Consider the following 57,671-nt stretch of genomic DNA (forward strand, 5'->3'; position numbering starts at 1 on the left):
TAGGTGTACGGAGGCTCCGCCGGTGCGTTGGTGATACTTTTGTAGGTGTACGGAGGTTTTCCGTGTGGTACGGACACACGTTTTGGGCAGGCTGCAAGGGCAGCCTGCTATGTTTTGATTGTTTTTTACGTGAAAAAGGTGGGTGGAGGAAAGGTTACGTTTTTTTTGCAAAATATCCTTCTTCATGAAGAAGGACTGCGGAACATGTATGTTCCGCAGATATATGTCTTATACAAGGAATGTATTTCATCTTGTTTATGAGATGTTGCGGGGGCAAAGATAGGGATTTCTTGTGCGGTAAGGAAAAATATCTGCGTAAATCTGCGCTTGTTTGCCGTGCTACCCGGGAACTTTTAAAAAAGATTCTGCGTATAGTTTATGTTTTCCAATGCCAGTTTATATCCTTCGATAATATCATGCATTACGTCTGCAACCGGCTGCAGTTCCCAGAATTGGGAAGCAACCTGGCCTATTTCCAGTTCGCCTTCTTTCAGATCGCCTTCAAAGATACCTTTCTTGGCACGTCCTTTGCCTAATAATTCCCGTAATTCGTCGGCAGAGGCTCCGCGGGCTTCGGCTTCTTCTACTGCTGTGGCGAAGTCTCCTTTTGCCAGACGGGTAGGAGCAAGCTTTTTAAGTAATAACCTGGTATCACCTTCCTGAAGATTCAGACATAGTTTTTTAAAGTCTTCATGGGCCGAACTTTCCCAGGTGAGCGCAAAACGTGTCCCTATTTGTACGCCTTCGGCTCCCAGGGCAATGGCTGCCAGCATAGATTGACCGCTTCCGATGCCACCTGCTGCAATCAATGGCAATGAAGTGGCTTTGCGAACGGATGGGATAAGGCACATGGTGGTGGTTTCTTCGCGCCCGTTATGCCCTCCGGCTTCAAAACCTTCGGCTACAACAGCGTCTACGCCGGCTTCCTCGCATTTGGTTGCAAATTTGGAACTGCTTACTACATGAGTAACAATGATTCCGTGTTTTTTAAGAAACCCTGTCCATGTTTTAGGATTACCGGCTGAGGTGAAGACTGTTTTTACCCCTTCTTCTACAATTATATCCATGATTGTTTCTATCTCCGGGTACATCAACGGCACGTTTACGCCAAAAGGTTTGTCCGTAGCCGCCTTGCATTTGCGGATATGTTCGCGGAGCACCTCGGGGTGCATGGAGCCTGCCCCTAATAAACCCAGTCCGCCTGCGTTACTTACGGCAGAGGCCAGTTTCCATCCGCTGCACCATACCATGCCTGCCTGGATAATGGGATATTGAATCCCGAAAAGTGTTGTAATTCTATTCATATTCTGTTACATATTCTATGTCAGGTTGTTTTATATATTACCGGTTTGTTGTTTAAGCATTATGCGAAAATAAGTGATACTGATGAAACAACAAAATGAATGGCCGAAGTGTTACAATATTAACTAAACAATAAATACATAGAGATATGCCGGAAAAAATATTAAAAACTTTATGGGACGAGAGTGATGAGCTGTTTGATGAAACAGGATCAACCAGGTCGGTGTTGTCAGACGATTATACTTCGGGAGATGTTAAGGATTTGACAGACGATATAGAGAACAAGATTGATGAAGAAGACGACATCATAAAAACCGAGTTGGGAGAATAACATTCTTTATCCGTCCCCGGAATACACAGAAAGGCTATATCATAATCGGGAATTTTCCGAATTTTGGTATAGCCCTTTTTATGCCTGTTTACCTAATCTTCCTTATATTTGCAGGGAGTATCCCGGATGCATAAATGATGCAATGGACATGTATAAGAATTTCCGCGGGAAAGAATCGGGGATTGAAATAATATAACATAAATTCTATTAATGATGAAACAATTAATTATGGCTACCGGATTGGCGCTCGTATTGGGAGCATGTTCTGGCAAAAAGGCTGAAGTTGCGGAAACCGGCAATCCGTTTCTGACAGAGTTTACCACTCCATTTGGTGTTCCTCCTTTTGAGCAGATAAAACTAGAGCATTACAAACCTGCTTTTCTGCAAGGAATGGAAGAGCAGACAAAAGAGATTGAAGCAATTGCAAATAATCCGGAGAAACCTACATTCGAAAATACGGTTGTGGCATTAGACCAAAGCGGTAAGCTGCTCCGGAAGGTAAGTGCTGTTTTCTTTGGCCAGAACAGCGTTAATACAAACGATGAAATGCAGGCTTTGAATAAGGAACTGTCTCCATTACTGTCGAAACATGATGATGATATAAACCTGAATCCCGCCTTATTTGCACGGGTAAAAGCTGTTTATGATAATCAGGCAAATTTGAATCTGGATAAGGAACAGACAAAACTATTGGACGAAATCTATAAAGACTTTGTTCGTGGAGGTGCTAACCTGGATGCGGATAAGCAAGCTAAATTACGGGAGTTGAATAGTGAAATATCCATGCTTCAACTTACATTTGGCCAGAATGTGCTGAAGGAGACCAACGCGTTTCAACTGGTAATTGATAATAAAGATGATTTGTCCGGGCTACCGGAAACATTAATTGCCAATGCTGCATCTGCTGCAAAAGCTGCCGGGATGGAAGGCAAATGGTTATTTACGCTGCATAATCCAAGCGTGATGCCTTTCCTTCAATATGCTGATAACCGTGCTTTACGCGAGAAAATATTTAACGGTTATATTAGCCGCGGCAATAACAATAATGCCAATGATAACAAAGAAGTCGTACGCAAGTTGATTACTGCTCGCCTGGAAAAAGCCAGGTTGATGGGATATGAAGACTATGCTGCATTCGTACTCGAAGAACGTATGGCAAAGAATGCAGGTAACGTATATAAACTTTTGAATGAAATCTGGACTCCGGCCTTATCCAAAGCCAAAGAAGAACTGGCAGACATTAATGCCGAGATAAAGAAAGAAGGCGGCAACTTTGAAGCCCAAGGCTGGGACTGGCGTTATTACTTTGAGAAAGCCAAGAAGGCGAAGTTTGACTTAGATGAAAACCAGATCCGTCCGTATTTGAAATTGGATAATGTGCGTGATGGCGCATTCTATGTTGCCAATAAATTGTACGGCATCACTTTTACACCGATAAAGAATATCCCATTACCTCATCCCGAGGCGCAGGCATTTGAATGTAAAGATAAGGATGGAACCTATCTGGGCGTGCTCTATTTTGACTTTTTCCCGCGCGAAAGCAAACGTCCCGGAGCCTGGTGCGGAACCTATCGTTCGCAGACATATCAGGATGGAACCCGTCTTGGTCCGGTGGTTACTATAGTGTGCAACTTTAGTCAGCCTGCTGCCGGACAACCGGCTTTGTTGAGCGCTGATGAAGCAGAAACATTGTTCCACGAATTTGGTCACGGGCTGCATAATTTATTTAAGGATGTACATTATTACGGTGTGTCCGGTGTACCTCGCGATTTTGTAGAACTTCCTTCCCAGGTTATGGAACATTGGACATTTGAACCTGAAGTATTGAAGGTTTATGCCAAACATTATCAGACCGGAGAAGTAATACCGGCCGAACTGATAGATAAACTGGATAAGAGCGGTAAATATGGCCAGGGCTTTGCTACAACCGAATATCTGGCCGCTTCTTTGCTTGATATGGATTATCATGTAATGAAAGAAATCCCGGCAGGTTTGGATGTGATGAAGTTTGAGAGTGAAACGTTGGGAAAGCGTGGCATCTTAAAGCAGATTCCATCCCGTTACCGCACTACTTACTTCAACCATACTATGGGAGGCGGTTATACTGCAGGATATTACAGTTATATCTGGGCAGAGGTGCTGGATGCGGACGCTTTCGAAGCCTATAAGGAAACAGGCGATATATTTAATCCGGAGGTGGCAGATAAATTCAGGAAATATATTCTGACTCCCGGAGGAATAGACGATGCGATGGTAATGTATGTGAACTTCCGCGGAAAAGAACCCGGGACAGGACCATTGTTGAAGAACAGGGGCTTGAAATGATTCATAAAAAGAGTATACGTGCTGTTTGTTTAAAGGACGTATACTCTTTTCTAAAAATATATATGTGATGCAATGCCATAAAAGGTTGGCATCGGAATAGAAAAAGGTTAGCATCCTGATTGCAACGTTCGGCAACAAAACAAATTCTTCCCTTCCTTTAGTTTGTATATTTCCGGGGATATCCGGCGAAGATGGCAAGTAAAGCTCCGGCTCCCAGTAAATAAGGATAATACAGATATTGCATAATTTCGATAGGCGAGGTGTTGCCAAGCCCGGAAGCCATTAATAGTTGTGCTCCATAAGGTATGATACCTTGTACGAAGCATGAAAAGATATCTAACGTGCTGGCACTTCGACGCGGATCGACATTAAACTTATCCGCAATATCTTTTGCAATAGGACCAGCCATTATCAATGCTATCGTATTATTGGCCGTGCATAGGTTGGCAAAACCGACTAAGCCGGCAATACTGATTTCGGCTCCTTTGGAGGAGTGGATATGTGATGTTAATTTTTGGATGATCCAGTCTATTCCGCCATTGTAACGAATCATTTCGAGCATACCTCCTGCCAGCAGAGTGACAATAATTAATTCCCCCATATTGGTAATCCCCGATCCCATAGCTGCATTCCATCCCCACACGTCGAAACTTCCGGTAATCAACCCTACAATCCCGGATAGAATAATCCCGATAAAAAGAACAAGCATCACATGCATACCACATATAGCCGTGATTAGAACCACCAGATAAGGCACTACTTTTCCCCATTCGATGGAAGAAGGTATATAAGCCTCACGCACTTCACTACCCATAAAAATATATATGAGCCCTGTAATGATTGCGATAGGAAGGGCGATCCGTATATTTACCTTGAACTTATCCGACATTTTGCATCCTTGCGTGCGGGTGGCTACAATAGTGGTATCGGAAATGAAAGACAGGTTGTCGCCAAACATTGCCCCGCTAACAACAACACCCAACATTAAAGCGTCAGGCATTCCGGTCTTGCCGGCTATACCTACGGCTACGGGAGCTAAAGCTACAATGGTTCCTACGGATGTACCTACGGAAATGGATATGAAGCAAGCTGCAATAAAAATGCCTGCCGCCAGCAGATTGCCAGGCAAGATAGACATTGCCAGGTTGACGGTTGCATCTACTGCACCCATGGCTTTGGCAGTTTGGGCAAAAGCTCCTGCCAATATGAATATTAATACCATCAGCATGATATTACTGTTGGCTGCTCCCCGGCAAAATTGTTCTATCCTGTTATTTAATTTTCCACCTTTTGAAATAGCAATAGCAACAATAGACGATATAACAAAAGCTACGGTTATAGGCATTTTGTAAAAATCTCCGGCCAGAATCGATACTACCAGATAGGATAGTAAGAATACGGCTAGAGGTAATAAAGCCCATGCGTTTGGTGTATGGCTGAGTGTTTTCTTTTCGAACTTTGAATACTGCATCAGAATGAGAACCGGAGAGCTATACGGACACCGCCTTTTTTAATATTAGGCTGGTCCAGGTAAGTCAACCGGCGATAATAGTCTATTCGTAAAATTTTGAAAATATTTTCCAGACCGACACTGGCCTCCATATAAGGAGTGTTGCCCAGAGGGGTTGTACCATCGGGTAATGTGAATAATCCGGGAGTCAGTGCCGGATTGTTTTTATCGGTCAAACCTCCATAAACCCCGCTGAAGGAGACTACTTCACGCAGTTTCAACCACTTTACCCCAGGTATACGGTTCAGTATCCATCCTTTCAGATAGTAGGTGAAATAGAATGATACATATTGGTCTGTCACAAATTCCAGGGCGCGCATCATATTGAATGCTTCGGGTTGAATTGTGATAGACTGGTTTGTATTTGGCATAATCAATAAGGGGAAAGGCACTTTATCCCACACTTTACCTGCTTTTACCTGGGCATCGATATGACCGAAAGAAGATAACCAAATACGTTTCTCCGCACTGATTTCCGTATGATTATAATTGTAATCTCCGCCTAATACGCCTTTTATACCTAATTGATGTGACAATTTGAATACCGGGGCATCTTTTGATAGATTGAAGACAGATCCTTTACCCGAACGTCCGTTGTAAGCACGTTCTCCCGGAGCAAAACGTAATTGGGCTCCAATTTCTGAGGTCGTAATACTTTTTATACGTGTCTTTGTACCATCCGCATTTTCAAGATCATAATGCAATGTTCCTGCAGCTTCATTATTCTCGTTTCGGGCCCAGGTTTTAAATGTAAGGCCGTTTAACCATTCCTTTTCGTATTGGAACATCGACTTGCGGATGTATTGCATCTTCGTAACAGGTTCTCCCACTTTCCAGGCAACGAACATATTGTCTTTGCTGGTAAACAGGAAATCCTGACCGGGTGTATATACATCATATTCCTGTATGAATGAAAGATTATTTACAGGGCTTTCTCCTTCGTGATATGCCTTTTTATTAAAACTATGCGTCAGTTTGACATTGTATTTCAACTTTCGGTCATTAACCCCGTAGGCCAGATAGCCACTTGCAAACCAGTACGGATTTAGGTTTGCCGTAGTCATGCCCCCGACACGCATGCGGAAACCTTCCAGGTGGTTGGCACTAAAGGTGGTGTTCATCGGACCGAAATCAAACTTACTTTTACTCTTATCGCCGGTAGTTGGTATGTAACCGGATATAAGAATTTCAGCAGTCTTGATGATGACATTAAATGCCGGTACTTTACGTAGCTGGGCTAACAGATCATCTAATGCATTTTCTTTTTCTTTTAATGGAATATGCCGGTTATTTATCCAGAATGTGTCTGTCTGAGCTGTCGCTTCCGGCAAAACATGGAGAGGGCCTAAAAGCCCGAATACCGAATCTGCATTCTGTATGTTGAAATTATATTTGTCGAAATTTCGTAGCTGGTGGGCATATAATTGTTGGGTTCCTTTTACGATATAGAAGTTGACGTACGTATTTTCATTGCTTAATACCCAGGTACTGTCCGGCATACGTTTAAATTCTTGTTCGATGCGAAGTTTATCTACCCAGTTCAGGTTAATCTTTGCAGGTGTGTTTAAAACAAACTTTTTTACTGCATAATTGCCATCCAGAGTAATATATAGCCGACCTGTGAAACCGTAACTCTGACTGTTTACCGGAACAAAAGCCAGGTCTACGCATTTATCGCCTGACACATCCAGTGTGTCCATAATATAATACTTATAATAGGATGTGGCAAGGGTGGAGGACAGGGGACTTACGAACCGGTTTAAGAGGATATTAATGTTGTTGTCAAAAATATTTACTCCTTTGAATATCTCTTCAAGGTTGGAAGTTATACCTCCTCCGTCATCTAATGTCTTATCGATACCTTGCTGACGCTTTGCTTTTGTTATCGTTTTTTCTGTTTTCGGACTCTTACGGTAGTAGATATCGGATAGGGTTTCACGGACAGAAATTGTTAAGATAGGTTTGCCATTGAACTCGGATGTATCCAGGTAGTTCTTTATAAATTTGAATTTCTTGAGGAATTTGTTTTTATCCAGATTCGGATTGAAGTTGTCTAAAGACATACTGAGTTTTTCGTATGCTTCGGTTTGATATTCGTCTTTTGCCTCAATACGGTTGTCATTCTTATGTTCTATTACTTTTTTTATAAGTTCAACTGCCGGATTGTCTTTTCGGCTATATTTTTCTTTTTGGGGCTTTATTTCGATTTCTGCGATTTGGAAAGAGGTAGGGCGAAGCATGATATCCAGATTATCATTCTTTTTACCAACATTCAGACGTACAGTTTTATTATCATATCCTAATGATGAAATAATAAGGTTTTTGAGTCCTTTGTCATTCTGTAAAGTGAATTTTCCATTATCATCGGTCATCGCGCCAATTGTGGAATTTTCGAAAATGACAGACACGAAAGATAATGGTTCTCCTGTGACAGAATCTTTTACAATACCGGATGCGGTAGTGATACTTTGAGCGTATATGACAGATGTTCCGGTTACTGTAAGTAACAGAATCAGGAGTAATATATAACGAATCAGTTTTACCATAACTATTGTTATTCCTTCACGGATAATATAGTTTGCAAAGGTACATTTTTTCTTGTTAGGAGAGGGAAGCCGGCTATTAATAATCATTAATCACACTATTGTATCAAAACTATATATACTTAAGATGACAATGTATTTATCCGGAAAAGAAAGTCTTGTCTTAACAATTCAAATAAGTTGATTTTTTGAATTGTTAAGACAAGACTTTTATATTCAAAAGAGATGCCATTTAATAGGCATCTACGATACTGAAACTTTTTAACTGTTTGTCAAATGTTGTTTTGTCGAGCTTTGTTGTAACATGGATGGTTACCGGTTCGCCGGGCAGCAAATCAAAATAGTTGTCCGAGAAAAAGTTATCTATACCATCTATGCTAAGGAATACAGCGCGCGCAAATACATCACTTTGCAAAGTGACATTGAAACCGTCGGCTGCAGGGACAGAAGTCATTTGTATGTCAGCTTCAGGAAAATCTATGTCTTTATAGCGGGTAAAGAAGTAATTATTGGAAACAACTTCTTTCGTGTTGTTTTCGGTGAAGCGGGTGTTCACAACTACTTCGTTCTTTTGTTTTCCTCCCAAAACAGATTCTATCGGTACCGAAAATTGTATTTTACTGGTGTTTGCGGGTAAAGTAACATTATTCTGTTTTTCAAAAAGTACATTGCCTTTCAGATCCATTACCCGAATATCCAGTTTCCCTTTAGTAGATTTTAGGCGATCTGATACGATCCATACGTTTAGGTTACTATCTTCTGCAATTGGCGAAACTAAAATGTCATTGAATGCCTTTTTAGTAAAATAATGCTGTGCTTTCCATCGTCCGTAATAATCGCGGCTAGACCAGGAAGCTACAGGCCAGCAGTCGTTATGTTGCCAGAATAGGGATCCCATATTATAAGGCATCATACGGCGGTGTGCTTCCATTGCCGTTTTCATAGCATCTCCCTGCAACAATATACTCATATACAATGTGCTGGGGAAATCTTTTGGTTTGCGATATTCATCAGATGTAATCTTCTCGATCCGGGAATTGGCTATCTGTCCACCACGTTGGTGTGCCATCATTACATCCGAATAAATATCATGGTCGCGTTCTTCAGGTGCGTATTTCAATACGGATTGATATTCAGGAAAAGATTGGAACCCGTATTCAGAAAAAAAGCGGGCTTTTACTTTATTGAAATGGGCTACGGAATCAATACCTTGCCATACACCCCAATAGTGTGCGTCGCCGTTTGGATTCCAGTTGGGTTTACCACTTTCACATTTTGCATCCGGATCGCCTCCATAAGGGGAAGATGGCCAATAAAAGGTTGTAGGGTCATATTCTTTTACAACGTCGGCAAGCAAATGATTGAACAGTTTTTTTGTATCGTTACGCAATTGTTCGGTTACGCCGTAAGCATCGAATTTTCCCATCCAGCCCCAATTGAACCAGGCTGTATGTATTTCGTTGTTACCACACCAGATTGCTATGGACGGATGATTACGCAGACGCACTACGTTTTCGATGGCTTCTTCCCGGATGTTCTCTTCCAGTTCCGGTGTTAACGGATAGATGCTGCAGGCAAACATAAAATCTTGCCATACCATAATACCATATTTATCGCAAAGATCGTAAAACAGATCGTTTTCGTAAATACCGCCGCCCCATACGCGTAGCATATTCATATTTGCATTAACTGCATCTAATATAGTTGTCTCGTATTGTTCCGGTGTAACGCGTGGTAAAAAATTATCTTGTGGAATGTAGTTCGCTCCTTTTGCAAATACAGGAACTCCGTTCAATTCAAAATAAAAAGTATGACCATCTTTATCCGGTTGGTTGACAACACGAATACTGCGAAGTCCCAGATTGGTTGTTTTAGTGTCGGCCACTTTTCCGTCCATAGTGATAGTAGCTGTGAATGGGTATAAATGAGGTTCACCCAAACCGTTTGACCACCATAACTTCGGATTGTTGACTACCAAATCCGTTTCTATCAGGTTTACACCTTTCTTTACCCGTGTTTTTTTATTCCAACCGGCTTTAATGCCATCAGCTTTAATTGTCAACAAAACCTCACCTTCTTTATCTGCTTTGAATTGAACGTGGGCTTTAATGTCTGCACGTTTGGCATTGACGTTTGTTTGTTCGTAGAAGATATTGTCAATAATAGCATCATTCCATCCGATCAGATAAACAGGACGCCAAATACCGCTCGTCACGATACGTGGTCCCCAGTCCCAACCATAATGGTAGCCGGCTTTCCGGGCAAATACACTTACTTTTTTATCGAAAATCCCGCCGTTTTCAGATTGGTCGTTGCCAGCTTCTACAGGGAATTTCAGGGCATCAAATTTAGGAAGATCTACTTTGATGGGAGAATGGAAGTAGATGCGCAACTCATTTCCGTCTCTTTTTAATAAGCTTTTTACGCTTACTTTCCATTCGCGGAACATATTGTCGGCTTTCAGAATGCAAGAATCATTCAGATAAACATCTGCATACGTATCCAATCCTTTAAAGTCGAGTTCGATATTGTCTTTGTTGAAAATGTCGGGAGATACGTTAAGTGTTGTTTTATATTCCCAGTCTTCTTTATCTATCCATTGGATACTGCGTTCATTAAGACGATAAAAAGGGTCGTCAATAATCTTGTTGTTCATCAAATCTGTCTGAACAACTCCAGGTACGGTTGCCGGGTACCAATTGTTACCTCTGACTTGTTTAAATATCCATCCTTTGTCTATCTCCTGTTTTGCTACGCCATTGGCTTTAACCGGAGGCGCAGCCGACAATACGGAAGCCAGTGCTAAGGAGGAAACTACTGTTTTGTAAAACATAGGTGTTTAGATTTAATTATTTAATGATGTTATTATATTATCTGTAATTTTTTACAGAGCCTTATTGTTTTCATTATTCACCGGATTTTTACCTTCCGGGGTATAAAGATACTTAATACGGTTGGCATACGTTTTTTCTACTTTACCGCGAACAATCTTCATGGTACTATTAACCATGCCGTTCTGTTCGGTAAAGGGTTCGGGCAGAATTGCAAAAGTAGTGGGTAACCACCGGTCGGGAAACATATTCCCTAATTCACCTCCTTTGCGGAAACGATCAATTTGTTTTTGGATAATGCGGATTGCTTCTTCCTTTCCTTGATCGGTATCTAGTGTGAGGTGTAAGTGTGTCAGATGCTTTTTTAGCCTATCTTTGTTTGGAACAACCAATGCTACGGTATATGGATTTTGATTATTGTACAATAGTAATTGGTCTATACTTGATGAGTGTTCAATTAAGGCTTCTTCAATTCCTTCAGGGCTATATTTTTCACCATCACTTCCGATCAAGAGACTTTTAAAACGACCTAGTACATATAATAATCCGTCATTTCCCATATAACCCATGTCACCGGTATAAAGCCAACCATTTTTTATCGTATCTGCTGTAGATGCAGGGTTTTTCCAATATCCAGCCATTACATTTTCGCCTCTTATAACGATTTCTCCTTTTTCTCCTGCGGGAAGCTCATTTCCTTCATTGTCACATATTTTCAGGTCCAAAGGTTTGACTAATACGCCGCTACTGCCGAATGTATGATGCTTGGGGCTATTTGTAGAGATTACCGGTGTAGCTTCGCTTAGCCCGTAGCCTTGGTACATAGGAAGCCCGATCGCATAATAGAATTTTTGCAGGTCTTTATCCAAAAGTGCTCCTCCACCAATGAAAAATCGTAGTTGTCCTCCAAAATTCCCACGTATTTTGGTAAACAGAATACTGTCAAAAAAGCTAACCAGTGGTTTAAGTAACATCCTCCAACCACGTCCTTTATTTTCCCCTCCGTTACCATTATATATATAGGCAATCCGCAGGCCGGTATTGAAAAGGCTCATGATAATTTTGCCTTGGCTTCGTACGCCTTGTTCTATGTTTTTTTTGAAATTTTTGGCTAAGGCCGGAACACTCAGGATCAGGTAGGGCTTAAATTCTTTAATGTTGACCGGTATGTTTTTGAGTGTTTCCATACCTGTTTTTCCTACTTGCACGGTTGCAACGGAAGCCCCTTTGGACATAAAGATATAGAAACCTACAACGTGTGCAAAACAATGATCCAGAGGTAAAATAACCAAAGTTCGCCAATTGCTGTCAATATCTACGCATGTAAGCGATTGCTCGATATTGGCTGTGTAATTGCGATGAGTCAGTATGACTCCTTTTGGGTCAGCAGTTGTACCGGATGTATAGGTTATGGTTGCATAATCGTCATTTTGCAGAGATTGCCCGACAGAAAGAAACTCGGATAATGAATGCTGAGATAGCCACTCTTTTCCCATATTAATAACTTCGGATAATGAAATTTCATTTTTCCGGTATTCTGTTTGCTCGTCAAATATAATTATTTTCTGAACCAGAGGCAGTTGATCTATGATATTCCGGATTTTTTTCAATTGGTTGCCGGATACCATGATGTATTTGACATCGGCATGTGTAAGGCGGAACAGAAGATCGCTTGCTTCTTCCAGTTTTATAGAAAGCGGAACATTGGTTGCACCGGCATAAAACATAGCCAGTTCTCCTATTATCCAGGCATTGCGTCCTTCACTAAGTAACGCCATATTGTCGCCTTTTTTTACTCCTAAAGCTATAAGTCCTGCACCAAGTGCGTAAACCTGATCTTTTACCTGAATGTAGGAAGTTGGTTCGTATTGGTCTTTTGTCTTTTCCCAAAGGAAAGGATTGTCCGGATATTGTTGTACCGAGTTTTCAAAAAGGTCAATCAGCGTCTTTTTCATTTTTATTTGGTATCTGTTTTAGTTTCTCACGGAAGAATTTATTATTTCGTGAGAAAGGTAATTTTTACTCTATTTCTTGCAAATAGCTACAGGCCATTTCCACTGTTGGTACGTTTTTTATAACGATACTGCGTTTTCCATTCTGATCACGTAGTGTACATTCGCGTGGATGGCGCTGAATGAATGAGAGTAACCGGTCAAAGGCTTCGCTCTGGTAGTATGGGCTTTCCGAGTTGGATATTAAGAAAATACTCATTCGTCCGTTTTTCAACATAATTTTTTCTATACCTAGCTTTTTACCCATACGGCGAAGACGGACGATGCGTATTAATTCTTTTCCTTCCGAAGGTATTTTCCCAAAACGGTCTTTCAGACGTTCGGTAAAGGCAAGGATATCCCGCTCTTCTTCCATATTGTCTAATTCGCGATAAAGAGAAATACGCTCTGAATCATTAGGAATATAGGAAGGAGGAAACATTAGTTCCAAGTCGCTCTCGATATGTGTTTCACGTACAAATTCATTTCCTGTTTTGTATTTCCTGCTTTCCATATCCGCATAAAGCTCAGAGAACTCGTCATTTTTTAATTCATCAACGGCTTCTTCCAGTATTTTCTGGTAGGTTTCATATCCCAGATCGGCAATAAACCCACTTTGTTCTGCGCCAAGTAAATTTCCTGCACCCCGGATATCAAGATCTTGCATAGCTATATGAATGCCGCTTCCTAATTCTGAGAAGTTTTCGATGGCCTGCAAACGGCGACGGGCTTCTTGCGTAAGAGTTGATAATGGAGGAGATAAAAGATAACAGAATGCTTTTCTGTTGCTTCTTCCTACACGTCCGCGTAACTGGTGAAGATCCGATAACCCGAATTGCTGGGCATTGTTGATAATGATTGTGTTTGCATTCGGTACGTCAATACCGTTTTCAACTATGCTAGTGGCAATTAATACATCATATTCGTAATTAACAAAATCGATAAGCTTCTTTTCCAGCTTATCCGGTGCCATCTGGCCATGTGCTACAACTATGCGTGCATCTGGAACTTCACGATGTATCAATGCTTCCATCTCAAAGATGTTCTGAACGCGGTTATTGATGAAAAACACCTGTCCGTTACGGCTCATTTCAAAATTGATAGCTTCGCGGATAATGTCAGGATTGAAACGTTCTACCTCTGTTTGTACCGGATACCGGTTGGGAGGAGGGGTGGTGATGCTGGAAAGGTCGCGTGCACCCATTAAAGAAAATTGTAATGTTCTGGGGATAGGTGTAGCTGTCATGGTAAGCGTATCGACATTCACTTTCATGTGACGGAGTTTTTCCTTAACAGTGACACCGAATTTCTGTTCTTCATCAATTATAAGCAGTCCCAAATCTTTGAATTTAACGTCTTTGCTTACAATACGGTGTGTCCCGATCAGAATATTTATCTTTCCTTCTTTTATATCTGTTAGAGTTTCCTGGATTTGTTCATTACTGCGTGCACGGCTTATATAATCTATGCGGCAGGGGAAGTCTTTCAGACGTTCGGAAAATGTCTGGAAATGCTGGAAAGCAAGGACTGTCGTTGGAACCAATACTGCTACCTGCTTGTTATCCGCTACCGCTTTAAAAGCAGCACGTATGGCAACTTCCGTTTTACCAAAGCCAACATCCCCACAGATGAGACGGTCCATAGGACGTAAACTTTCCATGTCATTCTTTACGTCAGCAGTTGCTTTCATCTGGTCTGGCGTGTCTTCATAAATGAAACTGACCTCCAGCTCATGTTGCATAAAACTATCAGGACTGTAAGCAAAACCTTCTTCCTGTTTACGCTTGGAATAAAGGAGAATCAAATCGCGGGCAATATCTTTTACCTTTTTCTTGGTTTTCTCCTTCATTTTTTCCCAAGCACCGGTTCCCAGCTTATTCAGTTTTGGGGGGACTCCACTATCTTTACCTTTGTATTTGGATAGTTTATGGAGAGAATGTATGCTGACAAAAATGATGTCGTTGTTCTGGTAAATCAGTTTAATGACTTCTTGAACTTTACCGTTTACTTCTGTTCGTACCAATCCGCCAAATTGTCCTACGCCATGATCTATATGTACAATATAATCTCCAATAGTGAATTGGCTGAGTTCTTTTAAAGAAAGCGTTATTTTTCCACCGCGTGCTTTGTCGCTTTTTAAATTGAATTTGTGGAAACGATCAAAAAGCTGATGGTCTGTAAATAGACATATCTTTAATGTCTCGTCCGTAAATCCTTCGTGAATGGTTTTATTTACCGGCGTGAAATGAATATTATCTCCTCTGTCTTCGAAGATGGCACGGATGCGGGCAGATTGCTTTTCTACATCACTTAATATGTAAAGAGTATAGCCGCTTTTCAGATATTTCTGGAAAGATTCGCTAACCATATCGAAATTCTTGTGATAGATAGGTTGAGGTTGTGTGCTGAATGTAATTGTTGCATCAGCGGTGCCGGTCGAACGTGCCCCAAAATTGATACGGCGAAAATCCAGTGCTGATCGCAAGAAATCTTCTTCCGTTGTTAGTTTGTTCCGCATGTCATCAATGCTGGCGAAAGAATCTTCGTCTCCAATCACCGGAGCGTCATTCCATATACTGCCAATGCGTTCTTTGCACCAGGCTAAGTCGCGTGATGCTAAGATTGTATCAGACGGCAGTGAATTAAGCAATGAATGTTTGGAACTATTGTTTTTCAGCATCTCAGGGACAATGTAGATACTTTCCAGTTTTTCTTTGGAGAGTTGTGTTTCTACATCAAAAGTACGTATTGTTTCTACTTCATTGCCAAAAAAGTCGATACGGTAAGGAAATTCGTAAGAGAAAGAAAATACATCAAGAATACTTCCACGAAGAGCGTATTGACCGGGTTCATATACATAATCCACACGCTCAAACCCGTATTGGTCCAGAACATCGGAAACGAATATATTATCCAGCTTTTCTCCGGTATTTATTTTAAGCGTGTTTTCTTTTAAAGTTTCCCGGGAGACAACTTTTTCTGCTAATGCGTCAGGATATGTAACGATAATAAAAGATTTGCCAGTGTCTTGAAGCATACTAAGTACTTCTGTCCTTGATATTTCGTTGGCAGCATCAATATGTCCATACTTGATGGCGCGACGGTAAGCGGAAGGAAAAAAGAAAATCTTATTACTTGCCGTAAGTTGTGTAAGGTCATGATAAAAATATCCGGCCTCTTCCTGATCGTTTAGAATACACACAAAGCTTCCCCCTTTTTTTGTAAAAAGAGAAGCGATTGTCATTGCGGCACCCGAACCGTTTAATCCTTTTAAGAATATATTACGGGAAGTTTCTTTATTTAGTAGGGTGTCTAACGCTGCCACCTGAGGATGCGCAGCATATATTTTTACTAATTCTTGTACCTCCAATTGTATAAATGAATAATTGATAGACGCAAAAGTACGGAAAATGTCGTAATGTATTATTTAAATCGTCGAAAAATAAGTTGATATTGCTAGTTTGCCAATTCTAAATAATGTATTACATGCTTCACAAAACAGAATAGGTGTTTTTTTATATGGTATCTATTTTTGCTTTTGTAAGCTTACGGAATTAATTAATTCATAGGCGGGTTCCGAAAAGCCTTTGAAAGAGTAGGAATTAAAAATTAATTTATATGTGTAATAATGTAAAAGATGCAAATGCAGAAATGAATCAATCCAAGCAGGAATTGCAGGATACCAATAAACAAGAAGTTTGCCAGTGTTTTGCCGCACCAAGTTTGCCAAAGTATTTATATCACGGTACGGATGAAAAAACGGCCGATTTAATTGATAAGACAGGTTTAGGTGGTACACATCCAAAGCCATCCGTGGTGAATCCGGGAAGTGTGGTGAAAATGAACCGGGAAGTATGGTGTGCTACTTCTATAGAAGAAGCAGTTGGATCGAAAGGGGGAAAAGTGAGGTATGAAATTGATACAGAGCAAGTCATTGGTTTGCACTTGGGTGAATTTATACAAAAGAGAGGATTTTGGGTGTTTATAGGCACGATACCTGCCGATAAGATGAATACCTGTTGTATTAAACATATAATGAAATCAAAGAAATAAACAAACATATCATGGCAGGTTAATCCTGCCATGATACTAGTATAAACCGATCATTATTTCATAGAAATATTTAGTCGAATATCTTCCTTTTTTGATATACTTTTCAGATGGCAGGGCATTTTCAAATATACAAGGCCCTGTTGTACCTCCTCCCAGCTTTGGAGGAGCAGGATCGAACAGATAAAAATATTCGTTTTCTTGTTTTAGGGCAACCCAATGTTGATAGCGTGTCAAGGCTAATAAATATTTGTGTTTATAGGTTTGCTGTTTGAAATCATCAGACAAAATTTGTTGGCATCGTGAGTTTGTTAATCCGGAAAGGTCTTCTTTTAATATTTCAGACCGGAAGATGCTTTCTTCTTTTTCTTGAGAATAGTATAATATGGGAGACAGGTGGATTGATTGGCAATAGGTTACAATTACGGAAGGAAGAATATGGTGACTGTTTTTCTGCATGTTTACCGGATTATTAATGAACCGGGTACAAACACTGTTGGGGGATTTTCTGAGATATATTCTTTGTGAAGCTTGTAACTGGTTGTAAATAATATGTCCCAAAGGTATTTTGTAAGAAGTTTTGAATTGAAAGAATCGGTTTTGTCCCAAATCTTTCAGTATTGCGGCTAATGCATAACCGGAGCATCTGTTATTCCAATAACCTTGATGTTCACACCCAAATGAAAAATCGTGATATGAAGTATGTCTGTTCATAGCTGTTTTATGTTTATTATGTATCGACGAAAGTATGGGATGTGTACTGCGAATGAAAAAAGTTTTTTTCGGTTGTGAAAAATACTTTGTGGATAGAATCAAATGTTCTTTATTATTTGGAGTTACTTGGAATTCTATGATGTGGAATGGGAAAGTAAAGTGATTGATTTATACAAAAAATATGTAACTTTGAGCTGTATTTTATTGATAGTTTTTGTTGTTCGAAATAAATAATTGACAATTAATATATTAATCAAGGTATGTCAGACAGTATTGTTATTATTCCTACATATAACGAGAAAGAAAATGTAGAAAATATCATCCGTGCCGTGTTTGGTTTGGAGAAAGAATTTAATATTCTGATAATCGATGATGGTTCTCCGGATGGAACTGCCGGCATTGTGAAAGGTTTGCAGAACGAATTTCCAGAACGTCTTTTTCTTGTAGAACGTCAAGGCAAGCAAGGTTTGGGTACAGCATATATTTGTGGCTTCAAGTGGGCTATTGAGCATAAATATGATTTTGTGTTTGAGATGGATGCAGACTTTAGCCATAATCCGAATGATTTGCCAAAATTGTATGCGGCATGTACCGGACAAGGAGCCGATGTTGCTGTAGGTTCCCGTTATTGTAATGGAGTAAATGTTGTAAACTGGCCTTTAGGACGTGTGCTGATGTCTTATTATGCTTCTGTATATGTCCGTTTTGTTACGGGTATGAAGGTGCAGGATACAACAGCAGGATTTAAGTGTTACCGCCGCGAAGTTCTGGAAACAATGGAACTGGATAAAATTCATTTTAAGGGATATGCTTTCCAAATTGAAATGAAATTTACAGCTTATAAATGCGGATTCAAGATAATTGAAGTTCCTATTATCTTTATCAATCGGGTTTTAGGTGTTTCTAAAATGAATTCTTCTATATTTGGTGAAGCTTTGTTTGGGGTATTAAAGCTTAAATGGTGGAGTTTCTTTAGAAAATATCCTAAACGGAAATAATTAAAGTATAAACTTATAAATGATCCCGATCATTTTTATAAATCATCAGGATCATTTTATAAAATCATCGGGATGAAAATGAATAAGGTGTTAATCCATAATGCTCGCATCATTAACGAAGGCCGTATATTTGACGGCTCCGTGATGATAGATGGTGATAAAATTGCTGCAGTTTATGAAGGTCAAATATCGGATGCCGTTAGGTCGGAAGCAACGGAAGTTATTGATGCTACCGGAAAATGGCTATTGCCAGGTGTGATAGATGATCAGGTTCATTTTCGTGATCCGGGATTGACGCATAAAGGTGATATGGGCACGGAAAGCCGTGCTGCAGTTGCCGGAGGTGTTACTACTTTCATGGATATGCCGAATACCAAACCTCAGACTACGACAATTGCCGACTTAGAATGGAAGTTTAATAGGGGGGCAGAAGTATCGGTAGCTAATTATTCATTCTTTTTTGGCGGCACGAACGACAATATGGATGAAATCCGTAAATTAGATCGTAGCCGTATTCCTGGTTTAAAGCTATTTCTTGGTTCGTCTACCGGAAATATGCTGGTTGATAAAAAAGAATCTTTGGAGCGGATATTTGGAGAAGCAGGTATGTTGATCGCTATCCATGCAGAGGAAGAGGAAGTGATAAAAAGAAATATTGCTTACTATACGGGAAAATATGGTGATGACCTGGATATTTCTTTCCACAGTAAAATTCGTAATGAAGAGGCTTGTTATGCTTCTTCGGCTAAGGCAGTGGAGCTTGCTACGCGTTTGAATTCCCGTTTACATATATTGCATTTGTCTACAGCAAAGGAACTGACGTTATTAGATAATAGTAAACCCCTTAATGAAAAGAAAATTACAGGAGAAGTCTGTGTGCATCATTTATGGTTCCATGATGGAGATTATGCCTTGTTTGGTAATCGTATCAAATGGAATCCTTCTATAAAAACTCTGGAAGATCGTGAAGCTTTACGAGCTGCCGTTAATGATAATACAATCGATATTATTGCAACAGACCATGCTCCGCATCTTCCGGCCGAGAAGGAAGGCAGTTGTTTGAAAGCTGCTTCCGGCGGACCTCTTGTTCAACATTCATTGATTGTAATGCTGGAATTGGCGATGGAAGGCCGTTTTACATATGAGAAAGTTGTGGAAAAAATGGCTCACATGCCGGCTGATTTATTCCATATAGAAGAGAGAGGATACATCCGTCCCGGTTATTATGCCGACTTAGTATTGGTTGATCCTCAATCTGCATGGACTGTCTCAAAAGATAATATATTATATAAATGCGGATGGTCGCCTTTTGAAGGTTATACTTTCCACCATGCCATATGGAAGACTTTTGTTAATGGGCAGTTGGCATATAGCGATGGCCGCATAAATGACTCTGTTCGCGGTATGGAAGTAAAATACAATAATTGATTATTGGATGTGTATCAGCTTGTGGGTTTGCAAGCTGAGTTTCCATTTGGGATGTGCTAGTATATAGTCTACCACTTCTTTCGTGTTTTTGCAAGAGCAAGGCTGCAAATAATGATGTTGTGCCGGAAGTTCAAGATAGGGTGATACATCTTGTCCGGTATAAACTACTTTTACTTCATCCATGCGGTTTAGTAAAACCGGTGCGTCTTGTTTAGGAGAACAGGTTACCCAGTCTATAGATGCGGGAATGGAGCGAGTTCCGTTAGTTTCGATACAAACTATTTTCCCGGCCTGATGTAATTGTTTAATAAAAAGGTCATCTATCCATAAAGATGGTTCTCCTCCTGTTAAAATTACCATGTTGGCAGGATAACCGTCAATCGTTTGCAGAATATCTTTGTCAGACATTAATTCTCCTGATTCATGCTGTGTGTCGCAAAAATTACATTTTAAATTGCATCCGGAAAAACGAATGAATATGGCAGGAGTTCCTGCATGAAATCCTTCTCCTTGCAGGCTGTAGAAAATTTCATTAATCTTTCTCATAAATAGCAGTGTTTCCTTCCGACTCTTGAATTTCTACTTTAAAACACGAATGCAGTTGATCACATATCCATCGGGCAATGTTTTCTGCCGTAGGATTAAATGGCAGTATTTCGTTTAGGTTTTGATGATCAAGAGTTGATTTTACAATCTTTTTTATGTGACTGAAATCTATCACCATGCCGTCGGCATTTAATTCTTTGGAACGACAGTAAACTGTGATAATCCAATTGTGACCGTGCAGATTTTCACATTTACTGGGGTAGGAGAGTCTGAGGCTATGGGAAGCCGATATCTCCATGCGTTTAATAACTGTGTACATATAGAAATTTTTATAAGTTTGAAATCTGCATCTAATGTCACCTTGATGCAGGCACAAAGATATAAAAAATTACGCTTTATTCATTTTGGTTTAATGCTTTCATCGAGAAATGGAAAGTTGTACCTTTTCCTTCTTCCGATTCAAACCATAGTTTCCCGTCATGTAATTCAACAAAATCTTTACATAACATCAAGCCAAGGCCAGAGCCTTTTTCATTGTTTGTTCCGTAGGTCGTAAAATGGGTGCTTTGATTAAGTAATTTGGCTTGATTTTCTTTTTTGATGCCTTTGCCGGTATCTTGAATAGTGATAATAACAAAGTCTCCATCGGTTTTACTTTTTATAGTGATAGTTCCACCTTCAAAACTGAACTTTAAAGCATTGGAAATTATATTACGGACAATGGTTTTCAACATATCAATATCTACGGATCCCATTAGTTCGTTATCAAGTCCTTCTAATAGAATATTGACGCCTTTTTGAGCCGCCATAGGAATATACATTTCTGCTGTACTTTCAATGATAGAATTGATTTCAGTCGGTTGTTTGTATATTTTTTGTTTGTTTAACCTGTTCTTGGCCCATTTTAATAAATTATCAAGTAAAAGGAATATTTCTTCTGATGTTTTGTTCATCATCTGAAGCATTTCAAATACTTCATCACCTACTTTTTCTTTATCTACCATCATTAGAATGGCATTATTCATCATTTTTAAAGAGCCAAGAGGCGAACGTAAATCATGTGCTATTACAGAATATAACGTATCGCGTGATTCTATTGTACTTTCTAATTCTTGTTTGATTCGTTTAATACTGTATAGTTCGTAACGGTGAGCAACTCGCTTTACTAATTCTTCACGTTGAAAAGGTTTGGTTACATATTCGGTTGCTCCTAACTGGTATCCTTTTACAATACTCTGCATGTCACTTAAAGCAGACATAATAATTACAGGAATATTGTTTGTTTCCGGATTGCTTTTTAAATGTTGAAGCACTTCATAACCATCCATTTCCGGCATCATAATGTCAAGCAGGATAAGGTTAGGATGTCTTTCTTGAGCAAGGCGCAAAGCTTTTGCTCCACTATCGCAAGTAAGAAGAGTATATCCTTCCTTTTTTAGTATAGCTTGCACTAACATGACGTTTGTTGGTACGTCATCTACGATTAAAACTGTATAGTCTGATGCCAAGTTGTTCATCTGATTTAGTAGATTTCTTGATATTCAAAAAGTATCAATACACAAAAGTATTAAATATGTTGATATGTTTGAATGTTTTTACTCTCATTTTGTATTTATTTTTTCAAATTGTTTCTCTTAGCCTTTATCCAAGCGCCATTGCCTTTGTTTTTCTTGAGGTAGAAAAAACCTTTTATAACGTTAATGTTCATGAATAAGAAATAATATGGTATGAAGAGCGATTTACTCCTTAATTGACGTTGTTCAAACTGATAACCTGCATAAGCCATTATATAAAACAGAGTTTGTAAAATAAATATAGCTGTATAAAATAAAGAACCTTTGATAAGTAAAAGATTTAGGGGTATAAGTATAAACAGAAATAGAGGAGTGATTGTCCAACGTAAAACACGATGACTGATGTATTGAAAGCTTAATGTTCTGAAACGGAAAACATTCAATAAACTGCGTAAACGCCAGATCGACTGCAGTCCTCCGGCAGCGATACGCATTTTACGCTTTTCTTCTTCCTGCATGTTAAGGGATGCACTTTCTATGGCATAGGCATTTTTGCAATAAGCAATTTTGTACCCTTTTTGTGCAATTCGTAGGGACAGAATGAAATCGTCAAGCAAAGTATCATCCGGCATTTGTTCAAATAAATTTGTCCGGATTGCAAATAATTCACCTGCAGCTCCAACTGCCGAATACAGCCGGAAATCCAAATCTTTTAAAGTCGATTCATATTTCCAATAAATACCTTCGCCGGCTGTTGCACCTTGTTTTGCTTGTATTTCAACACGTTTTTCTCCGGCCACACAACCTACTTTTGAATTAGAAAAGCATTTGATAATTTCAGTTATAGCATCTTTATTCAACATTGTATTGGCATCGGTAAATACAATAAAAGGTGTTGTTACGAATTTTATTCCGCGGTTGAGTGCAGCTGTTTTTCCTTGACGTTTAGGTTGATATAATGTAGTTACTTCCGGATATTTACTTAATAAGTTATTCGTATTGTCTGTTGAACCATCAGTAATCCAAATGATTTTCAGTTTATCTTTTGGATATGCCAAAGCTTGACAATTCATCATTTTATCACGGATAATATCTTCTTCGTTATATGCAGCAATGAACAATGTAACTTCCGGTAAGATTTCCGGGGCTTGGAAAGAGTCTGATTTTCCGTAGAATAATTCTTTTACTTTTACAAGTATGAATAGTAATATGCCATATCCCAGATATGTGTAAAAAACAAGGAAAACAGCAAACCAGAATAGTATTTCAATTATAAGCCGATAGTTTTCCATAGGTATTATTTTTGATTACAAATATGAGCCCGCTCATTGTCCCTTTTATTAGCGGGGTAATTAGATTAACTTTATTATTCATTACATATGTAATGAATCGTTTTAGAAAAACGATTGTTGACTGGTAAATGTAAGATGCTATTTTGTCGGTTTTTTTGTCAATCGTTCTTTGAGCATAGATGAACCGGCTGCGTGTGTGGTAATATACTTGTAATGGGCTTTGCTGGCCTACACTGGCACTTTCTTTATGTCCGATTTTTGCCAGTGGTTCATACCAGATGCTAAATCCGGCTTTATGCATATATGTGCACCAATCCAGTTCTTCATAATATAGGAAATAATATTCAGGCATTATTCCATATTTTTCGATATCGGAAGAACGGATAATCATGGCAGCACCATGTGCAAATGTGGTTTCCTGTGCTTCGTCAAATTGTCCATTGTCTATTTGTTGATATCCGATAGCTTGATTTCTGAGAGTAATTAAACTCATTGGTGTTGTACCGGCATATTGGATTCTTTTAATTTCCGGCCAGCAGACAAGTTTAGGGGATACACATCCTATTTTTTTATCACTTTCTAGACGTTTGATTAAAATGGATAATACTGGCTGTGATATGATTGTATCATTATTTAAAAAGAATAGATATTTGCCGGTTGCCTGTTTTATTCCCAAATTATTTCCTCCGGCAAATCCTAAATTTTGATCGCTTCTTATAGTTACAATGGCAGGATATTTTTCTTTAAGCATCCTGTCTTCACGTTGTTTGGATGCATTGTCGACTACAATTAACTCATACGGATGATTTTCATTCTTTAACAAGGATTCAATAAGCTCACATGTGTCGGCAAATCCATTGTAATTAACTGTGATTATTGAGACTTTGTTATTCATCCTTAGTGATACTGTGTGGTGTGTTATTAAATCTCATATCATTATTCCTGACTCTATATAAGGAGGCTATATAACTTTTTATTAAAACGATAAATAGGAGGGGAAGTTTAAATATACTGATCATAAAATCTTTAGTATACATGCTCTTTGGTATTGCTAGTAAATAAGTTAGAGTTGTTCCAATACCTAAATAACACCATTTGACTGCAAGGGAATGGGATATTAATCCGGAAATTAGAATTAGTAGTATAATCAATATTAATCGCAAAGGTCGGGGGAATGGTATCCATTGGATACATTTATCAATATAATTGAAATTGAATTTTTTAAAATTGAAATTTTTTATCAAAGATATGAACGCTAATATCTGAGCATGAAACCAACGGGATCTTTGCCGGACTAATATTTCTTTTTGGGATGTTTTTTCGTCATATACATAAATATCATTGGCATAGTCTACAAAAACATTTTGTGTGGCTAACAAAAGCTCTAATTCTTTGTCTTCGGCAAAAGTATAACATTGTTTCATGTTTTGTTTTAACCATGTAAAATCAAATACCATACCAGATCCAATAAGTGCTGCGGATAATCCTATATTTATATGTCCTTTGCGAAAAACGGTATTGTTTATTTCTTCTGCTATTCCATCCCAGATAGCAATGGACGTATTATCATTCTTTTTAGTCCGGTGTGTTTGTAAGGCTTTACAGTTTTGTGTGACTTCATTTATACGACTGAGAAAATTTATGTCTGTAATGTTGTCGGCATCCATAATAATAACCTTATCAAAATTCCTTAGGTTTTCTAAAGCGAGCGTAAGTGATTTATGCTTCATGCTTTGTTCAAAATTTGCAATAATGAGTTTTATTGGTAGCTGTGATAATGCTTGATTTGTTGAGTCTTGCATTTGATCCGATACGACAATTACCTGATATTTATCCTTCGGATAATCCTGACACAAAAAATTTTCTATAGATTCTATTATAATTTTGTCTTCTTTATATGCAACATAGATGATTGCAAAACTTTGTTGTTTTATATTGGATTGAATATTCTTTTTTTTAGGTATAAATGAAGCGAGTGTAAAAAAGAAATCGTAGGCTGTAAATAGCGTTACAATGGTAAAAAGTATGATGTCTATAATGAGAAAAAAATTCATTGCGCTTTTTATGCAAAATTAAAAATAATATTTTAATAAAAAGTGAAAGATGAAGTTTAAATAGAGAAAAAAGTGTTGATATTTAAAGCCTATCCGGCCAATAAAAATAAAGGATTTTTTATTGGTCAATTATTCAATTCAAACTTAATAACTTATACCAATTTTAATTGTTCTTCGTTTTTATGTAGTTATTTTGCACTGAATAATCATGTGGCACCATAGATACGGAAATCTTCCAGCTCCTTTAAATTTTATATCTTTGAAACCGACTTGTGATAATTGTCTAGATATTGTATTCCGTGACCAAAATTTAATATGCCCTCCAACCCATAATGCGCTGTAATGATAATCCATTTTTCCTGCTAATGCCAACATGATATTTTTTAAATAGCCATGATATGGAGTAGATAAAATAAAAATTCCTTCATCATCATCTTTTTCTAAGTTGTTTTTCAGGATATTACGGACCAGAACGACAAATGATTCCGGATTATATAGATGTTCAATGACTTCTGTTGAAATAATGGTTTTGAATCGTATATTCTGTAATTTGGCAGGTAAGTTATCTGTCTCTATATTGTTCGCAAAAAAATGTCCGGGATGCTTTCTATTGGCTATAGCAATGCCTTTTTCTGAAAAATCGATGCCATAAACACAATACCCTTTATCTATTAGTTTATTCGCAAAATAACCATTTCCACAACCAATGTCGAGAATTGGAGATCCATCTTTAGGTAACATCTTTTCAATGGGGTCACATAGATATCTATGGTAGAAAGCTGGTGCATCATCTTTCCATCCAAAATCTAAAATAGCAGGCATATTTTTATCACGAATTTATAATTTCTGTATTTGTGACAAATATAATTTATTTTTAATAACCAGATGATTTTTTGATAGACTTTTATTTCAAATAGGCAGATTTAAAATAGCTCATTCCAATTTCGATTAATTTGTATATTTCTAATTCTGCTTTTCGAGTTAAAACAATTCTTACTTTATCTATCAATATGCAAGCTAGTATTATCAATAGTGCGTATAAGATGAAAGTGGATACCAGTAATATATTATTATGGATAATTGTGTCTAAATAAATAATAGATTTTGTGCAATAAGCCCGGATATATTGGTTATCTTGTAATATATATATGGCTAAACTGGATGATGCCATCCAATTAATCGTTTTGTTCTGAAATTTCATGTTTTTAAAGAGGAAAAAGAAAGATATGGCTGAGATAATTACAAATGGACTATTGTATGGATAGGCTAATTGTTCAATTTTTTTGATGTTAATGTCAAGGTATCCTATACCCAATGCGATTGTAGCAATTACCAAAGATGATATAATATAAGTTGATAGGGAAATTATTTGTATGGTTTTAGGCGAATATTTTGTAAGGTCTACATATAAATAAAGATATCTGCCAATAAAATATAAATAGATGAAATTCATTATATTATATCCATTCGGGTTTATTGGGCCTCTAAATAAGTATCCGAAATAAAAAGTTAATATGGAGAGTGAAATCAAAATTTTTATATATTCTTTTTGAGACAGGTGTTGTATTGCTTTGTTAAGTATAGGAGATAATAATAATAAATATACATAAACTTGTATAAACCACAATTGTGAGTAAGAAAAAGGCATAAAAGAACAAATAAATTCTTTTATGTTAAAATGACATCCTTCTGTGTATAATTTGCAAAAGTAAATACATACATAATAGAATATACATGTCAGATATAACTTTATAAGTTTTTGCCAGCTATCTTTTATCCCATAGTATCCTGAGATTAGTACAAAACAATTTACGGCAATTATTAGGAAAGCATTTAAGATATAAAACTGGGTATTTTGTGGATTGAATTTAACTGTGTATAATTCCATCCCATGAACAATAAAATGATGTATGATTATATAAAACATGCAGACCAATCTAAGTAATTCTAAATTAGAGTTTCTTTGCGATTTAGTATGATTTATTGGATTCATGATTTTTATCAGTTTATGTCGTTGTTACTATGGTAAATATAAAATTTATTGAGTTGTATATTAATGAATAATTTGATATTACTTATATTATTGCTTTTAGTACAGTTTTCATTTGGTTAGTCCATGAAAGGGAAGAAATTGAATTTCTGATTTCAGAGGGAGATAAAACTAATTTTTTATGGAAATCGATAATATTTAAAATGTTTATGTAGCTCTCGTCTGCCGGAACTTTCATAATATACGGCATATTCTCAAAATCATTATCGGTCTCAGAGTAAATGAATGACAACCCTCTGGCTGCATACTCTCGGTTTTTTAAAGTTTTTATGTGGGTAATACCACTTCTGTGTCTTGCCAGACTTCCTATTGCCATGTCTGCATGTTCAAATAGCTGGTCTAATTCATTACCGTATTTCGCACCATGGATGATAACGTATTTTTCTAAATGATTTTGTTGTATCAAAGGTAAAATTTCATTTCTTTCTCTGTCGCTAAAAAAATCACCGACAATATGAAAATATACTTTATATTCGGGAAATGTTTCGTAATAATGGGCAAGGCTTTTAATTAATCTGTCGAATCCATGCCAATAGTGAATTTCTGCAACTCCTATTAAATGGAGTTCTTTATTTGTATCGTTGATGGTTTGTTTTAGTTTTATTTGGCTGAAATCTATTCCATTTGAGATCTTTATAGTTTGAATTCCGAAAATTGAATTATAGTCTGAAAAAGTAATGATTCTATATAATTGCTTTGCAAGGAGATAGCGAAAACATTTATCGATCAAAATTTTCCGCTGTTTTAGCAAACCTGCATATTCTTGATCGTAAGGATATGTCGGAATTTCCATCAATATCTTTATCCCGGCTTTTCGTATTTTATATGCCATCCATAATGTAAAAGGATTCGCATTATGGTTAGAACGCATATAGACAAAATCAATATTTTCTTTTTGTATGTATTTTAAAATTGATGTATATTCTATTCTTTTTAATATTTTACTTTTTATTCCGTTTCCATAATCACACAAAATAGTCGAATCTATAAGCCTTTGCTTTTTATCATTGTCTTCTTGTAAATAACAGAGCCTGGTATCAATGCCACATATTTGTAAAGCGTTGACCTGATAATGGATTTTTTTGCTAATACCATTGGAGGGATTGAAACCGTGAAATATAAGGAATAGGGCTTTCATCTCTGTATTTTTGACTTGATAAAATTAATAATGTTGTAAGTACCGGTTGTTTGGATGTATATGGTAAATGAAATAATAAATAGTGTAGATTTTATTATTAAGCTTACGATTAATGAAAAATCTTTGGTTGCGTATTGTATTGGGAATAAAATCAGAATTAAGATAATTGATAATATCGCAGGAGAGCAAAGTTGCTTTAATAGATATTTTATATTACGTTTTAATGTAGATGTATACATTAAGATATAACATTGAAAAAAATTTATTGTAAATGTAAGGCAGATGCACCAAGCTACTGCTTCTAATTTTTTAAATAAGAATATGCCGATCAGAATTGCGGTTACATTTAATGTTGCGGAAAATAATCCGCAAATAAAAAGGTTTTTAGTATCGTTTGCTGCTTGGTATATGGAACCTGATGTCGACAGTATAATTTGTATACCAACAGATAACGATAGTATCTGGAATACAGCAATGGAAGGATACCATTGTTCGCCAAAAATAAGCAGGATAATTTCTTTTGCACAAAACCACAATAATACGGAGAGAGGAAATCCGATAAAAGCTAAGTAATGGATCACTTTTTCGTAAGAGACGGATAGTTTTTGTAAATCGTTCTGAAAGTTGGAGAAAATAGGGTGCATTACAGGTGATATAACATGGGTGATATTCTGAAGAGGTAACATCATTAATCGGTATGATTTTTCGTAATAGCCTAATGCTTGCATATCCATATATTTACCTATCAGTAATTTATCAAGGTTCCTGCTGAAATAATTAATTATATTGAACATGAACTGGTATGCTGAAAAACTGAAAATCTTTTTTATTGAAGCAATCCCTAAAGTTAACCGTAATTGTAAGGGCTTTTTTCTGTATGAAATGAAGAATAGTAAAATACTGGAAAATATAGGGTTGATTATTAATGCATATAAACCTGTTCCTAATAAGGCTGCTGTGACGGCTGCAACTCCTCCTATTATTTGTATACAAAGACTTCTGTATGCAATGAACTTAAATTCTTTTTCTTTATATAATAAGGCATTAGGGACAATGTTTAGAGTTGCGAAAAAGAGATTTACGGTTAATAACTGACTAATGGTTAATAATATATCATCTTGATAGAACCAGGCAATAGGCCATGAACATAAAAAGAAAATTATTGATATACAGATACCAAGCCAAAATGTGAAAGAAAAGATATCGTTCAAATCTTCTCTACATAACTCTTTGTTTTGGATAATGGCCGGACTTATTCCTAAGTCACTGAAAATATTGAAAAATGAAATTATTACAGTTGCAATTGCTACGACACCGAATTTTTCAGGAGCTATTAAACGTGCTAAAATACCAGCAACTACCAGGGAAATAATAATACCCGAGTATTTAGAAATAGCTGTATAAAATACACCTGATAAAAGTTCTTTTTTAGTGTCTGTCATATTTATTATTCTGTTATTTCTAAAAAAACAGGTCCTTTATTTTGAGTTGTTTTTCTATTATGCCGACTTTTAGCAAAGACGAATATGCTTTTACATATGTATATTAGTGGCTTTAATGATTTATATTTTATCATGCAAGTTACTTCATCTATTATGAGATTAGCGTACGCCTTGATAAATGCTTTGGCTAATGTATTATTGATATTATTGAAGTCGACCAGAAAAGCAGAGGTGTATTTTAAATAAAATATTTCGTTTGGTTTTCTTTTTCTGTCTTCTCTGTCGTGTACTGCTATTAAATATGGGCAAACTCCTGATTTGTATCCATGGAAGTGAATTCGATGTAAGAAATTATTATCCTCACCATAATGATAAAAAACGGGAGAGAAACCTCCTGTATTCATTAGACATTCTTTCGAAATCAGCCAATGAGCAGCCATAACAAAATCAACTTCGTATACTTCTTTACATTTCTGCAAATAAATATCAGATAAAATGTTGTCTTTATTTTTCCCAATTGATAGTGCAGCGAAATAATCGTCTAATTTATCTTTCGGTGCATTTAACTGCATTGGGCTTAATACACCGTATTGAGTATTTGATTTTTGAATTTTAATCAATGTATCGAAAGTATCAGGTTCTACCCAAGCATCTTGATTTAAAAGGTAAACATAATCGGCTTGATGCCTGAGTGCATATCCAATACCTATATTATTGGCTTTTCCAAAACCTAGATTTTTATGATATTCAAATAGTATGACTGAAGGATAATCTGCTTTTATGATTTGAACCGTATTATCACTGGAGTTGTTATCAACAACTAGTATTGTTGATGTAATGGTTGATTCATATATACTATTAAGACATTTATGAATCCATTTAGCTCCGTTATAAGTTACAATTATTACATATAAATTATCCATGTACTTTGATCCATTCTTGTTTATTTGTATCATAATGTTTTATAACTTTTGCCGGATTACCAACTGCTATGGAATAATCAGGAACGGATTCTGTAACAACACTTCCTCCACCTATGACAGTGTGCTTTCCTATATGAACACCTGCTGTTATTATACTGTTTGCACCGATCCAAGACCCATCGCCAATATATATGGGAGCTACGGTAACACCTTGCTTTCGGATTGGTGTTTTTATGTCTTGATAATTATGGTTAAGACCGGACAGGACAATATTTTGTCCTAATATTACATCATTTCCTATATTTACAGGACCAATGATCGTGTTCCGTAAACCAATGAGTGTGTTCTTGCCTATGTGTACGGCACCCACCCCGTTATCTATAACGGAATAATTTTCTATCAGACTGTTATCACCCAAAGAAAAATGATTAATAGGACTGATATTCATAATAGCAGACCTCCTGATTTTAGAGCGTTTGCCATACTTAAATAAAAATGGATTGAGTAGTTTTACCCATCTTCTGGGACAAGAACCCCTTTGGTTCATTATTAGAAAATGAACGAGCCCTTTTAATTGGGGATTTTTGTTGACTTTTTGTTTCAGAAATTCTCGATCCATTTGATTAAATTATTTGATTGTATAGAGATATAAGGCTTTCTGCGGTGTTTTTCCAGGAAAATTTCTTTACCCGATGTAATCCATATTGCACTTGTTCTTCGTAATAGATAGTGTTGTTTTCTAATTCTAACAACTTCTGGGCTATTTCATTTTCGTCATAAGGATTTACTAAAATACCTTCAGACCCTGCAATCTCAGGCATAGCAGAAGTATTGCCTGCAATAACTGGAGTACCGCAAGCCATAGCCTCCAACATCGGTATACCAAAACTTTCTCTTAAAGATGTGTATAAGAAGGCAAATGCTCCGCTATATAAATAGGGGAGATCTGTATTTGGTATGTATCCGGGACAGGAAAGGTAAGGCTTTATATTTTCTATGTTTAACTCTTCTAAAATCAGATTAAGAACATCTTCTTTTAAGTCTGCGATTAATAGCGGGCGTTTTACTTTTGATTTTTTTAAATATATGCTATATGCTTGCAAAGTACGCTGTACATTTTTCTTGGGATCAGTATTTCCTAAGAAAAAAATATAATTATCAGCAGTGATATATTTTTGTGCAATAGGTTTAGGTGAAGCAATTGGATAAAAATGCTGGTTGTATCCATTATAGATTGACATGATTTTTTCATTGGGAAGATGAAGTGCTTCTTGTATTCGGTCACATTCAAAATGAGATACTGTGATGATTTTCTTACATTTAGAAAGAATGCGCGGTACGACTATTCTACGATAATGCCATCCCATATTTTGGTACCAAGATCTGCTTTTGCTTTGACGGGGCTCTAAAAAGATAATGTCGTGTAAAGTTAATATTAGTGGTACGGGTGAATAAATAGGTGCAGTGTTGCTTGTACAATGTAGGATATCCGGTTTTATTTTAGCTACAGCCAATGGAAGCGCAACCTGTTCCCAAAGTGGGTAGGAGGGACATTTCACTTCAATAATATGTACATTGTTTGTTTCTTGCAGACAATGGTCTTCTCCCGGCCTTACGAAAATATAATATTCATTTTCATGATCTATTTTTTGTAGCTCTTTTATGCTTTCCAAAGCTACAAAATCCATACCATGTTTGTTTGTCCTAAAAATACGTTGTGCTTCAATGGCTATTTTCATTTGAATTGGAATGTTTTGTATGCATGTGTTTGTTTTTCCCTCCCTTTAACCGGAAGAGATTCAGGAACATTAAAATGAAAAGAAAAGGTAAACAGAGAATTGCTTTTTTTAATTTTCTATCAACTAAATAGTCTGGAATTGCTATGCTTAAAGTAATGCCTAGTAAGACCAATAATCCCCACCATTTAAGAGCTAGCGTGAAGTTAACGATAGTAAGAAAAACTGCCAGTAACGTGATAAACCCTAGCAATAAAATACGGGGAGGCATCATCCATTGGAATATTTTGTCACAATAATCCCAATAGCCTTTAAATATAGCAGAGGGTAATTCCGTCAGTCCTGAAAATAAATTACTGAATTGAGTAGAAAGCCAACGCTGGCGTTGATTATAAAATTCTTTATTTTTCCGGACTTTTTCGTCAAATGTGTATACGTTTTCTAAATATTCAATATATATATTCTGGAGAAGTAGTCGACGTTCCATATATTTATCTTCTCCGATATCATTGATGTTTTGTATGATATCTTTGAAAATGTCATATTCGAAAGCCATGCCGGAACCACTGAGACCCGAAGAAAACCCTAAGCGGGTATGTCCTTTTCGGAAAATAGAGTTGTTAATTTCTTCACTGACAGCATCAAGAACTGCAGTGTTGGTATCCCTGTTTTTGGCAATTCTGTGAGTTTGAATTGCTGAACAACCACAATAAAACGCATCATTTATTTTGTCTAAATAATCGGGCTTGACAACATTGTCAGCATCTAATATAACAATATTATCGTAATATAATGATTGAGATTCCATATACTTAACAGCCTCTCGCAATGCACGGACTTTGAAACTTTTTTGTTCGTTCATTTTGATGACTTTGACGTTTAGGTTTTGTAATTGCAGATTTGTTTGATCACTCATCATGTTTGAAATTACAATTATCTCATAAAGATCACGCGGATAGTCTTGGTTTAAAAAAGAACGAACAGAATCAATAATTACTTCATCTTCCATATAGGCCGGGAATAATATGGCATAACGATATTTTTTAGAAGCTTTGGGAAAAGTATACGGAGCTTTTCTTGTTGAATTGAATGCAAAAACAAATAGATATAAAACGAAAATAAAGAAAAACAAAAATATGATTGCATCAACTAATTGAAAAATATATTCTTGTTTTTCAAGCCAATTATGTCCTATATTGAAAATTTGTTCTACCATAGTTTTATTTACTTGTATTTATCGTAGACGATGAACAATTTATTTCGTTATCAAAATATTTAGCATTTAGTACAATAGTTAAACCCATAAAAGCAATTATCATAGTGGGAAATTGTCCCCAAAAAGAATTGCCGTAAGCACTAATGAACATGCCAAATATACCACACAGCCATCCTGTCAATTGTCCTTTTAATTCAGGATCTCGTATTTTATAGGCTAAAATCCAGGCACCTCTTCCTATGCTGATAAAAATCATGCCAAGATAAATAACTAATCCAACGACACCTGTTTCTACCCATATTTTTACATACCATGAATCTGTAGGGATAGAAGTTGTAAATCTGCGGGAGATTTTCCAACCTAGTCCGTCTCCGGATAATCCCAGTCCTTCACCAAATGGTTTATGTTTAAGATATGTACCCAATTTGCGCTGATTCTCTTTACGTACATTGAATGAGGCATCTTTTGTCGGGGTAAATGCTGTACGCATACGCCGGATCATAGTGTTGCCCTGGCCAATTGTAGTGAAAGCAAAGAATATATAAATAAAAACCAACGTGCTACCACTTGTTATAATGGCTTTTGCATTTTTACTAATCAGGATAAAAAGAGCTAATCCTGCAATGGGGACAATCATCGCACCTCTGGTTCCGCTCAAAAACATGGCATATATCGCTAATATTGAAACGATCAAATAATATATTTTCAGCCATTTTGTTCGTATGTAAAAAGCTGATATACCAAAAAGTATCCCGGCGCATCCCATGTTTGCACCAAAGTTACTAGCGTCAGTAAAAAATGAAAAATAACGGGTTCCTGTGCTGAGTAAATGGGTTGTATCATCAATTAGCCAGATACGTTCATAAAGATCAAATCCTATAAATTTTTGAATTATAGCTTTTATAACTGCAATAATAGTAAAAAGGGAGAAGATAATTAATAATGCTTGAATGGTTTTATAACGCGTACATAACAGAGATGTCAAAACCGAGATTATGAGACCATTAATTATCAGATTCCGGGATAAAAGCCACCCCTGGAATACAGCAGAAGGATTTACTAATTCAAGAATACAATAAACCACCCAGATGAAAGAACTAATAGTTAATATATTAATAGCTCTTTTCCATTCTATATCATGTAAAAGGGTGCTATGCATAAATATCAGAATTATAGCAAGCGCATATAATATATCCATCAGCACACTTATTCCTTCTATATTAACATATCGGGTAATACCCATTATAAAATAGTTAACGGTAAAAATAACGAACAGAAGTACTGTCGGAATTTGTAGTATGTATATACTTAATATACATATTAATGGAATAGCTGCAATTGTAATGCCAAGTCCTAAATTGTTGAATATTAAAGCCACGCCAATTCCTCCCAACCCTATTGCGAATAGAATATACAACAGATTGATGGGAATTTGATTCCTGATATATGTATTATCACATGGCTTCATGTAAAGTTATTTTTTTATGGCAGAATCTTTTGCTGTAAGTCCCATATACATCATTCTGTTGGCAATGGATCTCATAGAACTGACCGGGGGAAGCTGTCCGAAGAAATCTTCTACCGCTTCACGTGAGGCATTATTCAGATAAATATATAATGGTACATCTTTTATTATGCCTTTCAGGTGGTTCACATATTCATCATCACTATATTTCCAAACTCTACGTGCGTTGGCAACTAAAATAGTTACATCGGATTTTTCTAAGAGGACAACAGGCAAACTCTCTTTTTGGACTGCCGGATATTCCAATAAAAGAATGTCTGGCTTTTTATGGGTTTTGTAGAGTATATTAAATTCACTTGCCGTAATAAAAGATGCAGTAATTGGAAAATCTTTTCCTGCTACAAGATAGAGTACTTCCAAACCCTGTTCTTCCCATTGGGATTTTATATATTTGGCTATAAAACTTTTTCCTTCCTTTGGTTCAATACTAAGAAGATTAATAACGAGGGTTTTGTCTTTTCTTAAATATTGATTCAAACGATTACAAAGATATGATGCAGAAATACGATTGCACATTTTTATAAAACCTCTATATCGTAATTGGGCATTTCCTGTAAAAGCCCCTAATATAGGAAGATGGGTAAGGCGACGGGTACGTTCTGCATCCCGGAGCGTGCGATCTAGAAGCTCAACAACTAAATTGAACCCGATAATAAATATCATGGAAGTAAGGAATGCAGCTATAATAAGTAGCATTCGTTTACTTTTATCACTTGTTAATGGAAAAACAGGTTCTGTAATAGTATTCAGATTTGAACTAGTCAATAACAAGTCTTTTTGTTTCATTTTTGCCATATTCAAAGCATGTAATACCTCTTGATAAGATGCTTCAACTAATTTAATTTCCCTTTCTTGCCGGTTAATTTGTGTTCCTACAGGAGAGTAGGTCTGATATTGCTCCTTAAATTCTTGTTTGCGTTCGTCCAATATTTTTAGATCAGCCTGAGCTTTGGCACGAATCAGTGTTTGTTGCAGCCATTCATTAACGAGATTGTCAATGGCAACACCTTCTTTGCTTTCTTTGTAACTGTTTATCTGATTTGTCAATACGGCAATCTTTTGTTCTGCATTTTTTAGTTCTTCTTTATATCTTTTTAAATCATCGTCGGCATCTTGTTTATCTTCAGATGTGAAAATTTCTATTTCAGTTATCTTCCCGTTGATGGTGGAAATTTGTTCAAGTGTTTTTATAAAGTCATCATTAACAGAAACAAGCTTTGTTCTTATATCCATGTATTGATTTAGCTCTTCTAGTATTTTAGTCGCACTTTCGTATGCCCTTTTTGTTTCTTCATAACGGTTTTCGTAATCTGTAAATGAAATGGCAATGGCTTTTGTTTGTTCCAAATAATTGATGACACTATTTTCTATATTGTATTGAGTAAGTTTGTCTTCCAGGTTCGTTAATTGAGTTCTTAATCTTTTTAATTCATCTTCGTAATACTTTACAATATCGTTCACTGTTTTATAACGTAGAGCACTGTAAGAATTACGTAATTCCTCACTTGTTAGTTTAACCGTACTTAATGCAATACCTGGGTCTGGAGATTGATAGGAAATATTAATCAAATCACTATTTCCCATACGTACAATTGAAATTTTAGACAGTGCATCACTGCTGTAAAAAGGATTATTCCCATTGAATAGTATATAAAAAAATCCCCGGGGATCGTCTTCTTTATATTGATTGAAATTTGCGACAGTTTTTTCGAAAGAATTTTTATCTACTAACTTTATTATTTCCTTGGGAGTAATAGCAAGTAATTCTTTGTAATTCTTTGCTGTGATATAGATATTGTCCTCCAAAGGGTTTCCCTGAATTAAATCTATGGCTACTAATTTCAATGATACTTTTTCTTGTGAACCTTTGGATTTAGTTAAGTTCACAATGTTGTCGAATGTGTTATTGATAGATTGCCAATCAGGCCTGGACTCATCACTTAATCCGGACTGCGAAGTGATACCGGTATAAATGCTGGTACTCACAGTATAAGTCTTTCCTAAAAATTGTGAAAAATAGATCACAAGGGCTGTAATAATGGATGTCCCGAATATTAACTGGTATCGGATTCTATATAAAAAACGTGATATATAGAGTGTTATATCCATTACCTGTTGATGATTTTGACATTTGTGAGCATCTCTAATAAAGTAACAGCATTATGCAATGTGGCTCTGCCTTCCTGGTAGGTAATAACAGCGTTAGATCGGCGGCTTCTTTCCATAGACAAGGCAATGATGTCAATTTTTCCATTGATAAAGTCTTGTTCGGATATTTTCATCTGAGCGTTATATAAAGCTGCAGCATCAGATTTAGCTTTTAATGTAGCTAATTCTTGTAAAACATTATTGTATGCTTCAAGTATTTTGAGCTTACGTTCTTCAATTGATATTTCATATTCATAATCCAACTGGCGGAGTTTTGCCCTTGTAGCTCTTGTTTTTTGTTTTTGCCCAAATAAATTACCGAACGGTATGCTTACTGAAATACCTCCGTTATAGGTATGTTGGTTGTTTCCTATACTGGTTAGAAAAGGATTTTCATCTGTTGTCGATGTCGTGGAAAGTGAAACAATGCTGCCATATTGATATTGTCCATATATACGGAAATAGTTAAGCCATTCTCTTTTAGTTACTTTCATCTCTGCATCAGCTTCTTCACGTTTTGCTTCGAATATTTTAATAGAAGGGTGATCATAAACTGATTGTAAAAATACAGACAATGAAGGTAACTGTATGCGTTCGTAATCATCCAGCATAGCTTGGATAGAGTCGCTTCCCGAACGAACTCTTACTTCTGTTGCCTTATCGAAATAAGTTTTTTTCTGCTTTTGGGCAAAAACTAAAACAGGAGTGAATAGTATAATTATGACTAGAAATTTTTTCATAGACCAATGTATTATATAATTTATCTTATACATTCTCCTTTTGGATGAATGCCGTAAATGTCTTGAAAATAATTGTCATATCCAAAATGAAAGAGAACGATTTGGCATATTTTATATCTAATTGTTTCCTTTCTTCTGCAGACATTTTTCCGGCATCTCCACGTTTCTCTACTTGCCACAATCCGGTTAATCCGGCCGGAGCCATGAATCTCTGTATGTATTCGTCACTAGTAAGTAATTCGGCTTCGTATAAAGGTAGCGGACGATTCCCTACAACTGACATATCACCTTTTAATATATTAAATAATTGGGGCAATTCGTCAATGCTATACTTACGTATAAATTTACCTACATGAGTTATTCGCGGATCGTTTTCCAATTTGAAAAAAGTGTTGGAACGCTCTGTCTGTTTCGTTTTTAAATATTCGTTTTCTGATGTTTTTTGATTGTCCGAAAACAGAACAACTTGGCTTTGGTCATATTCTGATACAGATATAGTGTCGTTTTTTTTATTCATTGAAGCGCAACCTGTATCATCTTCGGCCATATACTGATTCAACCGTTTATATTCGGCCAGTCGTCTGTCGGCGTCGGCATACATGGAGCGGAATTTGTAAAAATAAAATATCTTATAATTACTGCCTACACGCTTGGCTTTATAGATAACCTGTCCTTTGCTTTCCAAACGGATAGCCAATGCTGTGGCAAGAAGAACCGGGGATAGTAATAATATAGCCGATAAAGATGATATAATGTCAAAAAAACGTTTCCATGGAGGCATTTTGAATGTGCTTAAATCACATTCCGCAAGAGTGTCATTTGTCTGGGTTTTGTTGTGATAGGTTATGGCAAATGATATCATTTTGTTTATTTCTTCCTTTGTAATATTTTGAGAAATAATACAATCTATACCCGCTTTCAAATAAGGTAGTTTTTCTTCTTTTGGTAAGGGAGAACTTACCAGAATAATATAAATATTGGGATATAATTGTACTAACTGTTTGATTATATGGACATCCGTACTTGTGTGTTTTCTTTCAAAAAATATACAACATTCAATCTCATTGCTTTTCTGATTGCTTGTTTGAGAAAGCAAGTTATTTACCCGCAGACTATTTGAGCAAATGGAGATATCCTTGTTTATTGCTTTTTTTAAATGTTCTGCAATTTGTATATTATTTCCGAAAAAGACGTAATGCATCTCTATCTAAGGATTCTTTTTATTCTAACTCGTAATTCTTCCGGGTTAAATGGCTTTAAAATAAAGTCTTCAGCGCCTTCTTCAAATAAACGTATTCTGTTTGCACTGCTTTCAACAGAGGATAGAATTAATACTGGAATGTCTTTAAACATTTCATTAGACTTTAAATATATCAAAAAGTCTTCACCTGTCATCTCCGGCATATTCAGATCGGAAATGATTGTATCTGGAATATTTCCCTCTTTCAACCATGCAATTGCTTTGATCGGATTTTCAACATATTTTACTTCGTAAAGAGATAAGTAAAGCATGATGATCTTCGCAATCTCTGGTTTGTCATCAACTAAAAGAATCGATTTTTTCATACAACAATACCAAAGTACCCGTTTTTACATCTTTAAATGTCATACTGCAAAAGTAAAGCAATTATTTTAGAAAAACTATATAATTCATTACTTTTTTAGTCCCATATGAGACTGGATAATAAAAATGGGATATATAAAAAATAATTATTTAGTTTTGTACAATCAAATATGCGAGATAATAAATGGATAGATTAAAATTATATTTTTTGCCCATATGGCCTTTTGTATGTGGGTTGTTTTTTTTTCATTTAACAGGATGTAGGCCTGAAATGCCAATTACGTCTGTTATAACCATTGATGCAGAAAGCGTAACACTCTCTACAAATAAGGAATTATACGGGCTGTCTTTTGAAGAAATTAATCATGCTATAGATGGCGGAATATATGCCGAACTGATACAAAACCGTAGCTTTGAAGATGGAGTTCCTCCTTTGAATTGCCCTTTTGATGCTTCCCGGAATTTATTAATTACTCCTAATGGATGGACTTTACCTTTTATAAAACCCGATTCTATACCTGGCTGGCATTGTCTGTCTCCAAATACAAATATATATCCGGATAGCAAAGAGTTAATCAATGATGCGAATAAAAGGTCATTATTGGTTTCTGCAAATGCATCTGCTGAAGGGGGGAGAGGTGGTGTTGTTGCTGAAGGTTATAAAGGAATACCACTCCGAAAAGGTGAAAAATATAATTTGTCGTTATTTATTAAAGGTGCTACAATAACCCCGAAGACGGTTCATGTTACATTAGAAGATTCGGTAAAGGCTTCTGTATTGAGTGATATCGCAAGTTTTCCTGCATCCTATGAATGGAAGCAATTTTATCATACTTTTACAGCTAACCGTGATGTAGACAATGCTGTTTTGACAATCTCTGTCGATACATCTGCCATATTTTGGTTGGATATGGTTTCTTTATTGCCTGAAAAGACTTGGAATGGCAGGCCAAATGGTTTGAGAGCTGATTTGATGGAAAAAGTAAAAGCTCTTAATCCTGCTTTTATTCGTTTTCCTGGAGGAAGTTTTGTTGAAGGATATACAGCCGGTACTTATCCGGTCTGGAAAGAAACAATAGGAAATGTGGCTGGACGTAAGCACTTTTGGGGTGTTTGGTCTTATGGCACTACCAACGGCATTGGCTTTCATGAATATTTGCAAATGTGTGAAGATCTGGAAGCAGAACCTGTCTATGTTGTTAATAGCGGTGTGACAAGCCAAAGCCGCCGTCCCCGTTATGAAGATATAACAGCTATGGATAAACTGGTGAAGGACGCATTGGATGCTATTGCGTATGCAAATGAACCGGCCGATTCTACTTATGGAGCTATGCGTGCCAAGAATGGCCATCCCAAGCCATTTGGTTTGAAATATATAGAGATTGGTAGTGAAAATTACGGGCAAGAATATGCAAAACGTTTTGCTTTGTTTCGTGATGCCATTAAAAAAGCTTATCCGAATATAACTGTTATAAGCAGCTCTTTTATTTCACGTAAAAATAGAGCAGATTGGGTTGACTCGCATTTTTACTCAACAGAAAACTTCTTTATCTCTAATAATGACCGCTATGAGACGGATAAGAACTATCGTCGTTCTCAAGGTGTTTTTATCGGAGAGTTTGGTTCCGTATCGGAAAAAGAGACAAGTACATTGCAGAATGCAATAGGTGAGGCGTGCTTTCTTATTGGGGCGGAAAGTAATCCGGATATAGTTAAAAGACTGGCTTATGCGCCAGTCTTTATTAATACTAATTTTGAACGTAACCGTTCGGCAATGATTGCATTTAATAATACACAGATTGCACTTTCGCCATCATATTATTTATTACAGATATTTGCCAATAACCAGGGAGACGAGGTTTTGAAGACGGAGGTCGATACGTATAAACGTCCTCAGATTACATTCGGCAGAGCTGCAATTGAACTATTTGACAACAGCTATGATATTAAGGATGTTAAAATAAATAATACATCAATAACGGACGCAGTTGTCCAAACCGGCGGATGGAAAATGGATGATGGCACTTTTGTTCCTGATGCAAATCGTTGGAACTATGTATTAATGGGTGATTCTACTATGCATGATTATGAACTCTCTGCGACTATCCAGCGGACAAAAGGTAGTGGACAAATACAATTTCGTTTACGTGATAACGGAATGGTGGATGAAAAGAGTAATTATATAGGCATGACAATCGGTGCAGGTGTTTCTGAATTATATCAACAAGCTGCTACTGTAAGGGATTCCCTTGTTGCACTTAAACCCTTTGCTTTTGAAAATAACCGTTGGTATACAGTTAAATTATCTTGCAAAAATGAGCAGGTCAAATGCTATGTGGATGATGTTTTACTACATGAGGTTAATTTACGGCCGCTACCTTCGTTAGTCTCTGTCGCAACTTTGGATAAAAAGACGAATACGATTTTATTGAAAGTGGTTAATACTACCCGCCATGAAGAAAAGACCGAACTGAAGTTAAATGGTATAAGCGTAAAAAATAATGCTGAACTGATTCAACTGGCCGGTTCGCCGGAGACGATGAATACAATTTCTGTTCCGGACGCTATTACCCCTGTTAAGAAACGCGTTTCCTTTTCTATCGGAGGGCCTATGGTCTATAAATTCCCGCCTAATTCTATTACGTTGTTGAAATTAGAGGTAGACTGATATAAGCTACAAGAGATTATAAAAAATCCTCCCGTATGTTTCATATAATACGGGAGGATTTCTATATAGCTGGAGTTTGTATTAATGCACTAGCATTTCAGGAGTAATAGGGGTAAATTCGCTAGCATCCGCCTTACGAAGCAAAATACTGCCATCATTCCAATTAGAAGGCCAACCACCGATAATGTGTCCTAAGAATACAACTTTAATTTCGTGTAAGCCTTTTGCCAATGCAACAGATGTGTCGTGGCGAGAGAAACGTTTTACTTCGCCCTGGTTGTTGATTAACAAATTATTGTCTATCCAAACTTCTTCGTTATTAGAAGAAACGTAGTACACGCCGTCTTCCGGAATATTTACATATCCTGTAGCAACAGCACCATATTGTTTTACACCACGCATGGATTCGTCTGTTTTTTCAACGCTGGTAAGTTCTCTCAGGCTTTTAATATTAGAAGTCTTCCAGTCCTTAGCGTCAGCTAATTGTGACGATTCCAGGAAATAACCGTATGTAACGTCCATTTTTAACCCTGGTGTAGTTTGTGCTATTTCTTTCGCCGGAGCTAATTCCTGTTTTTCTACAGTAATGACACGCGTCGGACTCATTTTACCGGAAGGTAAGACAGAACGGATTTTCAATACGCCTGATTCGGTAAACGAGATTGGTGTTTCGTATATTGTAGATTCGGGAGTCGGTTCGGAACCATCTGTTGTGTAAACAATTTTTATTGGACGGGTTGTCTTAAATTCCAATGTTGTCGAATCTGTAAATGCTACGAAATTACAAGAACCGTTTGGCTGTTCGGGCTGCGGAATATGGTAGTTGATATCATGCCCGTCCAGACGAACGTAGGCATTATCTATTCTGCGCTCAAAGTCTTTATAGTCTTTTCTATTCATTGGAGTCCACGCAATTTCAGCAAGAGCCATAATTCGCGGGTAAATACGGTATTCCATAAGATCTGTATTATACATATATTCCGACCAGACATTACATTGAACACCCTTGATGAATTTATCTTTACCTTGGGCTACCAATGTATCAGGTGTTGGATTGTAGCTATACACTTTGCTTAACGGATCGTAACCACCAATAGAAACCGGTTCTATCTTTGAATCTCCCTGGAATTGGTCGATATACATACCGTTGCTTCCCGGAGTCATTATTACTTCGTGATCCATGCTGGCTGCGTCAATGCCGCCTTCTTCTCCACGCCATGACATTACAGCTGCGGTAGGAGCTAAACCTCCCTGAAGGATTTCGTCCCATCCGATAATCTTTTTGCCATGTTTTGCCAATACTTTTTCCATTCTTTGAACAAAATAGCTTTGTAGTTTCTCTTCGGCCGAATGTTTTGCATCACCCTTTAAACCTTCTTCTTTAATACGTTTCTGGCAAAGAGGACAATTTTTCCAGCTGTCTTTGGGGCATTCATCGCCTCCGATATGGAAGTATTCACCAGGGAACAAAGGAACGACTTCAGAAATTACATTTTCCAAAAATTCGAATGTTTCTTCTTTTCCGGCACATAATACAACATCTTCGACCCCCCAGATGACACGCGGAGTAATTGATTCGCTTTTACAAGATAATTCCGGATATGCAGAAATGGCAGCCAGTTCGTGGCCTGGTATTTCAATTTCAGGAACTACTGTTATAAAGCGGTCTGCTGCATATTTAACGATGTCCTTGATTTCGTCTTGTGTATAGAATCCGCTGTATTCCGTACCTTCTCCGTCAATACGCTTAGAACCGATTTCTGTAAGTTTGGGGTATTTTTTGATCTCAATACGCCAGCCTTGGTCGTCTGTCAAATGCCAGTGCATGCGGTTTATTTTGAAAAGAGCCAATACATCCAACTGTTTCTTAATATTTTCTACAGGGATAAAATGACGGCACGGATCAAGCATAATTCCACGGTAGCCAAATCTAGGTTCATCCTTGATGGTAACGGCTGGAGCTGTCCATGCTATTCCTTTTACAACAGAAGGACTTTCTATTTCAGCCGGCAATAGTTGCATAAATGATTGCATACCATAGAATAAACCTTGCGGGGTTTTAGCTTTAATGTTGGTATTTTCTGTGGTTACATCTAAAGTATAACCTTCATCGTTAACGTCCAGGTTTTCATCTATAATTAAAGAAATACCATTAGAGACTTCTTTGTCACTTACGGCTACCTGATAACCGGTGGCAGTATTCATTTTGGCAGCAAAAAATGCTGCTACCGTTTTAGCTTCTGGCGTAGAAGCGTAAATCTGCGTGTTTTTGTTAAGCTTATAACTTCCTTCGTTTTGAACCAGACTTACCGGAGTCGGAATAATGTTGATTCCGTCGTTATATGGCATCTGTTTGGCTGGCTCTTCACCACAGGAAGCTAAAAGACATAATGCACTTGTTGCACAAATTGTTGCAATGAGCTTTTTCATGTGTTTTGAATGATTGTTGATGGATTGTTTATTTCTAAAATGGAGCGGGAAATGTCCGCTTTTTATCGGAAAGGGTAGGAGTCATTTCCTACCCTCTATGTTGTCGGATATGATTACCATGCAAAAATAGGATACTCTTTCATGATACTGTTAACCTTTTCGCGGACAGATGTGATAGTTTTGTCGCATTCGGGAGCGGAAAGTACAGTATCCATCAGTTCTACGATTTCAGCCATTAACGGTTCTTTTGCACCACGGGTTGTGATTGCCGGTGTGCCAACGCGGATACCTGAGGTCTGGAAAGGAGAACGGCTGTCGAAAGGAACCATATTCTTGTTGACTGTAATATCTGCAGCAACTAAAGCTTTTTCTGCTACTTTCCCGGTTAGATCAGGGAATTTTGTACGCAGGTCAATCAACATACTGTGGTTGTCTGTGCCACCGGATATAATTTTATAACCTTTGTCGGTAAAAGCTTTAGCCATTGCTGCTGCATTCAGTTTAACCTGAGTTTGATATGTCTTATATTCCGGTTCGAGAGCTTCGCCGAATGCTACTGCTTTTGCTGCAATAACGTGTTCTAGCGGACCTCCTTGTATTCCGGGGAATACAGCTGAATCTAATAGTTGAGACATCATTTTGGTTTCACCTTTTGGTGTTTTCTTACCCCAAGGATTCTCAAAGTCTTTACCTAGCAGGATAATGCCGCCGCGTGGTCCACGAAGAGTCTTATGTGTTGTTGAAGTTACAATATGTGCATATTCCAGCGGGTTGTTCAACAAGCCTGCTGCAATCAGACCTGCAGGGTGTGCCATGTCGATCATTAATAAAGCACCGACTTTATCGGCAATTTCGCGCATACGTTTGTAGTCCCAGTCACGAGAGTAGGCCGAACCGCCACCGACGATCAATTTGGGCTTTTCGCGTAATGCAACTTCTTCCATCTGGTCGTAGTCTACACGTCCGGTATCTTCTTTTACATTATATTCTGTAGCGTGGTATAATACACCTGAACTATTTACGGGAGAACCGTGAGAAAGGTGGCCTCCGTGTGCTAAATTTAATCCTAAAAATGTATCTCCTGGATTTAATACTGCAAAAAATACGGCAGCATTGGCTTGTGCTCCGGAATGAGGTTGTACATTTGCCCATTCTGCATTGAAGATCTTTTTTAATCTTTCAATGGCGATTGTTTCGCTTTGGTCAACTACTTCACATCCTCCATAATAACGCTTGCCAGGATAACCTTCTGCATATTTGTTGGTTAAGCAGCTTCCCATGGCTTCCATAACCTGGTTGCTTACAAAGTTTTCGGAAGCGATCAACTCAATGCCTTTTAATTGACGTTGATGTTCCTTTTCAATGATGTCGAAAATGATTTTGTCTCTTTCCATTACCTGTAAAATTGGTTTGTTGTAATGAATCCTCTTTTGTTTGCATATAGTGAGGATCGATGCAAATTTACGATAAAAAATTATATACAAGACTAAATTGTTTCAAAATTATGTAAGGTAACTGTTTGGATCATCGTGATGATTTTTTGAAATGATCCCGATGATTTTTATAAAAGATCGTGATGTTTTTTTTATACTTTACCGGCCTTTATAGTCTTGAATATAATCCGCCGGCCTTTTTTATTCTCATAAAAAGTTTTACATTTGTGCATTAACAACCTAAAGAATACAAGTGATGATGAACTATTCCAATTATTTATATATCGCTATACGTGCAGCTTTGGATGCCGGAAAATCTATAATGGATATATATACTGATCCGAAATCTGATTTTGGGATTGAACGAAAGGCGGATAATTCGCCTCTTACTATTGCAGATAAAGCGGCTCACCGTTTAATTTCGAATGCGTTATCAGTAACGCCATTTCCTGTTTTAAGTGAGGAGGGTGCTGAAATATCTTATGAGGAACGTTCCAAGTGGGATATTTTTTGGATTGTTGATCCTTTGGATGGAACGAAAGAATTCATTAAAAGGAACGGTGAATTTACAGTTAACATAGCTTTAGTCTCAAAAGGCATACCTGTATTGGGTGTCATTTATGTGCCTGCACGAAAAGAATTATATTTTGCTGCGGATGCAGCTTATAAATTAACAGATGTAGATAGCAGTAACCAACCCTCTATGGATGAACTGAAACAGAATGCAATTCGTTTACCTGTTTCTATTGGCCATCAAGGAGTAGTAGTTGTCGCCTCGCGTTCACATCAGTCTGAAGAAACGACTAATTATATTGAAAACCTTCGTAAACAAGGCAAGCCGGTTACTTTAATCAGTAGTGGAAGTAGTCTTAAAATCTGTCTGGTTGCTGAAGGTTCGGCAGATGTGTATCCTCGTTTTGCACCTACGATGGAGTGGGATACAGCAGCAGGGCATGCAATTGCTATAGCTGCCGGTTGTAATATTTATTTACTGGATGAAAAGACTCCTATACATTATAATAAAGAAGATTTGCATAACCCATGGTTCATTGTGAAATGATTTGTGCCAAATATAGAATCTTTTGGTTCGAATAATGTATAAAAGACAAAATAGTATTTAATGTGTGAAAAACAACTGATATTCTTATTACCTTTGTGCCTTACCTGAAAATATTTTAGACAGAAATAGGTGGCATGGACTTTGAAATAATATTTGTATTGCTGGCTTTGGTTGGCATGATTGCAGCTCTTGTGTGGGATTGTATGCGTCCCGGCATGGTTTTGTTGACAGTTGTTGTGCTGTTTTTATGTGTCGGAATATTGACTCCGAAAGAGATGCTGGAAGGATTCAGTAATAAGGGGATGATAACGGTTGCTATGCTATTTTTGGTCAGCGAAGGTATTCGCCAAAGCGGTGCATTGGGGCAACTGATAAAAAAACTGCTTCCACAAAGGAAGACAACTGTTTTCAAAGCCCAGTTACGTATGCTGCCTCCGATTGCTTTTATTTCGGCTTTTCTAAATAATACTCCTGTTGTTGTTATTTTTGCTCCAATTATTAAACGTTGGGCAGAGAGTGTTAAACTGCCGGCAACAAAATTCCTGATCCCTTTGTCTTATGTTACTATTCTGGGAGGTATTTGTACTTTGATCGGAACATCTACAAACCTGGTGGTGCATGGTATGATTTTAGAAGCCGGTTATCAGGGCTTTACTATGTTTGAATTGGGTCGTGTAGGTATCTTTATTGCAATAGCAGGAATCATTTATTTATTTATTTTTTCGAATAAATTGCTTCCTGACGAACGTAAGGATACGTTGATAGATGATGGTGAGGAAGAAAATCAGGGGAATTTGCATAAAGTCGAAGCCGTTTTGGGCTCACGGTTTCCCGGTATAAATAAAACATTGGGCGAATTTAATTTTACAAGGCATTATGGCGCTATTGTAAAAGAAGTGAAAAGCGGAGGAGAGCGATTTACCAATAATCTTGAAAAAGTTGTACTTCATGAGGGCGATACGTTAGTTCTCTGGGCTGATGATTCTTTCATTCCGACATGGGGTGAGTCTAGTGTCTTTTTAATGTTGGCTAATGGCAGTGACGAGACAGAATCTGTTTCCAGGGGTAAACGCTGGCTGGCTTTAGGATTATTGATCTTTATGATTTTGGGTGCTACTATCGGTGAATTACCGTCTGTAAAAGAATTGATACCCGGCATGAACCTGGATATGTTTTTCTTTGTTTGTATTACTACGATTATTATGGCGTGGACAAAAATATTCCCTCCTAAAAAATACACAAAGTATATATCTTGGGATATATTGATAACAATAGCTTGTGCATTTGCAATCAGTAAAGCTATGGAAAATTCGGGCTTTGCCGCAATGATTGCCAGTCATATTATTAGTATGGCGGATAATTTAGGACCTTATGCATTACTTGCGATCTTATTTGTTATTACGAATATATTTACAGAGCTTATAACAAATAATGCTGCAGCTGCATTGAGCTTCCCTATTGCTCTCTCTGTAGCATTGCAGTTAGAAGTAGATCCGACACCGTTTTTTGTTGTGATATGTATGGCTGCATCAGCTAGCTTTAGTACGCCGATAGGTTATCAGACGAACCTGATCGTACAAGGTGTAGGTGGTTATAAATTTACTGATTTCGTAAAGATTGGGTTACCGCTTAACCTGATTACTTTCTTAATTTCAATATTTGTAATACCAATGATTTGGAAATTTTAAATACCTCTGAATAGAATGATGAAAGAAACGCACTCTACAAATATTTATCCAATTTTTGACCGGATGTTGGGTAGAGAAGATAAAGAGGCTTTGTTAAAGCAGCATAGTGTGATGATTTGGTTTACAGGACTGAGTGGTTCCGGTAAAAGTACAATAGCTATAGCTTTGGAACGTGAACTGAATAAAAGAAAGTTACTATGCCGTATTTTGGACGGTGATAATATCCGGAGTGGCATCAATAATAATTTAGGCTTTTCTGCAGAAGACAGGATAGAGAATATACGTCGTATAGCCGAGGTTAGTAAGTTGTTTATTGATACGGGAATTATTACGATTGCTGCTTTTATAAGCCCTAATAATGAAATGCGGGAAATGGCATCTTCTATTATTGGGAAAGATAATTTTTTGGAAATATATGTTAGCACTCCGTTGGAAGAGTGTGAAAGACGTGATGTAAAAGGGCTATACGCAAAAGCCAGAAAGGGTGAGATAAAAGATTTTACAGGTATATCTGCACCTTTTGAGGCTCCGTCATGTCCTGCTTTGTCTTTAGATACTTCTAAATTGAGTGTGGAAGAATCGGTAAATCTTTTGTTGGAATTGATATTACCAAGAGTTCAGAATAATTAAAACTGTCATTTAAAATAAAATATAATCGTATGTCGGAATATAAATTAAGTCATTTACAGGAGTTGGAGGCGGAGGCTATTCATATTATCCGCGAAGTAGCAGCTGAATTTGAAAATCCTGTTATGCTTTATTCTATCGGAAAAGATTCATCTGTAATGGTGAGATTGGCAGAAAAAGCTTTTGCTCCGGGAAAAGTTCCGTTCCCGTTAATGCACATAGATTCGAAATGGAAGTTTAAGGAGATGATCCAATTCCGGGATGAATATGCAAAAAAGTTTGGTTGGAATTTGATCGTTGAATCCAATATGGAAGCTTTTCATGCTGGCGTAGGTCCTTTTTCCCATGGGAGTAAAGTACATACCGATTTGATGAAAACACAAGCTTTGCTTCGAGGCTTGGATAAATATAAATTTGATGCTGCTTTTGGTGGTGCCCGACGTGATGAAGAAAAAAGCCGTGCCAAGGAACGTATCTTTTCTTTCCGCGATAAATTCCATCAGTGGGACCCTAAGAACCAGCGTCCGGAGTTATGGGATATTTATAATGCACGCGTCCATAAAGGAGAAAGCATCCGTGTTTTCCCGCTTTCAAATTGGACGGAATTGGATATCTGGCAATATATCCGTTTGGAAAATATTCCGATAGTTCCGTTATATTATGCAAAAGAGCGTCCTTGTGTTGAAATAGATGGGAACTTGATAATGGCAGACGATGAACGGTTACCGGAGCAGTATCGCAGCCAGATAAAGATGCGTATGGTACGTTTTCGTACATTGGGCTGTTGGCCTTTGACCGGAGCTGTTGAAAGTGAAGCAGATACAATCGAGAAGATCGTAGAAGAGATGATGACTACAACAAAGAGCGAACGTACGACTCGTGTGATAGATTTTGACCAGGATGCTAGTATGGAGCAGAAAAAACGGGAAGGTTATTTCTAAATTATCAATTCGCTAAGAAGAATATGACAACATTAAATATAAAGGAATTTTTAGATAAAGACGAACAGAAAGATTTGCTTCGTCTGCTGACAGCAGGTTCAGTTGATGACGGAAAGTCTACATTGATAGGCCGTTTGTTATTTGATAGTAAAAAACTATATGAAGACCAGCTGGATGCACTTGAACGTGATAGTAAGCGCATGGGTAATGCCGGTGAACATATAGACTATGCATTGCTTTTGGATGGTTTAAAAGCGGAACGTGAACAAGGCATTACTATTGATGTTGCTTATCGTTATTTTAGTACGAATAATAGAAAATTTATTATAGCTGACACTCCGGGGCATGAACAATACACCCGTAATATGATAACTGGCGGATCTACTGCTAATCTGGCTATTATTCTTGTAGATGCACGTACCGGCGTGATTACTCAAACGCGCCGCCATACTTACTTGGTTTCTTTATTGGGTATCAAGCATGTTGTTTTGGCCGTTAATAAAATGGACTTGGTAAACTTTGATAAGCAGGTCTTTGATACTATTGTTGCTGATTATAAACAGTTTGTAACCCCGTTAAATATACCGGATGTTACTTGTATTCCTTTATCAGCTTTGGATGGGGATAATGTAGTGGAAAAGAGTGTGCGTACTCCTTGGTATGAAGGGCCTTCTTTATTGGATTTCCTTGAAAATGTACCTATTGACAGAGATCGCAATTTTGAGGACTTCCGTTTTCCGGTACAGTATGTGTTACGTCCGAATCTCGATTTTCGTGGTTTCTGTGGAAAGGTTGCAAGTGGTATTGTTCATAAAGGAGATACGGTGATGGCACTGCCTTCCCGTAAAACTTCAAAAGTAAAAAGTATTGTGACTTATGACGGTGAGTTGGATTTTGCATTTCCTCCCCAATGTGTAACGATCACGCTGGAAGACGAGATAGATGTTTCTCGTGGAGAAATGCTTGTCCATCCGGATAATCTGCCACTCGAAGATCGTAATTTTGAAACTATGTTGGTATGGATGGATGAAGAACCTATGGACACGAATAAACAATTCTACATCAAACATACGACAAGTACAACTCGTGCACGTGTAGACAGCATTCGCTATAAAGTGAATGTGAATACAATGGAACAGTCATCTGTTGATCATTTGGAACTAAATGAAATCGGACGTGTTATTTTTACAACAGGCAAAGAATTATTTTTTGATTCATATCAGAAAAACAAGCAAACCGGAGCTTTTATTCTTATAGATCCGATTACAAATAATACTTCGGCCGTAGGAATGATTATAGACCGGGTAGATGCAAAAGATATGTTGACAGAAGATGCACTGGCTGTTTTGAATTTACAAGAGTTGGGCATCGGTAAAGAGCATTATGAAGCGATTGAAGTTGTTTGCAAGGAATTAATCCGTCAAGGTGTTCATGTTAAATGTGTTACAGATTAATATAAATATATGGGATTACTGGAGTTTGATAAACTGCCTATTAATACGTTGGTAGGAGCAGATTGGGATACTTTTAAAAAAGTAACGGATCGTCAGAGTATAGATAAGGAATATCAAAATAAATATTATCTGACAAAAGGTGTTTGCCGTTTACTGAGTTTATTAAACCCGATAGAGGAAAAGTACTATCGTAAATTGGCTGACAAGCCTTTGGAAGCTGATCCTCTTTTTATATTGGGGCATTGGCGTAGTGGAACAACCTTTGTTCATAATGTTTTGGCGTGTGATAAACATTTTGGTTATACTACGACTTATCAGACGGTATTTCCTCATTTGATGCTTTGGGGACAACCTTTCTTTAAAAAGAATATGTCATTTCTGATGCCGGATAAACGTCCGACCGATAATATGGAGTTAAAGGTTGATTTGCCTCAGGAAGAAGAGTTTGCCTTATCGAATATGTTGCCATACAGTTATTATAACTTTTGGTTTTTTCCGCAGCGCATGTTGGAGTACTGTGATCGTTATTTGACATTCGATGCAATAACGGAGCAGGAGCGGGAGGTATTTAAGAAAACATTCATGAAATTGGTAAAAATATCTTTATGGAATACTCAAGGTGCTCAGTTTTTAAGTAAAAATCCTCCGCATACGGGGCGCATTAAGACATTGTTGGAAATGTTTCCGAATGCAAAGTTTATATATCTGAAAAGAAATCCCTACACTGTATTTGAGAGTACGCGAAGTTTTTTTACTAATACTATCAAGCCTCTTAAATTACAGAATATTTCAAATGAAGAACTAGAGCATAATTTTGTGGAGGTTTATAAGCGCCTCTTTTACAAATATCAAGAGCAAAAACATTTGATACCAAAAGGCAACCTGGTTGAAATAAAGTTTGAAGATTTTGAAAAAGATGCTTTTGCTATGACGGAAGATATATATAACAAACTGAATCTATCTTCATTTAATGAATCGAAGCCTTATATTGAGAAATATCTTGATAAGAAAAAAGGATATAAGAAGAACCAGTATAAATACGAAGATAAGACGATTCGGGTTGTTGAAGAAAATTGGGGTATGGCTCTTAAAGAATGGGGGTATGATCTGTAAAACTGTTTTGTTGATTAAGAATAAAATAGAATGAATAAGTTAAGTAAGATACTGCTAAGCATAGTTGTTTCCGGTGGTTCGTTGTTTGCACAGGAAAAGGAGGTTCCTCTTTCCTATGGCGATATGAACCAATGGATAGTTCGTGAAATCCATGAATCCGGAATAATAGGAGGTAATACCAAATATCTTTATGAATTAGGTCCTACAGATACAATTAAAGGAAATATAGCATATCGTAACAAAGGAGGCTCTCCGTGGGCAACATCTAATGTAATGGCTAAAGTTGCAGGTGTTGTTAAGACAAATACATCTGTTTTTCCGGAACGTAGAGATGACGGTTGGTGTGCCCGGCTGGAAACTCGTATGGAAAGTGTAAAGGTTTTAGGTTTGGTTGATATAGAAGTTATTGCTGCCGGTTCTATCTTTTTGGGAGCGGTTCATGAGCCTATAAAAGGAACTAAAAACCCGCAAAGTATGTTAGGTGCTGGAATAGCATTCACTGGTAAGCCTAAAGCGCTTCGTTTTGATTATAAAACGAAGATGGTTCCGGAGGATTATCGTATACGCAGTACCGGTTTTAGCAGGCAGTCAAAACTTGCGGGCGCAGATTCTATTGAAGTTAATCTCTACTTGCAAAAGCGTTGGGAAGATAATGCCGGAAACGTATATGCAAAGCGGATTGGCACAATGGTACACCGGTTTACTACCTCTACAAACGGATGGGTAAATGCTGCAACTTTTCCTATTTTATATGGAGACATTACTTCACATCCCGAATATAAACCTTATATGAGGCTTCAAGCCGAAGAACGCTATACTTTAAATAGTAAAGGGAAAAGTGTTCCTGTAAAAGAAGTGGGGTGGGCTGAAGAAGGTGAGACGCCAACACATATAATCACGCAATTCGTCTCAAGTAACGGAGGTGCTTATATCGGTTCTCCGGGTAATACATTTTGGGTTGACAATGTGAAATTGATATATTAATTAATTGAAAATTGGAAATGGAAAGTTGGTAATTCAAGGTAGTGTTTGTAATTTTCCGTTCTCAATAACCATTTTCAATTATGAATGAAATAGAAGCAAAGATAAAGGCCCTGCGTGATGAGCTGGAGCAACACAATTATAATTATTATATACTTTCTTCTCCGGTGATATCAGACCAGGAGTTTGATGTGAAGATGAAAGCACTGCAAGCTCTTGAAAAAGCTTATCCTGAATACGCAGATCCTACCTCTCCTACGCAAAGGGTCGGTAGTGATTTGTCTAAAGAGTTTGAGCAGGTAGAGCATAAATATCCGATGCTTTCTTTAGGCAATACATATTCGGAAGAGGAAGTCCGTGATTTTTATGAACGTACGGAACGTCTCTTGAACGAACCTTTCGAAATCATTGCCGAATTAAAATATGACGGTACCTCAATTTCTCTTATATATGAAAATGGACGTTTAGCCCGGGCTGTTACTCGTGGGGATGGAACCCGTGGAGACGATGTTACGGCAAATGTAAAGACAATCCGTTCCATTCCTTTAAAATTAAGAGGGGATAATTACCCTGATGAGTTTGAAATCCGAGGAGAAATATTATTGCCCTGGTCCGAATTTGACCGGTTAAACAAGGAGCGTGAAGAACAAGAAGAGCCATTGTTTGCAAATCCCCGTAATGCGGCATCCGGCACATTGAAACAACAAAATTCCCGCATTGTAGCCTCTCGAAAGCTGGATGCTTATTTTTATTATTTATTGGGAGAAATGCTTCCTGCCGATGGTCATTATGAAAACTTGGAAGCTGCACGTTCGTGGGGCTTTAAAATACCTGATGTTATCTGTAAATGTAATAGCTTAGAGGATATATTTGATTATATATCTTACTGGAATGTTGAAAGGAAGAATCTTCCGGTGGCAACAGATGGTATTGTGTTAAAGGTTAATTCTCTCCGTCAACAAAAGAATTTAGGTTTTACGGCCAAAAGTCCCCGATGGGCTATTGCTTATAAGTTTCAGGCAGAACGTGCTGTTACCCGTTTAAATTCCGTTTCTTTTCAGGTAGGGCGTACCGGAGCTGTAACTCCGGTGGCTAATTTAGAGCCCGTGCAGTTGGCAGGAACAGTTGTTAAGCGTGCATCATTACATAATGCCGATATAATAGAAGGATTGGATTTGCATATAGGAGATAATGTCTACGTTGAAAAAGGGGGAGAAATTATACCTAAGATTGTAGGTGTTGATCTTGATTCCCGCTCTTTGCTTATAGGAGATAAAGTCAGGTTTGTCCGTACTTGTCCGGTTTGTGGAACCAAGTTGGTTCGCCCGGAAGGAGAAGCTGCACATTATTGTCCGAATGAAACGGGATGCCCGCCTCAGATTAAAGGACGGATAGAGCATTTTGTTACACGCAAAGCTATGAATATAAATATCGGCCCCGAAACGGTAGAAGATTTGTATAATGCTGGCTTAATTAAGAATTCTGCCGATTTATATACTTTACAAATACCCGATTTATTACTTTTAGAACGTTGGGCGGAGAAAAGCGCACGGAATTTAATGGAGAGCCTTCTCGAATCAAAGCAAGTTCCGTTTGGGCGTGTATTGTATGCATTAGGAATCCGTTATGTTGGTGAAACAATCGCTAAACGGTTAGCCAATGCATTTCATTCTATGGCGGAATTGGAAGAAGCATCATTTGAAAAACTGATAGAAGTAGATGTAATAGGCGAGCGTATTGCTAAAAGCGTAACAGATTATTTTGCTGACGAACAGAACAGGGAGTTGGTTAATCGTTTAAAAGAATATGGGCTGCAAATGACTGTTTCCGAAGAAATGATATCTGATCGTTCTGATAAATTACAAGGGTTGACGATTGTTATTAGCGGAACGTTTTCTAAACATTCCAGGGATGAATATAAAATGATGATCGAACGGCACGGAGGGAAGAATAGCGGTTCGGTCTCCGGCAAAACTGATTATATTCTTGCAGGAGAAAATATGGGTCCGGCTAAATTGGAAAAAGCTGAAAAGTTGGGTGTTAAAATAATTAATGAAGACGATTTCTTAAATATGCTAACTCAATGATTTTAACTAATTATTTTATAAAAAGGAAAGTTCGCTCGTTGGTAAATAAAGGTTCCAAACGTGATCATTGTTTCCGAGGGATGAAAGAAGCCCGTACGGTTTTGGTAATGTACGATGCCAAAGACCAGAATATCATTGAGCCTTGCCTGGAAACAATCCGGATGATGCATAAGCAAGTAAAAACCTTTGTTTATGGGACAGCGGAAACGGAGATAGATTCGGATTCAAGTGTTTCTTTATGTGCCAAAACTGATCTGGACTTTTGGGGATTTCCGAAGGAATCTGTATGCAATAAACTGAAAGCTATTAATGCAGATATATTGATAGACCTGTCCAAACCGTTTAATTATGTGTCGCAATACCTTATGTTATTGCATCCATGTGACTTTAAGGTCGGTATCAAAAGAAACGAACAAGATTTATATGATCTTTCTATTTCTGTGACAAGCAGAGATGATATCAAACATTTATTCGGACATATATTATTTTATTTGCAGACAATCCGTTCAAAGTGATATAATTTCTTTATTTTTGCAGTGCTAATAACAAAAAGGAATAATTTCCCCATGGCAGACATAAATTTAAGAGGAATGGGAGTCGCTTTGATTACTCCGTTCAAAGAAGATGAGAGTGTAGATTACGAGGCGTTAGGCAAGTTGGTAGATTACCAGGTGCAGAACGGTACGGATTATTTGGTTGTGCTGGGCACTACTGCAGAAACCCCTACACTTACGGAAGAAGAAAAAAAGAAAATTATCAATTTAGTGGTAACGAAGGTACGTAGCCGTATTCCTATTGTATTGGGGGTTGGTGGTAATTGTACCCGTTCTATAGTTGAAAAATTGAAGAATGATAATTTTGAAGGGATAGATGCCATTTTATCAGTTGTTCCTTATTATAATAAACCATCACAGGAAGGTATTTACCAACATTATAAAGCAATAGCCGAAGCAACAACACTTCCTGTCGTATTGTATAATGTTCCCGGAAGAACGGGGGTGAATATGACTGCAGAAACAACATTGCGTCTTGCCCGTGATTTTAAGAACGTAGTAGCTATAAAAGAAGCATCCGGCAACTTTACCCAGATGGACGATATTATTAAAAATAAGCCGGCCAACTTTAATGTGATTTCCGGAGATGACGGCGTTGCATTCCCTCTTATTACATTAGGTGCGATAGGTGTGATTTCTGTAATTGGAAATGCTTTCCCCAGGGAATTCAGCCGTATGGTACGTTTGGCTTTGGCAGGTGATTATAATAGTGCACGTACGATTC

Annotated in this window: 43 protein-coding genes and 2 pseudogenes (1 of these 45 running past the window's edge); 16 read left to right on the forward strand and 29 right to left on the reverse strand. The window is 37.3% G+C overall.

Annotated features, from left to right (window positions below; all coding sequences use genetic code 11):
- The coding region (locus C4S38_RS16135; protein ID WP_234999403.1) for a hypothetical protein at positions 1-186 on the reverse strand (186 nt) is incomplete at its 3' end.
- Positions 187-353: 167 nt separating this feature from the next.
- Positions 354-1,304, reverse strand: a complete 951-nt coding sequence (locus tag C4S38_RS13795) for an NAD(P)H-dependent flavin oxidoreductase (RefSeq protein ID WP_103984175.1) — start codon at positions 1,302-1,304, stop codon at positions 354-356.
- Positions 1,305-1,450: 146 nt separating this feature from the next.
- On the opposite strand from C4S38_RS13795, the gene C4S38_RS13800 reads away from it, so the two are divergent.
- Positions 1,451-1,633 (forward strand): hypothetical protein, encoded by a 183-nt coding sequence (locus C4S38_RS13800; RefSeq protein ID WP_099465359.1) that lies wholly within the window; start codon positions 1,451-1,453, stop codon positions 1,631-1,633.
- Positions 1,634-1,846: 213 nt separating this feature from the next.
- Positions 1,847-3,958 carry a M3 family metallopeptidase gene (locus tag C4S38_RS13805; protein WP_103984211.1) on the forward strand — a complete coding sequence of 704 codons (2,112 nt, stop codon included), beginning with the start codon at positions 1,847-1,849 and terminating at the stop codon, positions 3,956-3,958.
- Between the two features lie 157 nt (positions 3,959-4,115).
- On the opposite strand, the gene C4S38_RS13810 is transcribed toward C4S38_RS13805, so the two are convergent.
- The 5 genes from C4S38_RS13810 to mfd form a co-directional block, all read right to left on the reverse strand.
- Entirely contained in the window at positions 4,116-5,429 is a 1,314-nt protein-coding gene (locus C4S38_RS13810) for a Na+/H+ antiporter NhaC family protein (protein WP_103984176.1), read from the reverse strand.
- On the reverse strand, positions 5,429-8,014 hold the full coding sequence (locus C4S38_RS13815; RefSeq protein ID WP_103984212.1) for a DUF5686 and carboxypeptidase-like regulatory domain-containing protein: 2,586 nt from the start codon (positions 8,012-8,014) through the stop codon (positions 5,429-5,431). Before C4S38_RS13815 ends, C4S38_RS13810 begins: the two co-directional genes overlap by 1 nt.
- 229 nt (positions 8,015-8,243) lie before the next feature.
- The gene (locus tag C4S38_RS13820; RefSeq protein WP_103984177.1) at positions 8,244-10,844 is read right to left on the reverse strand and encodes a beta-mannosidase; all 2,601 of its coding nucleotides are present in this window, start codon (positions 10,842-10,844) and stop codon (positions 8,244-8,246) included.
- Between the two features lie 51 nt (positions 10,845-10,895).
- Positions 10,896-12,797, reverse strand: a complete 1,902-nt coding sequence (locus tag C4S38_RS13825; protein ID WP_103984178.1) for an AMP-dependent synthetase/ligase — start codon at positions 12,795-12,797, stop codon at positions 10,896-10,898.
- A gap of 64 nt (positions 12,798-12,861) precedes the next feature.
- Entirely contained in the window at positions 12,862-16,203 is a 3,342-nt protein-coding gene (gene mfd / locus C4S38_RS13830; protein WP_103984179.1) for a transcription-repair coupling factor, read from the reverse strand.
- 248 nt (positions 16,204-16,451) lie between these two features.
- Between mfd and C4S38_RS13835 the strand changes: the two genes are divergently transcribed.
- Positions 16,452-16,886, forward strand: a complete 435-nt coding sequence (locus tag C4S38_RS13835; RefSeq protein WP_103984180.1) for an RNA 2'-phosphotransferase family protein — start codon at positions 16,452-16,454, stop codon at positions 16,884-16,886.
- 36 nt (positions 16,887-16,922) lie between these two features.
- Here C4S38_RS13835 and C4S38_RS13840 read toward each other — a convergent pair whose 3' ends face one another.
- Positions 16,923-17,597, reverse strand: a complete 675-nt coding sequence (locus tag C4S38_RS13840) for a hypothetical protein (protein ID WP_103984181.1) — start codon at positions 17,595-17,597, stop codon at positions 16,923-16,925.
- Positions 17,598-17,857: 260 nt separating this feature from the next.
- Here C4S38_RS13840 and C4S38_RS13845 point away from each other — a divergent pair, with 260 nt between their 5' ends.
- Both C4S38_RS13845 and C4S38_RS13850 read left to right on the forward strand, forming a co-directional pair.
- On the forward strand, positions 17,858-18,595 hold the full coding sequence (locus tag C4S38_RS13845; RefSeq protein WP_103984182.1) for a polyprenol monophosphomannose synthase: 738 nt from the start codon (positions 17,858-17,860) through the stop codon (positions 18,593-18,595).
- Between the two features lie 78 nt (positions 18,596-18,673).
- Positions 18,674-20,023, forward strand: coding sequence for a dihydroorotase (locus C4S38_RS13850; protein WP_103984213.1), 1,350 nt, complete (start codon positions 18,674-18,676; stop codon positions 20,021-20,023).
- On the opposite strand, the gene C4S38_RS13855 is transcribed toward C4S38_RS13850, so the two are convergent.
- The 19 genes and pseudogenes from C4S38_RS13855 to C4S38_RS13945 all read right to left on the reverse strand — a co-directional run bounded on the left by C4S38_RS13855 (position 20,024) and on the right by C4S38_RS13945 (position 39,913).
- A complete protein-coding gene (locus C4S38_RS13855; protein ID WP_103984183.1) occupies positions 20,024-20,569 on the reverse strand; it encodes a 7-carboxy-7-deazaguanine synthase QueE in 546 nt (181 codons plus the stop codon). It lies immediately after the preceding gene.
- Entirely contained in the window at positions 20,556-20,888 is a 333-nt protein-coding gene (queD, locus tag C4S38_RS13860) for a 6-carboxytetrahydropterin synthase QueD (RefSeq protein WP_103984184.1), read from the reverse strand. Before queD ends, C4S38_RS13855 begins: the two co-directional genes overlap by 14 nt.
- Before the next feature lie 76 nt (positions 20,889-20,964).
- Entirely contained in the window at positions 20,965-22,086 is a 1,122-nt protein-coding gene (locus C4S38_RS13865; protein ID WP_103984185.1) for a hybrid sensor histidine kinase/response regulator, read from the reverse strand.
- Positions 22,087-22,181: 95 nt separating this feature from the next.
- Complete coding sequence (locus C4S38_RS13870; protein WP_103984186.1) at positions 22,182-23,375, reverse strand: glycosyltransferase family 2 protein; 1,194 nt, start codon at positions 23,373-23,375, stop codon at positions 22,182-22,184.
- Positions 23,350-24,270, reverse strand: a complete 921-nt coding sequence (locus C4S38_RS13875; RefSeq protein ID WP_103984187.1) for a glycosyltransferase family 2 protein — start codon at positions 24,268-24,270, stop codon at positions 23,350-23,352. Before C4S38_RS13875 ends, C4S38_RS13870 begins: the two co-directional genes overlap by 26 nt.
- The gene (locus C4S38_RS13880; RefSeq protein WP_103984188.1) at positions 24,263-25,429 is read right to left on the reverse strand and encodes a glycosyltransferase; all 1,167 of its coding nucleotides are present in this window, start codon (positions 25,427-25,429) and stop codon (positions 24,263-24,265) included. The genes C4S38_RS13875 and C4S38_RS13880 overlap by 8 nt, the downstream gene beginning before the upstream one ends.
- A gap of 180 nt (positions 25,430-25,609) precedes the next feature.
- The gene (locus tag C4S38_RS13885) at positions 25,610-26,251 is read right to left on the reverse strand and encodes a class I SAM-dependent methyltransferase (protein ID WP_103984189.1); all 642 of its coding nucleotides are present in this window, start codon (positions 26,249-26,251) and stop codon (positions 25,610-25,612) included.
- Positions 26,252-26,333: 82 nt separating this feature from the next.
- Positions 26,334-27,422 (reverse strand): acyltransferase, encoded by a 1,089-nt coding sequence (locus tag C4S38_RS16325; protein WP_103984190.1) that lies wholly within the window; start codon positions 27,420-27,422, stop codon positions 26,334-26,336.
- A gap of 82 nt (positions 27,423-27,504) precedes the next feature.
- Positions 27,505-28,617: a glycosyltransferase family protein gene (locus C4S38_RS13895; RefSeq protein WP_103984191.1), complete on the reverse strand. Its 1,113-nt coding sequence runs from the start codon at positions 28,615-28,617 to the stop codon at positions 27,505-27,507.
- Complete coding sequence (locus C4S38_RS13900) at positions 28,614-30,059, reverse strand: lipopolysaccharide biosynthesis protein (RefSeq protein ID WP_103984192.1); 1,446 nt, start codon at positions 30,057-30,059, stop codon at positions 28,614-28,616. The genes C4S38_RS13895 and C4S38_RS13900 overlap by 4 nt, the downstream gene beginning before the upstream one ends.
- A gap of 5 nt (positions 30,060-30,064) precedes the next feature.
- Positions 30,065-31,015, reverse strand: coding sequence for a glycosyltransferase family 2 protein (locus C4S38_RS13905; protein WP_103984193.1), 951 nt, complete (start codon positions 31,013-31,015; stop codon positions 30,065-30,067).
- Positions 30,975-31,601 carry an acyltransferase gene (locus C4S38_RS13910; RefSeq protein WP_103984194.1) on the reverse strand — a complete coding sequence of 209 codons (627 nt, stop codon included), beginning with the start codon at positions 31,599-31,601 and terminating at the stop codon, positions 30,975-30,977. Before C4S38_RS13910 ends, C4S38_RS13905 begins: the two co-directional genes overlap by 41 nt.
- Before the next feature lie 4 nt (positions 31,602-31,605).
- The gene (locus tag C4S38_RS13915) at positions 31,606-32,721 is read right to left on the reverse strand and encodes a glycosyltransferase family 4 protein (protein ID WP_103984195.1); all 1,116 of its coding nucleotides are present in this window, start codon (positions 32,719-32,721) and stop codon (positions 31,606-31,608) included.
- Complete coding sequence (locus C4S38_RS13920; RefSeq protein ID WP_103984196.1) at positions 32,705-33,934, reverse strand: glycosyltransferase; 1,230 nt, start codon at positions 33,932-33,934, stop codon at positions 32,705-32,707. The genes C4S38_RS13915 and C4S38_RS13920 overlap by 17 nt, the downstream gene beginning before the upstream one ends.
- 4 nt (positions 33,935-33,938) lie before the next feature.
- Complete coding sequence (locus tag C4S38_RS13925; protein WP_103984197.1) at positions 33,939-35,402, reverse strand: O-antigen ligase family protein; 1,464 nt, start codon at positions 35,400-35,402, stop codon at positions 33,939-33,941.
- 6 nt (positions 35,403-35,408) lie between these two features.
- The gene (locus C4S38_RS13930) at positions 35,409-37,346 is read right to left on the reverse strand and encodes a GumC family protein (protein ID WP_234999408.1); all 1,938 of its coding nucleotides are present in this window, start codon (positions 37,344-37,346) and stop codon (positions 35,409-35,411) included.
- 221 nt (positions 37,347-37,567) lie between these two features.
- Positions 37,568-38,347: a TolC family protein gene (locus C4S38_RS13935; protein WP_103984214.1), complete on the reverse strand. Its 780-nt coding sequence runs from the start codon at positions 38,345-38,347 to the stop codon at positions 37,568-37,570.
- 25 nt (positions 38,348-38,372) lie between these two features.
- A pseudogene (locus tag C4S38_RS16330) lies at positions 38,373-39,128 on the reverse strand (sugar transferase); the annotation flags it as partial.
- Positions 39,129-39,550: 422 nt separating this feature from the next.
- On the reverse strand, positions 39,551-39,913 hold the full coding sequence (locus tag C4S38_RS13945) for a response regulator (RefSeq protein WP_099465335.1): 363 nt from the start codon (positions 39,911-39,913) through the stop codon (positions 39,551-39,553).
- Between the two features lie 269 nt (positions 39,914-40,182).
- On the opposite strand from C4S38_RS13945, the gene C4S38_RS13950 reads away from it, so the two are divergent.
- On the forward strand, positions 40,183-42,579 hold the full coding sequence (locus tag C4S38_RS13950; RefSeq protein WP_234999411.1) for an alpha-L-arabinofuranosidase C-terminal domain-containing protein: 2,397 nt from the start codon (positions 40,183-40,185) through the stop codon (positions 42,577-42,579).
- 81 nt (positions 42,580-42,660) lie between these two features.
- On the opposite strand, the gene C4S38_RS13955 is transcribed toward C4S38_RS13950, so the two are convergent.
- Together C4S38_RS13955 and glyA are read right to left on the reverse strand one after the other, a co-directional pair.
- The gene (locus C4S38_RS13955; protein ID WP_103984201.1) at positions 42,661-45,009 is read right to left on the reverse strand and encodes a family 20 glycosylhydrolase; all 2,349 of its coding nucleotides are present in this window, start codon (positions 45,007-45,009) and stop codon (positions 42,661-42,663) included.
- 113 nt (positions 45,010-45,122) lie between these two features.
- On the reverse strand, positions 45,123-46,403 hold the full coding sequence (gene glyA / locus C4S38_RS13960) for a serine hydroxymethyltransferase (RefSeq protein ID WP_103984202.1): 1,281 nt from the start codon (positions 46,401-46,403) through the stop codon (positions 45,123-45,125).
- A 295-nt stretch (positions 46,404-46,698) separates the two neighbouring features.
- Here glyA and cysQ point away from each other — a divergent pair, with 295 nt between their 5' ends.
- The 10 genes and pseudogenes from cysQ to dapA all read left to right on the forward strand — a co-directional run.
- Complete coding sequence (cysQ, locus tag C4S38_RS13965) at positions 46,699-47,502, forward strand: 3'(2'),5'-bisphosphate nucleotidase CysQ (RefSeq protein ID WP_103984203.1); 804 nt, start codon at positions 46,699-46,701, stop codon at positions 47,500-47,502.
- A 134-nt stretch (positions 47,503-47,636) separates the two neighbouring features.
- Positions 47,637-49,190: an SLC13 family permease gene (locus C4S38_RS13970; RefSeq protein WP_103984204.1), complete on the forward strand. Its 1,554-nt coding sequence runs from the start codon at positions 47,637-47,639 to the stop codon at positions 49,188-49,190.
- Positions 49,191-49,208: 18 nt separating this feature from the next.
- Entirely contained in the window at positions 49,209-49,820 is a 612-nt protein-coding gene (gene cysC, locus C4S38_RS13975; RefSeq protein WP_103984215.1) for an adenylyl-sulfate kinase, read from the forward strand.
- Positions 49,821-49,849: 29 nt separating this feature from the next.
- The gene (cysD, locus tag C4S38_RS13980) at positions 49,850-50,758 is read left to right on the forward strand and encodes a sulfate adenylyltransferase subunit CysD (RefSeq protein ID WP_099465329.1); all 909 of its coding nucleotides are present in this window, start codon (positions 49,850-49,852) and stop codon (positions 50,756-50,758) included.
- A gap of 20 nt (positions 50,759-50,778) precedes the next feature.
- Positions 50,779-52,212, forward strand: a pseudogene (cysN, locus tag C4S38_RS13985) (sulfate adenylyltransferase subunit CysN); the annotation flags it as partial.
- 9 nt (positions 52,213-52,221) lie between these two features.
- Complete coding sequence (locus tag C4S38_RS13990) at positions 52,222-53,325, forward strand: sulfotransferase family protein (RefSeq protein WP_099465327.1); 1,104 nt, start codon at positions 52,222-52,224, stop codon at positions 53,323-53,325.
- Between the two features lie 30 nt (positions 53,326-53,355).
- A complete protein-coding gene (locus C4S38_RS13995) occupies positions 53,356-54,309 on the forward strand; it encodes a PCMD domain-containing protein (RefSeq protein ID WP_103984206.1) in 954 nt (317 codons plus the stop codon).
- Positions 54,310-54,389: 80 nt separating this feature from the next.
- Positions 54,390-56,393: an NAD-dependent DNA ligase LigA gene (ligA, locus tag C4S38_RS14000; RefSeq protein ID WP_103984207.1), complete on the forward strand. Its 2,004-nt coding sequence runs from the start codon at positions 54,390-54,392 to the stop codon at positions 56,391-56,393.
- Positions 56,390-56,908 (forward strand): DUF6913 domain-containing protein, encoded by a 519-nt coding sequence (locus C4S38_RS14005; RefSeq protein ID WP_103984208.1) that lies wholly within the window; start codon positions 56,390-56,392, stop codon positions 56,906-56,908. Before ligA ends, C4S38_RS14005 begins: the two co-directional genes overlap by 4 nt.
- Before the next feature lie 51 nt (positions 56,909-56,959).
- Positions 56,960-57,671, forward strand: partial view of a 4-hydroxy-tetrahydrodipicolinate synthase gene (gene dapA / locus C4S38_RS14010; RefSeq protein ID WP_103984209.1) — the 5' portion only. 182 nt of this gene lie beyond the right edge of the window; 712 of the gene's 894 nt are visible here — the first part of the coding sequence; its start codon is at positions 56,960-56,962; the stop codon falls past the right edge of the window.

The organism is Parabacteroides chinchillae, from assembly GCF_900108035.1.
In the GTDB taxonomy this organism is placed as follows: domain Bacteria; phylum Bacteroidota; class Bacteroidia; order Bacteroidales; family Tannerellaceae; genus Parabacteroides; species Parabacteroides chinchillae.

Excerpts from the sequence above, each read along its gene's own strand:
- ligA (WP_103984207.1), top strand. The coding sequence starts at position 54,390 with ATGAATGAAATAGAAGCAAAGATAAAGGCCCTGCGTGATGAGCTGGAG.
- C4S38_RS13795 (WP_103984175.1), bottom strand. The coding sequence starts at position 1,304 with ATGAATAGAATTACAACACTTTTCGGGATTCAATATCCCATTATCCAG.
- C4S38_RS13825 (WP_103984178.1), bottom strand. The coding sequence starts at position 12,797 with ATGAAAAAGACGCTGATTGACCTTTTTGAAAACTCGGTACAACAATAT.
- C4S38_RS13845 (WP_103984182.1), top strand. The coding sequence starts at position 17,858 with ATGTCAGACAGTATTGTTATTATTCCTACATATAACGAGAAAGAAAAT.
- C4S38_RS13840 (WP_103984181.1), bottom strand. The coding sequence starts at position 17,597 with ATGAACAGACATACTTCATATCACGATTTTTCATTTGGGTGTGAACAT.
- C4S38_RS13995 (WP_103984206.1), top strand. The coding sequence starts at position 53,356 with ATGAATAAGTTAAGTAAGATACTGCTAAGCATAGTTGTTTCCGGTGGT.
- C4S38_RS16325 (WP_103984190.1), bottom strand. The coding sequence starts at position 27,422 with ATGAATCCAATAAATCATACTAAATCGCAAAGAAACTCTAATTTAGAA.
- C4S38_RS13925 (WP_103984197.1), bottom strand. The coding sequence starts at position 35,402 with ATGAAGCCATGTGATAATACATATATCAGGAATCAAATTCCCATCAAT.
- C4S38_RS13875 (WP_103984187.1), bottom strand. The coding sequence starts at position 24,270 with ATGAATAACAAAGTCTCAATAATCACAGTTAATTACAATGGATTTGCC.
- C4S38_RS14005 (WP_103984208.1), top strand. The coding sequence starts at position 56,390 with ATGATTTTAACTAATTATTTTATAAAAAGGAAAGTTCGCTCGTTGGTA.
- cysQ (WP_103984203.1), top strand. The coding sequence starts at position 46,699 with ATGATGAACTATTCCAATTATTTATATATCGCTATACGTGCAGCTTTG.
- glyA (WP_103984202.1), bottom strand. The coding sequence starts at position 46,403 with ATGGAAAGAGACAAAATCATTTTCGACATCATTGAAAAGGAACATCAA.
- C4S38_RS13805 (WP_103984211.1), top strand. The coding sequence starts at position 1,847 with ATGAAACAATTAATTATGGCTACCGGATTGGCGCTCGTATTGGGAGCA.
- C4S38_RS13835 (WP_103984180.1), top strand. The coding sequence starts at position 16,452 with ATGTGTAATAATGTAAAAGATGCAAATGCAGAAATGAATCAATCCAAG.
- C4S38_RS13990 (WP_099465327.1), top strand. The coding sequence starts at position 52,222 with ATGGGATTACTGGAGTTTGATAAACTGCCTATTAATACGTTGGTAGGA.
- C4S38_RS13895 (WP_103984191.1), bottom strand. The coding sequence starts at position 28,617 with ATGAAAGCCCTATTCCTTATATTTCACGGTTTCAATCCCTCCAATGGT.
- C4S38_RS13820 (WP_103984177.1), bottom strand. The coding sequence starts at position 10,844 with ATGTTTTACAAAACAGTAGTTTCCTCCTTAGCACTGGCTTCCGTATTG.
- C4S38_RS13935 (WP_103984214.1), bottom strand. The coding sequence starts at position 38,347 with ATGAAAAAATTTCTAGTCATAATTATACTATTCACTCCTGTTTTAGTT.
- cysC (WP_103984215.1), top strand. The coding sequence starts at position 49,209 with ATGAAAGAAACGCACTCTACAAATATTTATCCAATTTTTGACCGGATG.
- C4S38_RS13880 (WP_103984188.1), bottom strand. The coding sequence starts at position 25,429 with ATGAATTTTTTTCTCATTATAGACATCATACTTTTTACCATTGTAACG.
- C4S38_RS13970 (WP_103984204.1), top strand. The coding sequence starts at position 47,637 with ATGGACTTTGAAATAATATTTGTATTGCTGGCTTTGGTTGGCATGATT.
- C4S38_RS13815 (WP_103984212.1), bottom strand. The coding sequence starts at position 8,014 with ATGGTAAAACTGATTCGTTATATATTACTCCTGATTCTGTTACTTACA.
- C4S38_RS13900 (WP_103984192.1), bottom strand. The coding sequence starts at position 30,059 with ATGACAGACACTAAAAAAGAACTTTTATCAGGTGTATTTTATACAGCT.
- C4S38_RS13945 (WP_099465335.1), bottom strand. The coding sequence starts at position 39,913 with ATGAAAAAATCGATTCTTTTAGTTGATGACAAACCAGAGATTGCGAAG.
- C4S38_RS13850 (WP_103984213.1), top strand. The coding sequence starts at position 18,674 with ATGAATAAGGTGTTAATCCATAATGCTCGCATCATTAACGAAGGCCGT.
- cysD (WP_099465329.1), top strand. The coding sequence starts at position 49,850 with ATGTCGGAATATAAATTAAGTCATTTACAGGAGTTGGAGGCGGAGGCT.
- C4S38_RS13910 (WP_103984194.1), bottom strand. The coding sequence starts at position 31,601 with ATGGATCGAGAATTTCTGAAACAAAAAGTCAACAAAAATCCCCAATTA.
- C4S38_RS13905 (WP_103984193.1), bottom strand. The coding sequence starts at position 31,015 with ATGATACAAATAAACAAGAATGGATCAAAGTACATGGATAATTTATAT.
- C4S38_RS13885 (WP_103984189.1), bottom strand. The coding sequence starts at position 26,251 with ATGCCTGCTATTTTAGATTTTGGATGGAAAGATGATGCACCAGCTTTC.
- C4S38_RS13865 (WP_103984185.1), bottom strand. The coding sequence starts at position 22,086 with ATGAACAACTTGGCATCAGACTATACAGTTTTAATCGTAGATGACGTA.
- C4S38_RS13950 (WP_234999411.1), top strand. The coding sequence starts at position 40,183 with ATGCCAATTACGTCTGTTATAACCATTGATGCAGAAAGCGTAACACTC.
- C4S38_RS13855 (WP_103984183.1), bottom strand. The coding sequence starts at position 20,569 with ATGAGAAAGATTAATGAAATTTTCTACAGCCTGCAAGGAGAAGGATTT.
- C4S38_RS13955 (WP_103984201.1), bottom strand. The coding sequence starts at position 45,009 with ATGAAAAAGCTCATTGCAACAATTTGTGCAACAAGTGCATTATGTCTT.
- queD (WP_103984184.1), bottom strand. The coding sequence starts at position 20,888 with ATGTACACAGTTATTAAACGCATGGAGATATCGGCTTCCCATAGCCTC.
- C4S38_RS13800 (WP_099465359.1), top strand. The coding sequence starts at position 1,451 with ATGCCGGAAAAAATATTAAAAACTTTATGGGACGAGAGTGATGAGCTG.
- C4S38_RS13915 (WP_103984195.1), bottom strand. The coding sequence starts at position 32,721 with ATGAAAATAGCCATTGAAGCACAACGTATTTTTAGGACAAACAAACAT.
- C4S38_RS13920 (WP_103984196.1), bottom strand. The coding sequence starts at position 33,934 with ATGGTAGAACAAATTTTCAATATAGGACATAATTGGCTTGAAAAACAA.
- C4S38_RS13870 (WP_103984186.1), bottom strand. The coding sequence starts at position 23,375 with ATGGAAAACTATCGGCTTATAATTGAAATACTATTCTGGTTTGCTGTT.
- C4S38_RS13810 (WP_103984176.1), bottom strand. The coding sequence starts at position 5,429 with ATGCAGTATTCAAAGTTCGAAAAGAAAACACTCAGCCATACACCAAAC.